This is a genomic window from Ruegeria sp. YTSA108 (genome assembly GCF_059610185.1).
Window position 1 is genome coordinate 56,215 of the sequence record NZ_JBXWND010000013.1, and the last position, 56,643, is coordinate 112,857.

A 56,643-nucleotide genomic window follows, 5' to 3' on the forward strand; every position below is an offset into this window, starting at 1 on the left:
TCATCCTGCGCGTTACCGACTTTCAAACCGGGGATATCGGTGATCAGGTTCTTGGGTCCGGGGGTCATTTTTGTCTTTGGTCTAGGGCTGGAAAGCGCGCAGACGCGCGCTGCCTCCGGCGGAGGTATTTTTGGCCAGATGAAGAGCGGATCAGATGCATCGACCACCGTCCACTTCCAATGCTGTGCCGGTGATCATGCTGGCCTCGTCCGAGCACAGGAAGAGGGCTGCATTGGCCATGTCTTCGGGGGTCGAGAAGCGGCCCAGCGGGATGGTCGACAGGAATTTGGCGCGAATCTCGGGGGTGTCTTCGCCCATGAAGGATTTCAGCAGCGGCGTTTCCCCAGCCACAGGGCAGATCGCGTTGACACGCACGCCGGACGGAGCAAGTTCCACCGCCATGGTCTTGGTTGCGGTGATCATCCAACCCTTGGACGCGTTATACCAGTTCAGGTTGGGGCGTGGGGACAGCCCGGCGGTTGAGGCGACGTTCAGGATCGCCCCGGTTCCGCGTGCCTTCATCATCGGCACAAAGGCGCGGGCGGTCAGATAGACGGATTTCATGTTCACGTTGAAGACACGGTCGAAATCCTCTTCGGAGACGTCCTCCAGCGGGGTCGGCAGATGGGTCACTCCGGCATTGTTGACCAGGATGTCGAGCCCGCCAAAGGCGTCGTGGGCGGTGCCCGCCATTTCCTGAACCGATGCCGTGCTGGCCACATCAACCTGCTGCGCGATGGCCTGCGCGCCCAGCGTTTCTGCCATTTCGCGGGCCGCAGCGCCGTTGATATCCGCGATCATAACGCGTGCGCCCTCTGCAATGAACTTCTGTGCGATACCGGCCCCGAACCCGGATGCGCCGCCGGTTACGATTGCGGTTTTTCCCTCCAACCTCATGGCTTTGCCTCCTTGTCGCCTGTCAGGGCAGAGTAGCAAGGCGCAAAGAAGTTACCAGATCAATCTTCGTCGACCCTGCCGCGCAGAGATTTGACATCCGAACGGGCCTTTTTGGCGGCCAATCGACGTTTGACCGAGCCATAGGTGGGCTTGGTGGCGATACGCCGTTTGGGTTTGACCAGCGCGCGGGTGATCAGTTCGGCCAATCGCACCCGCGCAATCTCGCGGTTGCGGGCCTGGCTACGCGTTTCCTCGCACTGGATGATGATCGCGCCCTCTTTGGTCCAGCGCCGCCCAGCCAACCGTTTCAGCCGCGCCTTGACCGGATCAGGCAGTGAGGGCGAGCGCGCCGCTTCGAACCGCAACTCGACTGCGGTCGAAACCTTGTTCACGTTCTGCCCGCCAGGGCCGGAAGAGCGCACAAAGCTTTCGGTCATTTCCCAGTCTTGCAGGGTGATATCGTCATTGATCCGCAACATGGGGCGGACCTTACAAGTGCTGCGCGGAAACAAAAAGGGCCGCCCTAGCAGGACGGCCCTTCGAAAGTTCAGGAGGTTGGGTCGGTTAGATCAATCGACCAGCCGGAGCGAGCGCTCCGCCAAGGGCTGCCCTAACGGGCGATCCCCCCGGTTGTTCCAACACCTCTCTCCAATCTCTTTCTCGACACTGGATCACCTCCTTTTCTATCTGTTGCGGTTAACTAGGATGGTGACACAAGCTGTGCCATTCTCAAAGCGTTTTTTACACGGGCTGCGCGGTCAGGCGCGCAACGATCACCTTGAAGGGGATCAGCGCCACCAGCGCCAGCGACAGTTTCACCAGCCAGTCGGCAAAGGCCAGCGTGACCCACAGGGGTGCCATCGGGCCAGACAGCATGAAGGGAACAGGCTCCCACGCCCAGCCGATCGCAGCGTCTGCATTGGCGCCAAAGATCGCGATCGAGGCGGAAAAGGCGATGGTGAAGAACAGCGCGGTGTCCAGTGCGGACCCAACCAGGGTTGAGACCAGCGGCGCGCGCCACCAGCGCCCCCCGCGCATGGCGTTGAACACGGTGACGTCGGTCAGCTGCGCGATCAAGAACGCGGTTCCCGAGGCCACGGCGATCCGCAGCGGGACAGCGGCATAGGTGAACCCATCCCCCTGCAGCATGATCTGGCTGCCGATCAGCGAACAGATGATGCCGGTGACAAACCCGGCCAACACGACCTTGCGGGCGGTGGCCACGCCATAGACGCGGTTCATGATGTCGGTGACCAGAAAGGCCAGCGGATAGGTGAAAGCACCCCAGGTCAACAGGCCGTCAAGGATCAGGAACTGGACCAGAATGTTCGAGGCCACAACGATGGTGGCCATGGCAAGAATGCCGGGAATAAAAGCGCGTTGCATATTTTGATGCCCGTTTTGACAAGGTAGCGGCGACTTGGCCAAGGGACCGTCCCAAGGCAAGCCGTGCGTTTAGACCTTTGTTTCAGGCCTGTCAATCGGGCAGCAGATATTCCACCAGTTCCGTCCGCTGAAGGGCCAGAAAATTGTCATCCGAAATCATCGTAACCCGCAACCTTCCCTGATCGTCACGCCAGACCGACAGGCCTTCGAGGTTGTCATGCGTCCCACGCGCGGTTTGCAGCAAGATCTCTTCGGATTGCGGTGTGTCACCATTCAGTTCCCAACGCCTGAGCTGCGACCGAAAGCCTGTCAGGGACACCGATCGTTCCAGCACATAGAACCGCCCGTCGGGGCCGAAATCCGCGGCTACTGGCAGGAACTTGCCCCGTTGCGGGAGGACAAAAGGTGTCGACCAGGCCTGACCATCCCAACGATACACCGGTATGTCCCCCGATACGGTGCGGCTCTTTTCGGTCAGGGTGTACAGCCGCCCAACCCCGTCAATGGCCAGCCCCTCGAACGAGCCATTATGGTCCAGACCCGAAAAGGCCTTGGGGCGCGGCAGGACCTGCGCCGGGCCTGTCGGGTTGGGGTAATAGGCCACCCGGTGCACCCCCTCGAATGAGATATAGACCCCACCGTCAGGGGCGATTGCCAAGCCTTCGGAATCGCCAGCGGTGCCCACCAGAACCTTGCCGGTGCTGGACAGGATGGGCCAGTGCCGCTGGATCTCGATGCCAGTAATCTCATCCTCGTTTCGATCAATACGAGCGTCCAACATCGTTGCGCGATCACTCAGCGCGATCATGCGGGTGCCACCGTCAAAGATGTGAATTCCGGAATATCCGCCGAACCAATCCGCCTGATGTCGCCAGGCAAAATTGTTCAGCAAAGCGGCAGGCTTTACCCCCTCCGCCCAGACCATTCCTGTCAGCAGCAGCGCCGCGATCAGTTGGATTGCAAGACGTTTGTGCATTGCTTGGGCAGATCGGCCATCCGGTATTCGCGTCGCTTCTTGGGTGCTGGCGCGTTTGGATCGGGCGGTGGCGGGTTGAGGATGTTGTTCACCCATTGCTGCGCTTCGGCGCAACCATCACCCTTGGGCGGCGGATCCTGGTTCACGCAGCCGCTTGATCCTCTGGGGCAGGCCAGCCGCACGTGGAAATGATAGTGATGGCCCCACCATGGCCGGATTTTACGCAGGTAAGCGCGGTTGCCCTTTTCGTCGTTGCACATCTGCACCTTGGCCCCGGGAAAGACGAAAATCCGCGCCACACGCTTGTCTTTTGCCGCCGCACGCAGGACGGCGTGATGCTGTTTGGACCAGTTGCCGTTGACGAAGGCGCCATTGGAACGGCGCAGGGAAATCGAAGAGATATTCTCGCGCGCCTTGCGGGAAAGACGCATGTTGTCACCGGGCAGCATCCAGATATCGATGTCCAGACCCAGCTGGTGGCTGCGGTGGCCCGATGTCATCGGCCCGCCGCGCGGCTGGCTGATATCGCCTATATAGAGACCATTCCATCCTGACTGCTTGGCCGCAAACCGGCTCAGATCCTGGACATAGTCGATCGCCTGCGGATGGCCCCAGTTGCGGTTGCGTGACAGGCGCATGGCCTGCCATGTGGGTCCGGTTTCGGGCAGTTGTACCGCCCCCGCCGCACAGCCGCGCGAATAACTGCCGAAAGCGGCCGGTTTTTGTTGTGAACTTTGCTTTTGGCCTCCGAATAACTGCTTGGCCAGCGGCTCGGAACCTGCGGTACCGGCGAATGTGATTGCGGCAATGACCGCGAAAAAACGTAATAAAATCATCTGCTCTGATCCCCTTCCGGTTTCACCCAGCGCATTAGGAACAGTCCCAGAATAAACAACAGAACTATGGGTGACACCCCCAGTCGCGCACTACCGGTCAGGGTTGTGGCAATCCCGATCAACAAAGGGGCCGCAAATGCGGTGGCGCGGCCGGACAAGCCATACAGGCCAAAGCTCTCGACCGGGGCAGCGGGATCGGTGTGGCGCACCATCAGAGAACGGCTGGCCGATTGTAGGATACCCCCCATGCCGCCGATCAGAACACCGCAACCAAAGAACACCAGATCCGGCAGGCCCGACCCTTCGGGCAGGGCGATACCGTAGATCTGGGTCCGGTCCATCATCACGACGGTGATACAGACAAAGATCAGTACCCAGATCGCAACCAGAATGACAGGTTTGGGGCCGTATTTCTTGTCCAGCTTGCCGCCAAGCCAGGCAAAGGCTGCCGCAGCCAGAACGCTGACAATCCCGAATACGCCGATCTTGATCAGATCCCATTCCAGCACCAGCCGCGCATAAACGCCGCCAAAGGTATACAGACCGTTCAGCGCATCGCGATAGAACATGGACGAGCCCAGATAGCTGGCCAGACTGACGCGATTGCGCAGGTTAGAGACTGATTTGACCAGCAGCTGCAGCGCCTCTTTGACGCTGCCTTTCTTTTCGACATCTGGATCGTCGCGCACCCACAGGAAATAGGGGATCATGAACAGAATGAACCACACGGCGGTGAACGGCCCGACAAATCGCGTGCCTTCGCGTGCTGCGGCGTCCAGACCAAAAACAGGGTCCATGCCGATCAGGGTCTTGCCATTACCCTGCTCAACAAACAGGGCCAGCATGATTGCCAGCGAGATAAGCCCGCCGAAATAGCCAAAGGCAAAACCCGAACCCGATATCTCGCCCACCTCACTGTCATCACCCAGATCGGGCAGCTGAGAATTGGCGAAGATCAGCGCGTATTCCGCCCCGACAAAACCCAGGCCAAAGGCCGACAGCATCAGCCACATGTTTGACCCGTCCGGCAACGTGTACCACAGCGCAGCAGAGCCCACCGCGTACATGATGGAAAAGCCGAATATCCATGGTATACGACGGCCCGAAACATCCGCCATCGCCCCCATCAGCGGGGCACCAAAGGCGATGATCAGCCCCACGATGGTCATGCAGTTCGCCCACACCGTCTGCGCCCGTGCGTCTGCGGCATCGGCGCCCAGACCGGCGTTCAGATAATACTCGGCAGCTACTCCGGCAAAATAGGGCCCAAAAACAAAGGTCACCAACAGCGTGTGATAGGGCTGACTTGCCCAGTCGAAGAACCACCAGCCCCAGATGCGTTTGCGCTTGGAAATCTCTGCCATACCTGCCCCGTTTTTATTGTTGGCGTCATAAGACGGGGCTTTGGCTCAATTCGCAAGCGTTCTGTTGGCGCGGACTTGCTCTTTTGTGCAGGGGCGCTTAGGTCTCAGCAGATGTGAAATCCGGAGGCCCCATGCTGTCGTTGATCCAAATTCTGCTGCTGATTCTGGACATTGTCTGGTTCATCATTCTGGCCCATGTCATCATGAGCTGGCTGATCAATTTCCAGGTGCTGAACCTGCATCAACAGTTGGTTGCGCAGATCTGGTACGGGCTGAACCGCCTGTTAGAGCCGATTTACGGCCCGATCCGACGCGTTCTGCCTGCAATGGGCGGACTTGACCTGACGCCCCTGGTGGTTCTGATCGGTGTCTATGCGCTGCGTATTATCCTGATCAACAATATGGTCTATTTTGTCTGACCTCTTGTTCAGTGAATCTTAGTATGTGATTGTCCTGTCTTAAGAGCAGATAAACCTTAAAACAGGGCACCCCCGCACATGTTTGACGCCGCGCCTTTGCTGCGAGATGTCTTTGGATTCGACGACTTCCGTCCCGGTCAGGAAGAGATCGTCGATGCCGTCACGCTGGGCGAAAACGTGCTGGCCATCATGCCCACGGGTGGCGGTAAATCCCTGTGTTTCCAGCTGCCTGCGCTGATGCGTGAAGGGGTCACGGTAGTGATCTCTCCGCTGATTGCCCTGATGCGCGATCAGGTGCGCGGCTTGCAGGAAGCAGGCGTCGAGGCCGGCGCGCTAACATCCGGCAATACCCCCGAAGAAACCGATGCCGTGTGGGAGGCGTTGGAGGCCGGACGGCTCAAGCTGCTGTACATGGCTCCCGAACGTCTGGCCGCCGGATCGGCGCTGGGCATGTTGCGGCGGATCAATGTCAGCTTGATTGCGGTGGACGAGGCGCATTGCGTCAGTCAATGGGGCCATGATTTCCGCCCCGACTACCTTCGGATCGGAGAGCTGCGGCGTGCGCTGGATGTGCCTTTGGCCGCTTTCACCGCCACAGCAGATGCGGAAACGCAGGACGAGATTGTCGAAAAGCTGTTTGACGGTACAGCCCCGCGCAAATTTCTGCGCGGGTTCGACCGGCCTAACATCCACCTGGCCTTTGCCGCCAAGGATGGGCCCCGCAAACAGATCCTGGATTTTGCCGCCGCGCGCAAAACCCAATCCGGCATTGTCTATTGCGGCACCCGTAACAAGACCGAGGTTCTGGCACAGGCCCTGCGTGCCGAAGGCCACACCGCCTGTCACTATCACGGCGGCATGGATCCCGAAGATCGCCGCATCGTCGAGACCCGCTTTGCGCGCGAGGATGGTCTGATCGTGGTGGCCACGGTTGCCTTTGGCATGGGCATAGACAAGCCCGATATCCGCTGGGTCGCCCATGCGGACCTGCCCAAATCCATCGAAGCTTATTATCAGGAAATCGGCCGCGCCGGGCGTGATGGCGCCCCGGCAGAAACCCTGACCCTGTTTGGGGCAGATGACATTCGCCTGCGCCGGTCACAGATAGAAGAGGGGCTTGCTCCCTCTGAACGGCGGATGGCCGATCACGCCCGTTTGAACGCCCTGCTTGGCTTGGCCGAGGCGCTGGCCTGCCGCCGTCAGACTTTGCTGGGTTATTTCGGTGAACAGACCGAACCCTGTGGCAAATGCGATCTGTGTGACAGCCCGCCGGAAGTGATCGATGGCACCACCCCGGTTCGTATGGCCCTGTCCGCGATCCTGCGCACCGAGGAATGGTTCGGCGCAGGCCATCTGATCGACATCCTGTTGGGCAATGAAACCGACAAGATCCGCGCCCGCCGACATGACAATCTGTCGACCTATGGCATTGGCAAGGACTGGTCCCGCCCGCAATGGCAGGCGATCTTCCGGCAGATGATGGGCCATGATCTGGTCCGTCCTGATCCCGACCGCCACGGTGCGCTGCGCATGACTGAGGCCGCCAAGCCGATCCTGAAAGGCGAGGCGCAGATCAACCTGCGTAAGGACACGATCCGCAAAGCAACCCGTCGGCCTGCGGTCAAAGAGATGGTATCCGAAGAAGACGCACCGCTGCTGAGCGCACTCAAGGCGAAACGCCGTGCGCTGGCCGAATCCGCGCGGGTCCCGGCCTATGTTATTTTTCCCGATCGCACGCTGATCGAAATGGCGGAAACCCGCCCTGCAACGCTGGATGATATGGCCCGGATCAGCGGGATCGGTGCTAAAAAGTTGGAACGATACGGGGCCACGTTTCTGGAGGTTCTGACCGGCGCGGTCGAAGAACTGCACCCGGCCCGCCGCAAACTGGCCGGGCGCGATCAGGGTGAGATTTACGACCGCCTGCTCGAAGTTCAGTCGCAACTGTCGCGCGGCCCTGATGGAATCGACAAGCCGCTGACCTGTACCGCCTCGCAACTGGCAAAGGTGGCGCAGTTGCGATCAGACGACCCGCGCGCCATCGAACAGGTTCTGGGTGACCGCCGTCACGAAAGGTTTGGAGCCGCCTTTCTGGACGTGCTGCGTATGGCAAGCTAGATACCCACCAACAGGCAAGAAACGAGGGCGACTATGCTGGTAGTGATTTCCCCGGCCAAACGGCTGGATTGGGCAGAACGGAATGTTGAGGTCACGCAACCCGACTTTCAGGATGACGCGATCCGCCTGTCGAAAACCGCCCGCAATCTGACGCTGGGCGACCTGAAAAAGCTGATGGATCTGAGCGATGATCTGGCCCGCCTGAACCGCGACCGTTATCGCGCCTTTTCGGACGCCCCCGATGCTGTGGCGACACGCCCGGCCGCACTAGCCTTTGCCGGAGACACCTATCAGGGGCTCGAAGCGACTTCGCTGGATGTGGAAGAGATGGCCTGGGCCCAGGATCACCTGCGCATCCTGTCCGGACTGTATGGCATATTGCGTCCGCTGGACGCCATTCAGCCCTATCGGCTTGAGATGGGCAGTAGGCTGAAGACCCGGCGCGGCAAGAACCTGTACGATTATTGGCGCGACCAACTAAGCAAGGCGCTGAACGCTCAGGCAGCCGGTACCGGTAGCGATGTGCTGTTGAATTGCGCCAGTCAGGAATATTTCGGTGCAGTAGACCCCAAAGCGCTGAAATTACGGGTCATCACGCCGGTCTTCATGGAAGACAAGGGCGGCACGCCAAAGATCGTCAGCTTCTTTGCCAAAAAGGCACGCGGGGCGATGGCCCGCTATGTTATTCAACACCGTCTGTCCGAACCCGCCAGCCTGACAGAGTTCGACTCGGGCGGCTATGAATACCGACCCGACCTGTCAGAGAACGACAAGCCGGTCTTTATCCGGCCCTATCAGGCCTCAGCCAGCATCGACGGGTCGTAAGAGACCAGTTCAACTGTGTTGCCTTCCGGGTCTTCGGTGAAAATTCCGCGCCAACCAACCCATCCGAACTGCTCGACGCGATAGGGTTGGCCGATCTTGTCATACCAACTTATGACCGCCGCCTGCTCGTCGAAGGGCAGCGACAATGCGATATGATGCAGCGACGATCCCGCTCCTGTTACGGGACCTTCTGCACCGGCCCGATGTTGCCCCGGTCGTGGCGCGGTGCTGTGGTGAAACAGGGCCAGAACTTGCGTATGGCCGCCAAACCCCTCGGCTATCCGGAAGAAGGTTATAGCGCTGTCATGGTCACCGCTCAGACGCTGCAGGCCGACCACCTGTTCATAGAACTGCACCATAGCGGCCATATCTGCGCAGCGAATGGCAATCTCGCCCAGCGCGCGGGGGTGAAATCCACGGTCATCAGTCATGTCGGCAGCCTAGAACGCTCGGGTTTCGTCATCAAGAACCGGTTGCGTTCCGTCTGGCCGATGGTCAAGGATCATCTGGTGGATTTTCTGTTTTTGCAGCGGTTTGGTCAGGTAGTAGTCCAATCCAGCCGATAAAATACCCTGATCATCTCCGCTCATTGCATGTGCGGTCAGGGCTACGATCGGGACGTGCTGATTGGTTTCAACCTCGCGGCGGCGGATTTCACCTGTGGCCTGTTTACCATCCATTCCGGGCATCGAGATATCCATGAATATCAAATCCGGGTCGAATTCCAGATGGGCGGCGACCGCCTCAAGCCCGTTGCCCGCAAAGCGAAGATCAATGTACAGATCCTTGACCATCTTGCGCAGGATCAGCTGGTTGGTCTTGTTGTCCTCAGCAGCCAGAACCCGCATGAGCCTTTGATCCTCGGCAATCGGTCTGACCTGCGCAACCGTTGGGTTTTGCGTGTCGGAACCATTCGATATCGAATCCACTGATCGTCCCAGAGCGGTCAGACGTGCATATAATTCTGAACGAGGGATCGGCTTTTGCAACACTCCGTCAATGAGCTGGCAGGCCGGATGAGCATGAATCACGCCGGGATTGGCCGACATGACCACGACAGAGATATCCGTCCACCCCCGGCCCTTTATCGTGGCCGCCAAATCCAGCCCGTCCATGTCCGGCAGATCGTGATCGCACAGCACCAGATCTACGGTGTCATCAAGCGTAGCCAGCGCCTCGGTTCCGGTGGTACATTCGGTAACCTTGGCACCCAGACGACCAAGTTGCTTTGACAAGATCGCTCGATTGACAGCCAGATCTTCAACCACGACCACATGGCGCAGACATCCTTCCAGATTCGGGGGGGCGGGTTGCGGACCTTCGACCGTCGGCAGCGTTATCCGAAATCCAAAACAGGACCCCTGGCCCGGCTCGCTTTCGACCCAGATGGCACCGTCCATCAATTTGATCAGTCGTTTGGTGATGGCCAGGCCCAACCCGGTCCCTTCAAACTGTCGGTTTTGTTCATCCTCGACCTGATTGAATTCACCAAAGATATGCGCCGCTTTATCCTCGGCAATACCGATACCGGTATCTTCTATGGCAACATGAATATCACAGGCCTGGGCCTCCGCGCGGGGGACCCCCGTGACGCGGATCAAGACATGCCCTTCCGCCGTGAACTTGACCGCGTTGCCTACCAGATTGGTCAAGACCTGACGCACCCGGCCCGGATCGCCCACGAACAGGGTTGGCAAAAACAGGTCATAGTCGACTAAAAGGCTTAAACCCTTGTCACGAACACTGGGCTGCAGCAGCATCGCCACCTCAAGGATACAGCGTTCGAAATCGAACTGTTCGGGGTGCAGGACCAGCTTATCCGCCTCAATCTTCGAGTAATCCAGAACATCGTTGATGATCACCAGCAAGGCTTCACCGGAATTGCGGATCGTGTTGAGATAGAGCCGTTGTTCTTCATCCAGCGCGGTTTCGGTCATCAACTCGGTCATGCCAACAATACCGTTCATGGGCGTGCGGATTTCATGGCTCATATTGGCCAGGAATGCAGATTTCGCGCGGTTTGCGGCCTCGGCCCGTTCGCGCGCAGCGGTCAGTTCGGCCTGATGCCGGACCGAGGCGGTTATATCAAGCGCAAGGCTGACCACATCGCCACCGCCACCGCGTTGATCAATCAGCTTGATATAGAGCCCGTTCCACAGTTTGACGATTTCTGACGGCGGGTTGGACAACTTCCAACGGGCCAGCATCCTGGCGCGCCAATCATCCTGTGTCTCGTCGACGGTATCAATCAGACCCTCCTGCGTGAGGGTTTCCAGAATTCTGCCATAGCTGATACCGGGCGCTACTTCATCCAGCCCCTCAAACAGGCTGAAATATGAGGCATTTGCCCCGATCAACCGGCTCTCTTCGTCGAAGAATGCAAACCCGTCTGGGAAGGTCTGGATCGAATGCCATAGCCGCCGTTCGGCCACTTCGATCTTGGCATTGGCCAATGTCAGGTCCGATTTAACTTTTTCATTTTCATCGCGCACCGTCTCAACCTCGGCCCGCGTTTCACCAATGCGTTTAGTCAGAGCCATCGCGTGCAGGCCCAATTTCCGGTTGGCCGCTGATAGTTCGGCCTGTTTCATCTCCAGCAGACGTTCAGCGGCAAGCCGTGCGCGTCTTTCCTGTGCCAGTTTGGTTGCAAGACTCATCAAAGGTGATCCCGGTACAATCTGCCCACAGCATCCTGACAGAGCGTGAAAAAGTGTTTAAGCCGTGCCTGTTGCCACAGACCAATGGCAGGCTCAGAGGCCGCAAACGTCCAAAACTGCCTGCCTCGCCGGTACCTGCCTTTTCCTACTCAACGCAAAATCTGCGGTATCTGAATGCGCGAAAGGCGCTCAGATCAAAAAAATTGTGTGGGATTACACGACAAACCTGACGCAGCAAAGCCGGTTCAAACGGTGCTTTACCAAGACTGATGCCGGTGGTTGGGGCCACAATCAGCGTTGTGGTCGAATGACCTAACGCCGACCTTCGCGCAGCCAACCCGCCAGAAGGAAACCACCGGCCAGCAAAAGCACCAGCCAGGGCGGCAGAACACCAGCCTGTGTTACAGAGCTGGTCTGGTAGGCATCGCGCGGGGTCAGCCCGATCCAGCCCCGCCCTGCCGCAGGCCGCCCAGCGCGGACATTGCGGATCGAAGGCAAACCGTCCTCGACCCGGATCACACCGCCGCGCAATTCGGCCAGAACCGGCTCAAGGATCTGATCAGTAGCAATCGTGCGCTCAAATTCTTTGGGGGCCGCAGGGCCCAACCCAATTACCGCCGAATGTTCACCCTCTTTCAGACGATAGAGGCCAATCTCGGGGCCGAAGATCTGAGCTTCGAACCGCCCTGGAGAAACTTCGTTCAGCGTCACCTCAAGTGTCTCGCCATTGGGCTGCGTGATGGTAACTGTTCCGACGTCATCCCCCAGGGTTTGACGGATGACGCGCATGATTTGACCATTTGCTTCGGCCCACAGAGCCTCTTCCTCAAGCTCGGGTTCTTTCATCATCCAATGTGCCAATCGCCGCAGCAGTTCAAGCTGCGGACCACCGCCGTCGAAGCCACGGCTCCAGAGCCAGGCGTGGTCAGAGGCCAGCATTGCCACGCGCCCCTCTCCGACCCGGTCCAGCACCAGCAGCGGCCGGTCATCGACGCCGGTCATCAGCGTTTCACCTGATCGGAACAGGACATCAACCTGGCGCAACCATGCACCCCAATGCTCGGAATCGCCCAGATCCGTGGTCACCGGGTGCCGGTGCCCCATATCTGTAACTGTGGGGACAAAGCGTTCTTCGATGACCCGCGCGGTGGGTTGGGCCGGAAGAATCGGCGCCAGCGGCGAGCGGAAGATACTGTCGGCACTGGCAAAATCAGGACCAGCCGCAATCAGAACCGCACCACCATCATTGATGTAATTGGTGACATTCTCCAGATAGACCGCAGGCAGAATACCGCGCCGCTTATAGCGATCAAAGATGATCAGATCGAAATCGTTGATCTTTTCCAGAAACAGTTCTCGAGTCGGAAAAGCGATCAAAGACAACTCGTCCACAGGCACACCATCCTGCTTTTCAGGCGGTCGCAGGATCGTGAAATGCACCAGATCAACCGAGCTGTCGGATTTCAGAAGGTTCCGCCAGGTCCGTCCACCTGGATGCGGTTCACCCGAAACCAGCAGCACCCGCAGACGGTCGCGCACACCGTTCATCTGAATCAGTGCGGTGTTGTTGCGGTCGGTCAACTCTCCTTCGACGCCGGGTACGGTAAACTGGATGACATTCCGCCCGCCATGGGACAGCTTGACCGGTAGCTCGACATCGACACCGATTGGAATGGTGAAATGCTCTGGCGCATTGCCATCAACCGAAATTTCCAAAGGCGCATTCGCAGCCGCAACAGGAACTGCGCCGCTATCCTCAACCCGCAACGTCAGCGTGACCGGCTCTCCGATAATGGCAAAAGCCGGTGCATTGCGGACGATCAGACGGCGGTCCCAGTCGCTGGCCCGCCCAGTCTGCAACAGGTGCATCGGTGCAGGCAGGTCAGGGGCCTGATCAACGTCATGCACGATCCCATCCGAAACCACGAGGATCCCCGCAATGCGCGCACGGGGTTCCTCGGCCAGGACTTTGTTCAGCGCAGCCATGACCTGTGTGCCCTCATCCCCATCGCTGTCAGCCACCCGGATCCGGCGCAGCTCGGTATTGTCGCGCGTGTCGATCTCGGCCGCCAGTTCGGCAGCGGCCTGTCCTGTCTGTTCCGGGCGATCGGACAGGGTCTGGCTGGCGCTTTCATCCTCGATCATCACCACGATGTCGGTCAGCGGAGTGCGATCTTCGACCTGATAAACAGGCCCCGCCATGGCCGCGATCACGACCAGGGCGGCCAACCCGCGCAAGGCCCAGCCAGACAGGCCCCGCCACAGGGCTAGAACAACGCCTGATATGGCAATCGCGGCAACGACCATCAGAACGGGCCACGGAATCAGAGGGTCAAAGATAACGGTTCCGGTCATTGTCCCAACCTGTCCAGCAGCGCAGGCACATGGACCTGATCCGATTTGTAATTCCCGGTCAGCACATGCATCACCAGATTGACGCCAAAACGATTGGCCAATTCCCGCTGCCGCTCACCGGCATATCCGCGCCCAACCGGCAACAAGGCCTGCCCGTTTCGGTCGACGGCCCAGGCCCCGGCCCAGTCATTCCCGCCGATCACTACCGGTGTCACATTGTCGTTTAGGTTGCGGAACGGCATGCCGTCGATCTGTTCCGCATCCGGCGGGGCGGCTTCGACCCAAATCTCGGTACCAGCATATCGGCCCGGGAAATCCTGCAGCAAATAGAAGGCCCGCGTCAGAACATGGTCATCCGGAACAGGCTCTAACGAAGGGATATTCAGCGGGGCGGCCAGTTGTTGCAGCTTGCGGCCATTGGGGCTGGCTGCACCGAAACGCGCCACATCCGCGTCGCGCGTGTCGAACAAGATCATGCCGCCCGAGCGGAGATAGGCATTCAGCTTGGCATAGGCTTCGTCCGAGGGTTGCGGCTGTTCCGGCGTGATCGGCCAGTACAGCAGCGGGAAAAACGCCAGCTCGTCCCGTTCCAGATCAACGCCGATGGGCTCTGCCGGTTCGACCGAAGTGCGGAAGAACAAAGTTTGCGCCAAGCCACGCATCCCGGCGCCCGCGATATCGTCAACCTGCGCGTTTCCAGTCATGACATGAGCCAGTACCAGCTCTTGCGTTGCCATCAGGGCAAAATCGGTTTCCTTGGACGTCTGTGCCTGAAGGTCAGGTGCAATCAGCAACGCACCCAGCGCCATCGCCGCGGCCCGGGCCAGCCCAAGTCGCCCCGACAACAGAAGTGACGCAATAACGTCCACCGTCAGCAAGATCAGCGCGAGGCTAAGCAAAATGCCCCCGATCGGCGTTTCGGCGCTGATTTCCTGCCCTTTGATGGGCACATCGGATGGCCAGACAGCGGGCATCAGAACCGAGTCCGCGTCCAGCACATTCAGTGCCAGCTTCTGCTTACCGCTTTCATACAGGCCGGGTCGCAGTTCTGGCCCGATAGCGCCGGCGGCAAGATCAACCCCATCGACGCCTGCTAGATTATCTGCATCCGATAAGCCTCCAAATCCGTCCATGACCTGCAGCGGTTCCCAAGTTGTGCCCTGCAACTGCGACTCCTCTCGGGATTTCGCAGCCGAGGCGACGGCCAGCCGATCCAGCATCTCGACAAACAGGCCCGAGAGGGGAAGGCTCGACCATTCGGCATCAGCGGTGACATGGAACAGCACCACCTGCCCCAGCCCCAAGGCCTTGCGCGTGACCAGAGGCGTGCCATCCGAGAGCGATGCAATCACCCGATCGGCCAAATTTGGGTCTGGTTGCGCCATGACCTGTGTGGTCACGGAAACATCCGATGGCACGCGCAGCCCGTAGAAGGGTGAGGTTTCGGGGAACGGGGCCAGACCTTTGGCCTCACCCCAGCTCATCGCGCCGCCGACCGAACGGCCACCGCTGCGCAGGCGCACCGGCAGCAAGGTATCCTCGACATCCCGCCCCAGATCGCTGGCGGCCATGCGCGGCCCGGCAAAGCGCAACAGCAGCCCGCCCTGTTCGACCCATTCGGTCACCGCCAGTTGTTCCGCTTCGGCCAATTTCGCCACATCCGCCAGAACAATCACATCCGGATTGGCGGGCAACACATCCATCAGGCCGCCCTCGACAAAATCCGCGGTCGGGACCAAAACCTGTGTCAGATAATGCAGCGGCGACAACAGCTCTAACCCTTCACGGTTCAAACTGCCCGCAAGCAAGGCCACTTCACGCCTGCGCAGGCTGTCATCGGTCAGCGTTACGGCACCCGCCGACCGCTGACCCTGAATCTCGAACCGGGTGATTCTGGCCCGTAGTTCCGAGGGCAGCGCCAGCTCCACCTGAGCAAGCGTTTCGCCTTCAGCAAAGACGATATTGGCGGATTGCAGAACCCGCATTGCGCCCGCCGGATCGCGCCCCTGTGCCAAAATGGTCAGGATGTTTTCCGGACCAGCAGTGGCGCGTTGGGCCGTCAGTTGAATGACACCATCCTGATAGGCGGCGGGCAGAATCGCATAAACAGGCGAGCCTGACTGGTACACGGTTACTTCCCCGCGCGATTGCAACGCAGCCAGAACCGTTTCCCGACCCGCAAATTCCAGACCGTCGCTGAACCAATATGTATCAAAACCACCATCAAGCTGATCCAGCATATCGAGCACCTGATCCATCTGCAGCTGAGTTGGTTGCCAGGGCATCGGAGTCACCCCCGGAAGCCGACCCCGCCACGCTTCGGCGGCCTGAAAGACTGGGGCTTCTGGCTCCGTCAAGTTGAGCAAGGCCACCGTGCGTCCGGCGCGTCCGGCCTCGGTCAGCTGCGTATCAAGCTGGTCCTGAAGCGATGGCCAGCCGCTTGCACCTGCCCAGCTGGCATCCAGCACCAACAACAGCGGCCCCGAACCCACCTGATCCCGCGAGGGATTCAAAACCGGCCCGGCCAGACCGATAATGATCGCCGCCGCCGCCAGCATTCGCAACAGCAGCAGCCACCATGGTGTCCGATCCGAAACACTCTCGTCGTCCTTCAGCCCAAGCAGCAGCGTTACGGCCGGAAACATTCGCCGGATCGGCGCAGGCGGCACAGCGCGCAGGACCAGCCACAGGATGGGCAGGGTCAACAATCCCAGCAACACCCAGGGCGCGGTAAAGCCTATCCCAGCCAAAACCGTCATACTCTGCCCCCGTCCAAAGCGCTATACAGCCATAACAGAGCCGCCTGTGCGCTGTCGCCAGTGTGGTGCAGCCCCAGTTGCCATCCCGTCACCCGACACAAGCGCATCAAGGCATCCTTTCGTTCGGCAAGGCGCGCAAGATATCGGTCGCGAAGATCAGAAGCCTTGAGCGTTTCATGCCGGGCCGAGCCGCCCACGCTTTCGAAAATGGTACGCCCGCGATAGGGGAAATTCTCTTCACCGGGATCCAGCACCTGCAGGACCACCCCGCGCACGCCACGATCCGCAGCTTTGGACAGGGCCAGTTCAACTTCTTCCATCGGGCCAAGAAAATCAGAGATGAACACCGCCCGCGCATGGGGGATCATGGCGCGGTGCTCGGGTGGCGCATAGTCGGCTTGATCATCCTCGGACCAGGCCTGAGCAAGCCGGATGATCTGTGCGTTGCCGCGCCGGGGCGGCAGGGTTGTGCCCGTCAGGCCCACACGCTCACCACCACGCGCCAACAGGATCGAGGTTGCCAGCCCCAGCAAGCGCGCGCGATCCGCCTTGGTGGGCAGCGAAGCGTCCGAGGCGAAGCGCATCGACGCGCCCTGATCCACCCACAGCATCACCGATTGGGCAATCTGCCATTCGCGTTCGCGCACAAATTGTTGATCGCCACGGGCCGAGCGGCGGTGGTCGATCATCCGGCGGCTGTCGCCAACCTGTGCCGGGCGGTATTGCCAGAAATCATCGCCCATCCCGGATCGGCGACGCCCATGGTCACCCAGCAGGACGGTTCCGGCCAGATGTTCCGCCCGCGCCAACAGGGGCGGCAGCCGGGATGCCTCGGCCTCGGATCTTTCACGAAGGGTCAGCCCGGCATTCACGCCGCAGCCTCGGTTCGGATCAGCCCAAGCGCGGTCGAGTCAATCAGATCAGCCAGACTGTCACCGCGCGCCCGGGCCGCAAAGTTCAGCGCCATACGATGGCTGAGAACCGGGCGGGCCATCTCAAGAACATCTTCGGCGTTGGGGGCCAGTCGCCCCTGCAACATGGCGTTGGCACGCACCGTCATCATCAACGCCTGCGCCGCGCGGGGGCCAGGGCCCCAGGCCACGGTTTCGGCCACACGATCGGACACGCCTGCTTCGCCGGGGCGGAATGCGCGGACCAGATCCAGAATCAGTTCGACCACAGACTCGCCAACCGGCATCCGGCGCAACAGAAGTTGCGCCGCCAGCAATTCCTCTTTGGTGAAAATCTGATGTGCGTCGTCTTCTTCGACACCGGTCGTGGCCAGAAGGATATCCCGCTCGGTCTGACGATCCGGGTATTCGACGTCAATCTGCACCAAAAAGCGGTCCAACTGCGCCTCGGGCAGCGGATAGGTGCCTTCTTGTTCAATCGGGTTCTGCGTGGCCAGCACGTGAAACGGCTCATCCAGCGCACGATCCTCGCCCGCAACGGTGACGGTGCGTTCCTGCATCGCTTGCAGCAAAGCCGACTGTGTACGCGGGCTGGCGCGGTTGATCTCATCCGCCATCAGCAATTCACAGAAGATCGGGCCGGGAATGAACCGGAAGTGGCGACTGCCATCCTCGGCCGTATCCAGAACCTCGGACCCCAGAATATCAGCCGGCATCAGATCCGGCGTGAACTGGATACGGTTGCCATGCAGGCCCATCACGGTCGACAAAGTCTCAACCAGCCGGGTCTTGCCCAGCCCGGGCAAGCCGATCAGCAATGCGTGCCCGCCGCATAACAGCGCGGCCAGCGTCAGATCCACGACCCGCTCTTGCCCGATAAAGCGTCGGGTGATCGAGGCCTTGGCCTCTTGCAGTTTAGTTTCCAGCGCTTCGATCTCGGATACGAGGTCGGCAGGTTCGCTCATGACTTTCCCTTCCGTGGACGAGTATGGTTGAAGTGTATCGCGCGAAAAGGAAATGGCAAAAGTAATGAGCGGACAAATCCCTGTGACACCTTCTCCTGATGGCATTGCGGCATCAGTCAAAGCCGCGAAAACACGGGATTTACCCCCTGTTCACCTGTGGAATCCCCCGTTTTGTGGCGATCTGGACATCAGGATCGCAAAAGATGGTTGTTGGAGTTATTTAGGCTCGCCCATCAACAGGTTCGAGCTTGTGAAGCTTTTTTCCTCAATTCTTAAGAAAGAAGAAGGCAAATATTACCTGGTGACCCCGGTCGAAAAGGTGGGAATCACGGTCGAGGATGTCCCGTTCGTCGCTGTCGACTTTGATGCCACAGGCTCAGGCGCGGCGCAGATTTTGACTTTCAGCACCCATGTGGGTGACACGGCCAAGGCCGGACCGGATCACCCGATCCGTGTTGAGTTTGATCCGAAGACCCAGGAACCCTCGCCCTATATCCTGATCCGCGCAAATCTAGAGGCGCGCATTGACCGCAAAAGCTTTTACCGACTGGTCGAGATCGGCACCGATCATGAAGACTGGTTTGGGGTATGGTCAGGCGGTCAGTTCTTTCCGCTGATCCGCTCAGCCGATCTGGGCTGAGCGCGGCCTGCGATCCTGCGCCAGAACAACGGCGACCGCCACGATGCCCGCGCCCAGCGCGCGGGTTGAATTCCATTCATCCCCCAGCACAATCATGATCAGCATCACGTAAAATGGCGCGATGTTCATATGGAATGAGGCCAGCGCCACGCCCAGCTTGCCAACCGAAGCAACGAACAGGATCTGGCTCAGCCCCAGCGAAATCAGCGCATAGATCCCCAACATCCCGATCTGCTGTCCGTCAATGGCAACCTCGGGGATCACCTCCATGCCCAGCAGCCCAGCGGCAAAGCACAAGATCACGGCCATGGCAAAACCACCGATCAACGTGATCGTCGCGCGCCCGGTCTGGCTGAGTTCGGGAAAATCGCGCGCTGTGGTCATGCTTCCCCAACTGAAAAAGACGACCGACACGACCGCGCATAAGGCCCCAAGGCCCAGCTGCGCCGGGGCGACGGCGCTGGTGGCGATCAGCCCGCCGATAATTGAAACCAGAACGCCTAGGCCAAAATTCCAGCTCAGCCGACGTGTGCCCGCCTTAAGCTCCAGCAGGGTTGCGATTAGTGGCGCGCAAGAGGCGATGATGACGACGGTTACCGGATCGGTCAGCTTTTGCGCCAGGATCAGCAGGAACATCGGGCAGCCAAAGCCAAACGCTCCGACGATCATGGCCCATCCCCATCTGGCCCTTAGAATACGGCTGGGACCGTCCAGCATCAGCCAGATCGGCAGCAGCACCAGAACCGCCAGACCCAGACGTGCCGCAAGCAAGCCCACCGGCGACCAGCTTTGCAACAAGACCTCCGCCGCCGGAAAACCTGCGGCCCATGCCAGCATCGAGGCAACCGCCAACCCGTTGCCAGACAACGCGGAGTTGCGGTCGGCAGACATAGAAATAGCGGTCCCGCGCACGGGGTCAGGGCTCAGTGCCATGGGTCATACCTCTGGTCAAAGCGACGCCAGAAATGATTCGCCGCATTGTCCCGAACGTCACTGAATTAAACTGGGTGATCTGGCCGATTTTCGACAATCTGTCGTTTTCAGTCCCTTTCGCTGAAATCACCCGACCGATATGGTCCGGCGAACAGACACGCAAAGGCCATCCATGCCCAAATTCGCTGCAAATATCTCATTGCTCTTTACCGAACTGCCCTATCTCGACAGGTTTCAAGCTGCCGCGCAGGCCGGGTTCAAGGCTGTTGAGGTTCTGTTTCCCTATGATCTGGCTTCCAAGGAAACCCGCCGTGCTCTGCTGGCTAACGGGCTCGACCTGGTGCTGATCAACGCGCCGCCACCCAACTACACCGACGGAACTCCCGGATATGCCGCCGTTCCGGGCGGTGAGGCGCGGTTCCAGTCCGACATCCGCCGTGTTCTACGCTATGCTCAGGCGCTGCGGCCCGAGAAAATCCACATCATGTCGGGATATGCGACGGGTTCGGCTGCCATGGATTGTTTTGTGCAGAACCTGCAATGGGCAGCGGACCACGCGCCCCAGCAACCCTTCACGATCGAGCCGCTCAACCCAGTATCGCAGCCCGACTATTTCCTGAATTCCTACGATCTGGTGGCCGAGGTTCTGGATCGCGTCGACCGACCCAATGTCGGCCTGCAATATGACAGCTTCCACGCCCAGATGATCCATGGCAACGCGCTGCAAGTCTGGAAGGATTACCAAGACCGCATCGTACACGCCCAGATCGGAGCGGCCCCGGATCGCTCAGAGCCCGGTCGAGGTGAGATGAATTTTGCCGAGTTGTTCCGAGCGATTGATGACAGCGGCTACACCGGCTGGGTCAGTGCCGAATATCAGCCCTCGATCCAACGTACCGTCGAGACGCTCGGCTGGATGCACCTTTAATTGTCCGCTGGCACTGGTATTACCCGGAAAAATGTCGCCGATCAGTGCCACTCACACCAAGGATGTCCGGATGATCCCTGCCCGCTATGCCCGCGCCCTGTTCAGCCTGATCATGTCAGGCATGATGTCCTGCATCGTCACCGGTATCGCCACGGCCAAGGCCGTCGGCTTCGGTCCTGCGACGCTGGGCGACTGGATGGGCTCATGGGTTTTCTCCTGGCCCATCGCGTTCACAGTTATCCTACTGCTGGGCCCCAGCGTGCAACGGATGGTCAACCGCATGGTCAGACCGCAGGGCTGATCCGCCGCGAAGAGGGCCCGCAGGGCTTGATGAACGGCGGCGCTAGTGCGCCTCGGCCCAATTCGCGCCCTGTCCCGCATCAACGCTGAGTTTCACATCCAGTTTCACCGCTGGGTCCGAGGCCCCCTCCATCACGTCGCGCGCCGCGTCGATCAGCGGGTCAACGGCGTCCTCGGATACTTCGAACAGCAATTCGTCATGCACTTGCAGCAACATTTTCGCAGGCAACCCATGGATCGCATCCGGCATCCGCACCATGGCGCGTCGGATCACGTCGGCCGCGGTGCCTTGAATCGGAGCGTTGATCGCTGCCCGACGCGAAAATCCCGCATGCGGCCCCTTGGCATTGATTTCGGGCGTATGGATTTTGCGCCCGAATAGGGTCTGCACATAGCCATTCTCTTTGGCAAAGGCGACGGTGTCGTCCATATAGGTCCGAATGCCGGGGAAGCGTTCGAAATAGCGGTCGATGAAGCCCTGCGCCTCGGCCCGTGGAATACGCAGGTTGCGCGCCAGACCAAAACCCGAGATGCCATAGATCACACCAAAGTTGATCGCCTTGGCCTGACGGCGAATATCCGGCGTCATCTCATCCAGCGGCACGTCGAACATTTCCGACGCGGTCATGGCGTGAATGTCCAACCCATCGGTAAACGCCTGTTTCAAGGCCGGAATATCGGCAATATGCGCCAGAATGCGCAGCTCGATCTGGCTATAGTCGAGGCTGACCAGCACATTTCCGGGCTCGGCAATGAACGCCTCGCGGATGCGGCGGCCTTCTTCGGTGCGCACGGGGATGTTCTGCAGGTTCGGATCGGTCGAGGCCAAACGACCGGTGTTCGCCCCGGTGATCGAATAGGATGTATGTACCCGGCCCGTATCGGGGTTGATATGGGTCTGCAGCGCGTCCGTATAGGTCGATTTCAGTTTCGATAGCTGCCGCCAATCCAGCACCCGACGCGGCAATTCATGCTCGGTCGCCAGATCCTCAAGGATATCGGCCCCGGTTGAATATTTACCGGTCTTGCCCTTCTTGCCGCCTTCCAGACTCATCTTGTCGAACAGAATCTCGCCCAGCTGAGCGGGCGAGCCGACATTGAAGCTTTCACCAGCCAATTCGTGGATTTCAGCCTCTAACCCGGCCATTTTCTGGGCAAACGCGTTGGACATGCGGCTGAGGACATCGCGGTCAACCTTGATGCCATGCATCTCCATTTCGGCCAGAACCGGCACCAGAGGGCGCTCCAGCGTTTCATAGACGGTCGTTACCTGAACCTGATGCAGATGAGGTTTGAACAGTTTCCACAGCCGCAGGGTGATATCAGCGTCCTCGGCGGCATAGGCCGTGGCCTCGTCAATCGGAACCTTGTCGAAGGTGATCGCGGATTTGCCGGATCCCAGCAGCGGTTTGATCGGAATCGGCGTGTGGTTCAGATAACGCTCGGACAGGGTGTCCATGCCATGCCCATGCTCGCCGCCATGCATCGCATAGGACATCAACATCGTGTCATCAATCGGCGCCACATCCACGCCATAGCGGGCAAATATCTTGGCATCGTATTTCATGTTTTGCCCGATCTTGAGGATCGACGGGTCCTCTAACATCGGTTTTATCAGTGTTAGAGCCTGTTCAATCGGCATTTGCCCCTCGGCCAGAGCGTCCGAGCCGAACAGATCGTCGGTGGCGCTTTGACGATGGATCAATGGGATATAGCAGGCCTCGCCCGCCTCAATGCAGAGCGAAATGCCGACCAGATCTGCGATCATCTCGTTCAGCCCAGTGGTCTCGGTGTCCACTGCAACCCAGCCACGCTCATATGCCTGGTCTATCCATTTCTGCAAAGCCCCCGCGTCGCGGACGCATTCATACTTCGACGCGTCGAATGGAATGTCTTCAGCCTCGGCCACATCTGCAACGGGCGCAGGCGCGTCTGCAATCACCGGTGCCTCGGCCCCCAGCTTGTCCGCTATGCGCTTGGTGAGGGTGCGGAACTCCATCTCAGCAAGAAAGCCCAGCAGAGTGTCCGGTTCAGGGTCTTGCACCTCAAGATCGTCTAAGGTGAAATCCAGCGGCGTATTCTCATCCAACTGCACCAGTCTTTTCGACAGCTCAATCTGGGCGCGTTTGTCGATCAGGGTCTGGCGGCGTTTGGGTTGTTTGATCTCTTCGGCGCGGTCCAGCAGGGTTTCCAGATCCCCAAATTCATTGATCAAAAGCGCCGCCGTCTTGATCCCAATGCCCGGAGCCCCCGGCACATTGTCCACGCTGTCCCCGGCCAGCGCCTGCACGTCCACCACACGTTCAGGCCCGACGCCGAATTTCTCGAACACGCCATCGCGGTCGATGCGTTTGTTCTTCATCGCATCCAGCATTTCGACCCCATCGCCGACCAGCTGCATCAGGTCCTTGTCGGAACTGACGATCGTGACGCGACCACCCGCCTCACGCGCCTGTATGGCAAGGGTGGCAATGATGTCGTCGGCCTCATAGCCCTCAAGCTCTTTGCAGGCGATATTAAAAGCGCGGGTCGCCTCGCGTGTCAGGGGCATCTGAGGGCGCAGATCCTCGGGCATGGCCTCGCGGTTGGCCTTGTAGAGGTCATACATGTCATTGCGGAACGTATGAGAGCCCTTGTCAAAAATCACCGCCACATGGGTCGGCGCGTCTGGCCCGGTGTTTCCTTCGACATATTTCTGCAGCATGTTGCAAAAGCCCGACACGGCCCCAATCGGCAACCCATCCGACTTCCGCGTCAGCGGCGGCAGCGCGTGATAGGCCCTGAAGATAAAGGCCGATCCGTCAATAAGATGAAGGTGACACCCTTTTCCGAAATTGCTCATGCGCGCGCTCCCTGTCGGTCAGGGATGGTTCTGCCACAGGGGCGCACGGGTGACCAGTACAGAAGGTGAACTATCCGCCGAACAGGCCGCCAAATACATCCGAAAAGCTGTTGAGCAGCGCCATGATGACCAGCACACCGAGGAAAGCGAAAAACGCAAAAGCAAAGAACTGAAACAGGATTGCGCCGATGCCGATTGCGATACCCGCAATGGCCGGGCGCAGTTTTTCGTGGCGCAGAATGCCTATAGCCGACAGGATGACGGCCAATCCTCCCAAAAGGGCTACGCCGATCTGCAGAAAGTCGTCCAGATCACGGACCCGGGCCACCGGCTCGGGTTGGTCCAGCCCGGCGGCCGAGCGCAGGGTGGATTTTCCAAGCTCGGCTGCAAGCTCTCCCAAAGACACGCCAGTCGATTGTTGCGGTGCGAATGGCCCGGCCCAGAACAGGAACAGGGCGCCCAACAGGGCCATCGCGGAAACACTAAAACCAATCCATCCGAAGACCGGTTGGTTGGTATTTTGGATACTGGCGTCCATCAGCACACTTCCTCCATTGAGCCGGCGCAAAGCTATCGTCAGAACACGACATTAGTTGGGCAGGTTAGACCTTGCCGGATTGGTTTATCAAGCGGGACAAAGTGATCGAGTAAGGCAATGGCATCCTTGTGCCGAAGTCTTCATTCGCAGCCCACAGCACCTCACCGGCCCAGACATGGCAGGTTCGCAGCGCGTTGAAACGCCCTCTGGCCTTAAAACTGATTTCGGTCGAAAAAACCCGGCACCCAGGGGGCCTGTAGATCGGCCCGCTGACCAGGGCGATTTCGATCGTATCATCGCCCTGCGCCCGATTTCCCGATCCGGTTAGAAACATTCCGATAGCGGCAGCCAGAAAATAGCCAACAGCTCCAATGATCAGGCAGAGGTCAAACCTGCCCGCGGCTTTGCACATTCAGGCGCTGGCCTCGTGCCCTTTCAAGACATACTTGCAGTCGCAATAGGGGCACTCGACCCAGCCGGTGTCTTCGGGGATCTGTAACCAGACACGTGGGTGGCCCAATGCACCTTCGCCGCCATCACAGGCGACACGAGAGGTTTCGACGATCTTGGTTTCCGGCGCTTCGATTGTCACGGCTGGCGATCCTTCACTGGTTGTCGGCTTCGCGGGCATGCATTAGGTGCGTTTATGAGCGATGAGCAAACCGGGGGCAAGAGCCACATGGACAATGCGGCAATCAGGATCGAAGGGCTGCGCAAGACCTATCGCGGCAGCAAGGGCCAGCCTGAAAAGCAGGCGCTGAAGGGCATCGACCTGACAATCCCGCGCGGTTCAGTCTTTGGATTGCTGGGGCCGAACGGGGCCGGGAAATCGACCCTGATCAACATTCTGGCCGGGCTGGTGGTGAAATCTGCAGGCCATGTGTCGATCTGGGGTCATGACCAAGACCGCAACCCGCGCCAATCTCGCGCTGCCATCGGCGTTATGCCGCAAGAGCTGAATCTGGACCCTTTCTTTACCCCGCGCGGTGCTTTGGAGGTTCAGGCTGGCCTATATGGTGTACCAAAGGCGCAGCGGCGCAGTGATGAAATCCTCGAACTGGTTGGCCTCAGCGACAAGGCCGAGGCCTATGCCCGCACCCTGTCCGGCGGTATGCGGCGCCGGTTGCTGTTGGCCAAGGCTTTGGTGCATAACCCCAAAGTGCTGGTTCTGGACGAACCCACAGCGGGCGTGGATATCGAGCTGCGCCAAATGCTCTGGGCCAACGTGCGCAAGCTGAACCAACAGGGCATGACCATCATCCTGACGACGCATTACCTGGAAGAAGCACAGGAGATGTGCGACCAGATCGCCATCATCAATCATGGCGAAAAGATCGCACAGGACAGCACGGCAGACCTGCTGGGCCGCATGGATGGTCGGACGATGGTAATTATTCCGGATGGCCCCGTCACTGAACTGCCTGCGACCGAGGGAGTCGAGGCCACACTGCGCGACGATGGCAGCCTGGTGCTGCGCTATCGCAGTGCCCAGACCAGTGCCGAACAGGTTCTGGAATCCGTCAGGGCCGTGGGCATGCGTATCCGGGACGTTCGCACCGAAGAAGCAGATCTTGAGGATGTGTTCCTGGCCCTGACCTCGACCCGGGCGGGCGATGTCCCGGCAGCTGATCTTGATCAGCCGCGCCGGGGATTGCACCGGGTTAAGCTTTAGGCGCGGTCGATCCGCGCGTGATAGCAGTTATTCGACGCGGATCTGATGTGGATATAGGCGACATCCGCGCGGGCAAAGATATCCCCGGCAGCGTTTTGCAATTCCGCCTGCGGCGTAATGATCCCGGTGCCGTAAACAATCCTGTCGTCCGATCCGTACCCTTTAATCAGATAATTGGGTGAGGCGGTCAGCGCCTCGGGCAGGTTGGTGAGATCCTCATAGCGCTGACAAGGCTCTACACAAAGGTAAATCGGCCCGGTTTCAGCAAAAGGTTGTGTCGCTGGAAAGGGCCGGTGGGCCAGCACCAGCATTTCCTTTCCCTTGGGAATATAGGTCAAGCAATGACGGCAGGGGTTTCCTTCCCCGTTCGATATCGCCCGTTCGGGCGGGTTACCATAACCATCAGGCGCACCTTGGCGATAGGCCTGCACCTGCGCGGTGGGGAGGGCGGATATTTTGTGCATGTTAGGTCTCCTTCTTTGTACAAAAGATGCCTGATCCGGCGAGAGGAACCGACCCGTTTCCTGCGCAAACGCTTCTTTGAGACAGCGCGACATATACGCGCCGTGGCTTGACAGCACGGGCTACAATCCGATCTGAACGGGACGCAATTCAGTTTCGGAACGCCCATGTCCAAACCTACCTCTCCTGCCCGCCCAGGAATTCCTCCGAGGTTTCCCGCCACCGCTGAACAGATCATGTCGCAGGTGAGCGCATTCTACGCCCGCGTCCGGCAGGACGAGGCACTGGCGCCGGTCTTTGCAAACCATGTCAGCGACTGGCCCCCGCACGAGAACAAGATCGCCGCGTTCTGGCGCAACGCCATTTTGCATGAGCGTTGTTATGACGGAAACCCGCAGCGTATTCACATCGAAAGTCCCGATATCAGGCCCGAATTGTTCGATCATTGGCTGGACCTGTTCGAGGAGGTGGCCCATAGCACCCTGCCCGCAGAAACCGCGCTGCCCTGGGTGGCGCTGGCCCGGCGCATCGGCGTAGGGATGAAAATGGGTGTACAATCCGCGCGCCAGCCAAAGGACGCGCCACCGACCCTGCGATGATCTCAGATCATGGCCGGTTGCCATGTTAGCGGTAAAATAAGGGCTATCAGACTCTGAAAAATGGGTTTATGCAACGGATGAACCCACCATTCCGCTGCCCAAGGCCAGACCGATGAGCACTCAAAACACCACCCTCAGGGGCCTTGGCTATGCGTTTCTGGGATTTGCTGTCTTTGCCAGCCACGATGCGCTGATCAAGGTGCTGGGCGGAACCTATTCGGTGATGCAAATCATCTTTTTCGCCACGCTGTTTTCCTTTGTGCCGATGGCCGTGACAATCCTGACAGACCGCTCTACCGGCAACTTCCTTCCGCACCATCCCTGGCTGGTCCTGCTGCGGTCGGGGTTGATGGTCACAGGCATGTCCTGCGCATTTTATTCCTTTTCGGTCCTGCCTTTGGCCGAGGTATATTCACTCCTGTTCTCTTTCCCGCTGATCGTCACGGTCCTGTCGATCCCCATATTGGGCGAGGTGGTCCGCGCCCAGCGTTGGGCCGCGGTTGGCGTGGGCCTGATCGGCGTGTTGATCGTTCTGCGCCCGGGTACCACGGACATCACGCTAGGCCATCTGGCGGCGCTGACGGCCGCGTTCTGCAGCGCTTTCGCGTCGGTTCTGGTCCGTAAGATTGGCAATGAGGAACGCTCGGCCGTTCTGATCCTTTATCCGATGCTGCTGGCCATAGTGGTCATGAGCATCGCGCAACCGGCCGTTTATCAGCCTCCGTCCTTGTTGCATCTGGCCATGATGGCACTGGTCGGAGTATTTTCTGTCATTGCCCAACACCTGATTATTCTGGCTTATCGAGCCGCGCCAGCGGGGGTCATCGCCCCCAGCCAATACAGCCAGATCATCTGGGCCACGATCTTTGGCATGGCGTTTTTCGGCGAAAAGCCAGACGGCTGGGTTGCCGTCGGCGCCAGCATCATCATCGCATCTGGTGTCTTCGTCGTCTGGCGCGAGAGCCGGTCGAACACCACCTCAGCCAACACCCCGGTTCTGCGGGTTCGCTCACCGCGTTCGGATACAGGGGCGACGCGACCAGGAGAATGACCCCTGCCTTTACGGCTCTTTGCATCTGATCCTGAGACCACCATTTTCGCCGCTCTTTTCAAACCGGTCTATGGCACGCACCAGATCGCTCAGCCTTTTGTGGCCATAAGAGCGGGAATCAAAATCCGGATACATCTTACCCAGCTGACTTCCGACAATCCCAAGGCTGGTCCAGCCGTCCGGCTCATTGGTATTCTGAACGACATTGCGAATAAGCTGATAGGCATGGTTCAGCTCTTGCTTTGGCTTTGGGCTTTCGGACTTTTTGGCCTGTGGGTTATGTGCCGCTGGCTTCTCAATATTATCAATATAGATGAACCGATTGCACGCTGCCACAAAGGCCTTGGGGGCTTTGCGTTCTCCTATTCCGAACACATCCAACCCCTGCTCGCGTATCCGACTGGCAAGGCGCGTGAAGTCGCTGTCTGACGAGACCAACACAAAGCCGCTGAACCGACCCGAATGTAGAATATCCATGGCATCAATGACCAAGGCAATGTCGCTGGAGTTCTTGCCGGATGTGTTGGCGAATTGCTGATGCGGAACGATGGCGTATTCGGCCAGAGATTTGGCCTCCCATCCCTGCGGTGATCCGTTCGAGAAATCTCCGTATATCCGCCTTAAACCAGCCTCACCGAGCGTGGCAATTTCTTCGAAAATCTCTGCTGCATGTTTTGCAGAGACATTGTCCGCATCGATCAGAACCGCCAGACGGTCTGTCTTTCCTGTCGTCACCTGAAATCCTCAACCTTAAATTTAATTCATGGTAAGGAATGTAAGACCCAAAAAGGGCGAGCAAAAGCCCGCCCTCGGAAACTATTTCGGTTTTCTCAGTAAACCACAACCGAGCGGATGCTTTCGCCCTTATGCATCAGGTCGAACCCATGGTTGATGTCGTCCAGGCCCATGGTGTGGGTGATCATCGGGTCGATCTCGATCTTACCTTCCATGTACCAATCGACGATCTTGGGCACATCCGTGCGGCCACGGGCGCCGCCAAAGGCCGTACCGCGCCAGGAACGACCGGTGACCAGCTGGAACGGGCGGGTCGAGATCTCGGCCCCTGCAGGTGCCACGCCGATGATGATCGATTCACCCCAGCCCTTATGTGCAGATTCCAGCGCCGTGCGCATCACGCCGACATTGCCCGTTGCGTCAAAGGTGTAATCTGCACCGCCTTTGGTCAGGTTGACCAGATAGGGCACCAGATCGCCCTCGACCTCTTTGGGGTTTACGAAATCGGTCATCCCGAACCGGGTGGCCATTTCCACCTTGGACGGGTTCAGGTCGACGCCGACGATCTGATCGGCCCCTGCCAGTCGCAGGCCCTGGATCACGTTCAGGCCGATGCCACCCAGACCAAAGACGATGGCGCGGCTGCCGATCTCGACCTTGGCGGTGTTGATCACCGCTCCGATGCCGGTGGTCACACCGCAACCGATATAGCAGATCTTGTCGAAGGGCGCGTCCGGGCGCACTTTGGCAAGCGCGATTTCCGGCAGGACCGTGTGGTTGGCAAAGGTCGAGCAGCCCATGTAATGCAGGATCGGATCACCATCCAGCGTCGAGAACCGAGAGGTGCCATCGGGCATCAACCCTTGGCCCTGCGTCGAACGGATCGCCTGACACAGGTTGGTTTTGGGATGCAGGCAGTATTCACATTCGCGACACTCGGGGGTGTAAAGCGGGATCACGTGATCGCCCGGCTTCAGGCTGGTCACGCCCGGGCCGACCTCGACCACCACACCTGCGCCTTCATGGCCCAGAATGGCGGGGAACAGGCCTTCGGGGTCTGCACCCGACAGGGTGAATTCGTCGGTGTGGCAAATGCCGGTCGCCTTGATCTCGACCAGAACCTCGCCCGCCTTGGGGCCTTCGAGGTTCACATCCATCACTTCCAAAGGTTTGCCGGCCTGAACGGCGACGGCGGCACGGGTGCGCATGATGTACTTCTCCCAGTCAAATTTGGCCTGACCCTGCGTTAAATGCAGGGTTTTTTCAACTGCGCTTTGATGGCAGCAATGCTAAATATTTGATATTACAGAAACGACATTGCCAGAAAGAGGAGCGCCAATGCGCCGTTTGACCCCTGTTTTGATTTTGCTGGTCGCATGTACGGAGTCGCCCGCTCCTGAGGACGCGCCACTGCCACTTGAACCCACCCCGGTAGATTTGGCCTTTTGCAAAGGAGAGCCAATTGCCGATGCGATTGGCAAGCCTGTATCGACCATTCAGTCGCAATTACCCGAACGGTCGCGCGTTTTAGGCCCCGATGACATCGCCACACAGGATTATCGCATCGACCGGCTGAACGTCTTTGTAAACGGCTCGGGGATCATACAGAGCCTGACCTGCGGTTAAGCCTGGCAGAAGCTCAAAACCCCAATGTTAGGGCCTATCTTCCGCGATATATCACCCAATCCGGCAAATAGCCTACAAGGCGGATCAGCCATGAAAACGGCGCTGGGAAGTCTGTGCGGAATCTGTGGCGCGACATTGCCCGAACCACATGCTGGGCCGCGCCCTGAGGCGTCATCAGCATCGGCATCCGGAAACTGTTCTTTTCGGTCAGGCGAGTCTTGATGAAGCCGGGATTTACGATCCGAACCGTGACGCCCGAACCCGCCAGATCATGCCGCATGGTTTCTGCCAGTGAAATCAAAGCCGCCTTGCTGGCACCATACCCGACTGCAGATGGCAGGCCATGATAGCCGGACAGCGACCCGATCAGCGTGATCTCCCCCTGCCCGGCCTTAACAAACCCAGGAAGTATTTCGCCCAGAACCCGCAAAGCGCCCTGAAAATTCACATCGGACATCCGAAGAGCGGCCTCGGTGTTCCACTCAGTGCTGCGCATCGGGTCATAAGCTCCGGCATTATAGATAAGGCCATCCACTTTTCCGGCAGCGGAAGCGGCACGTCGAACAGAGTCTAAATCAGCGACATCGCAACGAATGGCTTTTGAATTTGGCAGAATGCTGCAGATTTCATCCAGGCGTTTCGCGTTTCGCGCCGACAGGATCACCCGGGCGCCGCGATTGCTTAGAGCTTGCGCCAATGCACGACCCAGACCTTCGCTTGCGCCAACTATCCAATAAGTTTTCCCGTCAAAGCTGTTCATGCCGACCATTTCTGAATTGTGTTATTTCAATACGGTTACACGGCCAGTTTGGATCACCTTCGGTTGCTCGCGGTGAGGCCGCTAAATTGCAGCCGCACCTGAAAAACCCCTGTCTTGAATGATCCAATCCTGCTCCTACTGCGTATTCATTATCAAAACGTCACGTAACGAGGCTATCATGTTCGACGAAACCCAAAGGGGCAGGAAAAAAATCGCCATAGTTGGCGCAGGCATTTCAGGCCTTTCAGCGGCTTATTATCTTTCCGAAAACAATGACGTGACACTCTTTGAGGCTGAACCCAGGCTTGGCGGGCATGCCCGCACGGTCACGGCGGGAAAAAATGGCGATCAGCCCGTCGATACCGGTTTTATCGTCTTCAACTATGCCACCTACCCTTACCTGACACGGTTGTTCGATACGCTGAACGTGCCTGTCGAAAAATCCGAAATGAGCTTTGGTGCGACCATCGATAACGGGCGCATCGAATACGGGCTGAACAACCTGCGCACTCTTACGGCGCAGAAACGCAACCTTGCGCGGCCGGCCTATTACAAGATGATCGCCGACATCCTGCGTTTTGGCAGAGAGGCCCCGGACGCAGCCAAGGACGATGACACAACGATCGGAGAGCTGGTTGATCAGTTGCAGTTGGGGCACTGGTTCCGGCACAATTACCTGATGCCCATGTGCGGTGCGATCTGGTCGACCCCAGTTGAATTTGTGGATCAATTCCCGGCGCGGTCGCTGGTGCAGTTCTTTCGCAATCACGCTCTGCTGGCCAATGGCCGCGCCAATCAGCACCAATGGTACACCGTCAAGGGCGGCAGCATTGAATATGTCCGCCGGATTGACGCCACCTTGCGTGCCCGCGGGGCCGAAATACGTCTGGCCAGCCCCGTTCAGAGGGTTCAGCGCAATGAGATAGGCGTGACCGTTCACAGCCAAGGCCAGTCGGATCAGTATGATGAGATCATTCTGGCCACCCACTCGGATCAATCCCTTGCCATTCTCGGCCAGGATGCCACCCCAGCCGAAGCAGCCGCGCTTGGCGCGATCCAGTATCAGCCCAACACGGCCATCCTGCATTGCGATCCGTCGCAGATGCCCAAACGCCGAGCCTGTTGGTCCAGCTGGACCTATCGCTCGCAGGCCGGGAATGTCGGGGTGACCTATTGGATGAACAGGCTGCAGAATATTCCCGACAGTGACCCGCTGTTTGTGACGCTGAACGCCTCATCCGAGATCGCCGCCGACAAGATCTATGATCAGGTCGAATTCGCCCATCCGGTTTTTGACAAGGCCGCACTTTGGGCACAGGGGCAAATCCGCGAGATGCAGGGACAGAACCGCACCTGGTTTGCGGGCGCCTATAACCGGCACGGGTTTCACGAAGACGGGATTGCCAGCGCCATGCATGTCGTCGAGCGGATCGCTGGCGGCCCGCAAACCATCGGAGCAGACAATGGCACCCCCGAACAGATCGCGGCCATCCCTGTTGCGGCCGATCTTTGAGCTGTTGCGCCAGGCCATTCTGGCGCTGGCGATGGTGCTGCCCTGCGGTTTAGCGGCGTCACCTTTGGCTGAACGGTTGGACGATCCAAAAGTTCTGGGCAGCTCTACGTTCCGGTTCCTGGGTTTGCCGGTTTACGATGCCAGGCTTTATACGCCCGGCGGCGCACCGTTTGACTGGAATCAAGAGTTCGGACTGAAACTGACATACCGCAAATCCATCGCGCAGAAGGCTCTGATCAAGTCGACGCTTGACGAAATGGTGCGACAGGGAAACCCGACTCCAACCGCCGATCAGTTGCAGGCCTGTTTTCAGGCCGTCAGCAAAGGCGACAGCTATCTAGCAATCCCGGAGGGGCCGGACAAGATCGGGTTCTGGCGCAATGGCAGCAGAACCTGCACCTTGTCGAGCCCGGGTATCACGCGCGCATTCATGTCGATATTTCTTGGCAGCAACACCAGATCGGCCAACTTTACCCGGCAGTTGAAGGGTCAGTGATGCTGTATCCCCGGGTCAGTCTCTATGCGTTGATGCTCGCCGCTGCAGGCATCCCGCTTTACATTCATCTGCCGCGTTTTGCGGCGGTCAATCTGGGCATTGGCCTTGGGGTGATCGGCGCCGTCCTGTTGCTGATCCGTTTGGTTGACCTTGTGCAGGATCCCCTGATTGGCTGGGCGATTGACCGGTGGCCTGGTGGCCAGCTTTTGTTTGCTGCCCTCGCCGCACTTGGGCTGGCGGTTGGCTTCCCGCTGCTGTTCACTCTGTCTGAGGGCGTGTCCGTTGCCAGTTTGGTGGCCATCCTTATCCTGCTGTTTTCAGCCTACAGCCTGGGAACCATCCTGCTCTATGGCCGCAGCGCCACGTTGGCCAAAACGCCCACCCCGTCCGAGCTGATGACACTCGCCGCCTATCGCGAGGGCGGGCAGCTAACCGGCGTGATACTTGCCGCAAGTGCCCCCGCGCTGTTTGTCGCCTTTGGCGCGCAGGCGCAGGGCTATCCTGCGTTCGGGCTGTTTTTGGGCCTCATCGCCATTCTGACATTTGTCCTGACAGCCCCGATCTGGCGACGCGCGCCGATAACCGGACAAGCCCTGACCTTTTCCGGGCTCGGCGATGCCGGTGCGCTGCGCCTGCTGGTTCTTGCGCTGATCAACAGCTTGCCGGTCGCCATCACTTCGACCCTGTTTCTGTTTTTTGTCGAAGACAGGCTGCAACTGACAGGCATGGCAGGACCACTGTTGATCTTGTTCTTCCTCAGCGCGGGGGCAAGCGTGCCCCTTTGGGCGCGGCTCAGCAATCGGATTGGCCCGAAACAGACCCTAATGATCGCCATGCCGCTGTCGATTGCGGCCTTTGTCAGCGCCGCGACGCTGTCAACCGGCAGCCTAGCCGGGTTCGCCCTGATCTGCATTGCATCGGGCGCCGCACTTGGGGCGGATATGGTGGTGCTGCCGGCCATGTTCTCGGTCGCTCTGACACGCGCAGGTCTGAACGCATCCGCCGCATTCGGCATCTGGTCTTTCGCGGGCAAGCTGGGGCTAGCCCTGGCGGCCTTCTTCACCCTGCCATTGCTGGAACGCAGCGGATTCACCCCGGGACAGGCAAATTCAGCCGAAGCGCTGCGAACGCTCAACCTCGCCTATGCCATTTTGCCCTGCATCCTGAAACTCGGCGCGTTTGGAATGGTCCTGACGCTGCCAACTGAGGTCTCAGCCAAATGAAACTGCTTGCTATAGCCCTGCTCATCATCTTCGCCCTGTCCATTGCAAAGGGGCGCTATCTCAGCTTTCGGGCCCAATCGCCTGAGGATTACAGCGGTACCGGCCCCGCCTTTGAGATGAAGGAAAACCTGAACGGGGAGATCCTGTCCGAAGGGCTGATCTATGGCCCCGACGGTAAGATGTCGAACAGCTTTGTCGCCCGTATGGTCGGGCAATGGGACGGCAACACAGGCACCCTGACTGAGAATTTCACCTATTCCAACGGCAAGAAGATGACCCGCAAATGGTATCTGAAGCTCGGCACCGGAAACACCTTCATCGCCACAGCAGATGATATCGTGGGCGAAGGGCGCGGCACGGTCTCAGGCTCGACAGTCAAGCTGACCTACAAGATCATCCTGCCCGAGGACGCAGGGGGCCATACGCTGGACGTAACCGACTGGATGTACCTGACGGAAAGTGGCGTCATCATGAACCGGTCCGAGATGCGAAAATTCGGCATCAAAGTCGCCGAGCTAATCGCCACCATGCGCCCCGCGCCCTCCACCAAATCCACCTATCTGGACCGGGCGAATGGCCATGACGCCGCCGCTGAAACACGGGTGCTGCAATGAAACTACGTCGTCTTGTCATCGCGGGCCTTGCTGTTCTGGGGCTGACACTTTTGGTCGCCTGCTCCGCCAAACCCCGAACCCCCAAGACCTTTTTGTCCGATCGGCAGTTGAACCTGGAAGAGTTCTTTGAGGGTCAGACCGTGGCCTATGGGCAGTTTCAGGACATTCTGGGCAATGTCCCGCGCCGGTTCACTGTTGATATCAACGGAACATGGGATGGCGAGACGCTGACCCTGGTCGAGGATTTCGTCTATGACGACGGTGCAACCGAGCAGCGCGTCTGGACCCTGACCAAAACCGGCGATGATACCTGGACCGGCACCGCCCCCGGCGTGCTGGGCACCGCCAGCGGGATCGAGCGCGGCGATACCTTCAACTGGACCTACAAGATCGACCTGCCCGTCAAAGATGGGACCATGCGGGTCGATTTCGATGACTGGATGTGGCTGCTGAGCGATGACCGGCTGCTGAACCGGGCCTATGTCTCGCGCTATGGCATCCGGCTGGGCGAGGTCATCCTGTTCTTTGAAAAGAAATAGCCAGACAGGAAAAGGGCGGACCCGAAGGCCCGCCCTTAGATCAATCTGGTTCAGATCAGCTTAGAAGTTGAACTGAGCACCAAAGTCGGCGCGGATCTTGCCGTCGTCGTCGCCGTCTTTGATCTCGCCAACTGCACCGCGCAGCGATACACCGCCGCCCAGGTCATAGATGGCGCCAACACCGATGTTGCGGGTGTCGTCGTCAGCCGAACCGTCACCGTAAACTAACTGCAGCGTGGTTGCCGCACCCAGATCATAGGCGACCGAGAAACCATAAGCGGTGCCGTCTTCGGCGTCGTTGTTGACGTCATCGTCAGCCACGAACAGGGTGCCGTAGAAATCGCCCAGTTCTGCACCCAGGGTCAGAACAGTCAGGCTTTCCTTGTCAACGCCTGCGCCTTCATCAGTTTCACCATATGCCAGCGAGGCGGTGAAGTTGTTAAAGGTGTAAGTTGCGCTTACGTCCCAGCGATCACGGTCGTCAGTGATGCCTGCGCCCAGGAATTTCGTGTCCTGGTCATAGGATGCCGAGAATGCCAGATCGCCAACGGTGTAGCGGAAGAACACAGCATTCGCGCCCGTGCCGGTTGAGCTGTATTCTAGGAAGGAATAGTTCACGCCCGAATACTGACCCAGGAATTCTTCCAGGCCCGGCTCGGTACCGAAGTAGTCATCCAGGTTGTCGAACGAACCCGAAACGTTACCGGCGTCAACACGCAGGCCGCCATAGATAACCGAGAAACGGGCGCCATTCAGGCCAGCTTCGTTCTGCTCGCCGGTGCTTGAATCGTCATCCGCCTGCAGACGAACACGGCCCTGGAATTCAACGCCGCCATCTGTTTCGGCACTGGCGTCGATGTTCAGACGAAAACGCGACACCAAAATGGTATCGTCGGTCGAGGCGTTGTTCGAATTGACCGCACCAGACGCGGTCGTTGTGGTGGTGGTTGCTGAACGGTCTTCTTCATAGCCCAGACCAAAGCGGCCATAGCCGCTGAATTTGACTTCCGCGGCAGCAACACTGGCGGTTGCAATCAGCGCGGTCGATGCGATGAGTACGTTTTTCATGGTTAATCCATAAGTTTTGAGAGGAGTAGTGCCACCGAAGCGGCGGCTAAATTCGTCGAATAATTTCAACATGGGCACAATAGCGAGACGGGATTTTCCACGCCCTCTGCCTGCAACGGTGTTGCCACTTTGCACCGGGCAAAAAGGCCGCAGGGCGTAGATATTCAAGCTTTTCGAGCACTTTGTTCGCTCATTGGAAACGTTACAAAAATTTGAACGCAAAAAAGCCAGACCACCTCTTTAAACCGGGAATTATTGACAGGTCGCATGATTCAGGGATTCTCGGTCCCTACCCCTGTTGTGACTGCAGCCCAATTTCAGGTGAGTCGCAATCTGAGAGTCCGCATTCCGGGAATTGCCACGCCCAAGGGCACGCCCAGTCACACAGCATAATGCCCAGCCGCGCTTCGGGTCGGATGCGATCCTGCTACGGCATCATATGCTAGTTGCTGTTATAGAAAAATGACAGGCTGCGGCTGACACCGCCAGGGGGCAACGGGAAAGGTGACGCCGCACGAACCTGCGCCTTGGCAGCGCGGTCGACTTCGGGGGATCCAGAGCTGTCGACCACATCGACAAAGGCCAAGGTGCCATCCGGGTTGATCTGAAAAAAGACTTGAGCGAAACCGCGTGCCGAAACATAGACCAAAGGCGCCCGGTTCAGATGCATGAGCACACGGCCAGCATAGTTGGTTTTGGTGGAATTGCCTGGCCCCCTTCCCCCTGAACCTGCACTGGTGTTGCCGCGTGTGAACGGGTCAATTCCCGCGCGTTTGTACTGCGACAGCGGGGATTCGACTTCTTTCTCTGGGAACCGCAGATCACTGAAATCGTTGGAGCCCGGCAAGACGCCCTGCGGTTTGGAACTAGGTCGTTGATCCGGTAGCTTCGGACGCACCGAAGAGGTTAGTGCCGTCGCTGTCTCTTCTTTCGCCTCAGGTTCGGGTTCGGGCTCGACAAGTGGGATGTCGACGTCGGGTATGTCAGCTATCAGCGGTATGTCGGGAACCGGCGATGGCTCGGGCGTGGGAACTTCGGCCGGGGCCGGGTCAACCGCTGCCTGTTCTTCGGCTTGCACCGGGCTGGCCTCGGGCACTCCTTCGGGTGTTTCGGCCTGCTCACTGGGTTCGGCCTGAGGCGTGGAATCTTCGTCCTGGCTGGCGGCTTCATTTGCGTCCGAAGGTGTCTCAGATGTGGTTTCCGACGGCTCAACCGTTTCCGTCACAACCGGGCGCACGATTTCGGACTTGCCCAGATCGGGTGAAGGGACCTGCTGAGGGTTATCAGAGGCGACCAATGCTTCGCTGACCGGCACTTCTTCGGGTTCGGGTGCCGGTTCGGGCTCCAGCGGCTCTTCCGGTTCCGGTTCGGATTCGGGGGCGGGCTCGGGCTCAACCGGGTCCGCAACGACATCGGCAATCTCTTCGAACTCATTGCCCAGCGCGATGGCATCGGCCGGGCCTGCGGGTTCTGCGGTTTCCGTCAGATGGGGCGCTGTCACGCTCAACCCGCCTAAGTGAATCAACAGCGACACCAGCACCGCAATAGTCGCAATGACAACCGAGCGTCTGATCATTCCAGCGCCTTTTCGGTCACGACAAAGACCGACGTCGCCCCCAACCGCCGCAGAGTCCCCGTCACCTCGATCAGCCGGTGGCCCGGTGCATCCCGGTCGGGCACGATCCGCACCGGCGCGGGGTCGCGGCCGGTCATATAGGCTTCGGGGGTCATCGGCTGGCCCCGAAAGCTGAGCAATCCGTTCTTGTGCAGAACCAACGCGTCGGGGGGCTCACTGCCCTCCAGTTCTGACGTATCAACAAGCTGCAGATCCGGATCCAGCGGCGGCGCTATCGTTCCGGTGATCAAAAAGAAGATCAGCATCAGAAACACGACATTGATCAAAGCAATGGTCGAATCGCGTTTGCGGCGGGGTCGAATATTGCGGATCATCGCCTCACTCCAGCACCAGAACGCTCAACCCGTCACGGCCACGCAACCGTACCAGCAGATTGACCAGCCTTTGCGAGGTTGTATCGGGGTCGAGGCTGACCAGGACCTGACCGGTGTTCACCTGTTCGACCACGTCGTCCAATGTGACCGGCACACCGTTCAGGATCAGGCGCTCTGATCCCAGCTGCAGAAACACCCGCTGACCCGTAACTTCGTCGGTCGAGGCGCCGCCGGTCGCACTGCTCAATTCGATCTCGGCATATCTCGAGAAGGTCGAAGTCAGCATGAAGAAAAGCAACAAAAGGAAAATGATGTCGATGAGCGGCGTCATCGACATTGGCCGTCGCACAAATGGTGCCCGATTACGCATGATCTGCTGTCGTTGGGACAGCGGCCATCTGGGCAGGGTCTGACGATCCCCGCCCCGGAACAAGAACGGTCCTCAAGGCCTTGTCGGCGAAAACCCGTTCGCGCGCAGTGCGACTTTCGAACCAGGACAGAACCATCGAGGTCGGCATCGCCACGGCCAGACCAACCGCTGTGGTGACCAGCGCTACCCAGATACCGCCCGCAAGCAGCGAGGGATCAACCGACGATCCGGCAGTCTGAAGGCTCTGGAACGCTTCGATCATGCCAAGGACGGTGCCGAACAGGCCCAGCAGAGGCGCCAGCTGTGCCACGGTGTCCAGCAGGCGAAAGCCGCGTTCAAGGCCCGCCAAGGCCAACCCGGCCTCGGCATCCAGCCTTTGGTCCAGCCCGGGCATGATGGGCGCATCCATGGCAGTGCTGACTAGCGGCGCAAGATAACTGCGGCTTTCCGCCAGCTTGGCCCTTGCGGCTTGCGTGTCACCTGCATCCCAGGCCGCAAGCGCCTGGGACAGGATCTTGTGCCGACCGACACCGGAAACGGTGAACTGCCAAAGCTTGTACAGCGTGACGGCCAGCGTCACGATCGACATGGCGATCAGGACCGCAACCACCGGCCCGCCAAGGGCAACAATTTCACGCAAAGCATCAAGCGGGCTCATCTGAGAAACTCCACATCTGTTCGGTTGTTCAGGGTCAGGGCCGCGTCGCACAGATCGCTCTCGGCGCCTTCGACCGTACATGTATTGGATCCGTTGATTAGAATCCGGCCAACATCGCCGCAGCTCATGTCCGCGATGCTGAACTGCCGCACCCGTAGACGACCTGCAGGAATATCGCGGAATTTATACAGCGTCAGGCTGACAACATTGCCCTGAGCGTCAAAGACAACGGCTTCATAACTGGCGGCCTCAATCTCGGCACCGGTTTGATTTTGCACCAGAAATGACAATCGGCAGTTGCCGTCGACCTGTTGCAGATTGTTCAGTTCCATCAACAGCCCAGCGCTAGGGTCCTCGGCGGATTGCGCAAGGGACATGGTTGGAATGCCAAGACAAAGGATCGCTAGTTTCGCCAGGCGGAAAGACGTCACAGGTATTCTCCCGGTAATTCAATGAAGACATCGAAGGCCGGCGTTTCGGTGCTGGCGCGTTATTCTTTTATCCAAGAGCTATGGCCCGCGAAAGGGCTCGCGACGCATTTGTGACCAACCGGCATATTTACGGCCATCCGGTCAGACCACTGGTTTCCGGCCGGATTAACCTGAACCCCTGAGGCCTTGTACCTGGTGCCAATTAACCTCGGACCGACCGAAATTGCGTCTGAGTGGTGCGACCACACCGGGCTGGTTCCGATTTGACAACAAAACCATTCATTTGGGAGGCTTGACCGCAATATCATAGCAATTCGGCCTGACATCTGCCACACTTGTTACCAAATTGGTCTGATACCACGTCAATCTTTTGGATTCGGCGCGATATTGACGCGAAAGAGGCATGCAACGATGTGCCGAAGAAGTACCAGGGGGCAAGCGCTGATCAATGACGACTGTCATCGGGAAATCCACACGCCTTTCAACTATTCTGCAAAACGCCGATCTACATGACTTCAGCGCGCGGTTTCTCGAAGAAGGGATAGACGACGTAATATTGGACGAATTGACAGACCCGGAACTTCGAGATCTGGGTTTGACTGTCGGTCAAAGGAAACGTTTTCGGCAAACACAGGCAGAACTGAAGCTTCAGGAAGCGTCCGACAAACCCGCAATGTCCCGTGTGGCCGAACGGCGACAGCTGACGCTTGTATTCTGTGATCTGGTCGGGTCCACGCAATTAGCACAGCGGCATGATCCGGAAGAGCTGATGCAGATCATGAATCTGTATCTGGACACCGCCATCGGCACGATGAAACAACACGGATGCCACCTGGCTTATAAGCAGGGCGATGGCATCATGATGTATTTCGGATATCCGAAAGCCACTGAAGATGATACCGAGCGCGCGGTGCGTGCGGTTTTGGAAACCATCGAAGCGGTTCAGAATCTGGAAAACAAGTTCGGTGAAAACCTGGACCTGCGCGCGGGAATCGCAACCGGAGTTGTCGTTGTCGGGGTTGTTTCCTCTGCCAGCCTGGGAACACAGGATTTCATTGTTGGCGAAACGGCCAACCTTGCCTCACGCCTTCAGGGATTGGCCAATCCCGGTGAAGTTGTCGTCTCGTCCGAGACATGGCGCCTGACAAAAGGGGCCTTCAACTTTGAACCGCGCGGCAATCACGAATTGAAGGGATTTGATGGTGAGCGCTCGGTCTTCCGCGTTATTGACGAAAAGATCGCCGCCAGCCGGTTCGACGCGCGCACCGGCAAGTCCACGGTCAAATTGGTTGCCCGCGAAGACGACCTGACCGGCCTGACAGGGCTTTGGGATCATGTGCTGCGCGGATCGGGTCAGGTTGCGCTGGTTGGTGGCCCGGCCGGTATCGGGAAATCGCGGCTGATCAATTCCCTCAGCAAAACGCTGGGACAAAGGCCTATGACCCTGCAATGTGTCCCGCATCTTGCCAGTTTGCCCCTGCACCCGCTGCGTGCCGAGCTTCGGCGGTTTGCAGGGGATGAGACTGATACCGACAAGGTAACCGAGTCGATCAGGGAATACGCGAAAAACGCCTCTCGTTTGACCGAAGAAGATGCTGCGCTGCTATTGGATTTGGCCGGGTTTGAAACTGACGCTCCGGTCGAACCCGATCCGATCAAGAAAGCCCGCAAATCTTTGGACTTGCTGATCCGCTGTGCCGGGAGCATCTGCGATGAACGCGGGTCATTGCTGTTGGTATTCGAAGATGTGCACTGGGCGGACGCAACCACGCTGGATGCCTTGGACGCGCTGATCGACGCCTTGGACCAGTTGCCCATCCTTGTGGTTCTGACGCACCGCCCTGAATACGAGCCTCCGGAACATTTTGAAGGCCGCGCGTCAATCGTCGAATTGACACCTCTTTCGGTTCTCGAAGCGTCTGAACTGGTGCGCCGTGTTGCCGTACCGCGCAGCCTGCCGGTCACTTTGGTCAGACAGATTGTCGAAAAAGCCGATGGTGTGCCGCTTTATATCGAGGAAATGACCAAGGCGGTTCTGGATCAGCTGCCGCAGGACGTGCCCATCGACGCCGGGGTAATGGGAACCCTCAGTATTCCCGCAACTCTTCATGACTCGCTGATGTCGCGGCTGGACCGGATGGAAAATGCGCGACCTGTAGCGCAGTTGGGATCCGTGATTGGCCGCAGCTTCACGTCGGCGATGATCCATGCGGTAGCGCCCAAGGAAACGGATGTGGAATCGGCATTGATCCAACTGATCGGTGCAGGTCTGGTATCCATCACCAGCGAAGCCGGGGCGCCGACTTACACGTTCCACCATGCGCTGGTGCAGGACACAGCGTACCAGTCGCTTTTACTTGAAGACCGGGAACAGATTCACCTGAAAATCGCCAAAGAATTGCTGGCCGGTCACAAGGCTTTTGGTAACCCGACACCGGATACCGTGGCGCATCACTGCGATCTAGGCGGTCTTAAGGGCGAGGCTGTTACCCACTGGGTTCTGGCGGGTGAACAGGCCCTCAGCCGCCTTGCGAACCTACCGGCGATTGCCGCTTTTCAGGCCGCATTGCGCAATATCGAAACGATGCCCGGCGGTCCCGAACGAGATGGGGTAGAGCTTGGCGTTCAGATGAATGTGTTGCCTGCGTTCATGGCGATACACGGTTGGTCATCCACACAGGTTGGGCAGACCGCAGCCCGTGCGATGCATCTTGCACAGGCGCTGGGTGCGGGCGAAACCCTGTTTGCCGCGACCTTCTGCCGATGGACGCATTTCTTTGTGTCGGGCCAGATGAACCGCGCACTTGAGATGGCGCAGGCCCTTGACGGCATGGCCAGCCTTGCACCGGATCCGGTTACAAACGTCCTTGCTGCTCGAGCGCTCAGCTATACTCATTATTTCCGCGGCGAGTTCGCCGATTGCGAAAGACAGCTTGAACGGGGCCTTGCCCTGATCACGCCCGAGCTTGACATGGCCATGATGCCGATGACCCAGTCCTCGACCAGCGCGTCGTTCTTTGCCATTCAGGGCTGTCTTCTGTGGCAGCTTGGCAAATTCGACGAGGCCGAAGAGGCCCGCCTGAAGTCGATCGAAATCAGCAAGCCGTTCGAACACGCCCCCAACCTTGTTTACATTATGGGCGCGTCGTCGATGTTCCTTCCGTATGCGGGCGAATGGGACTTGCTGGACGATACGATGAACGAAGCGCGTCGGATCGCGGACGAAGAAGGGTTCCTGTATCTTCACGCAATGCAGGATATCTATCTGGGTCTGGCTCAGGCGGGCAAAGGTGACGTGATCGGGGGGGCTGCTCGTGTCGGGACCTATATGGACCTTGTGTCCCAGGCTGGCGGCAACTTTACCTTCCCGCAAAACCAGATTGTCCTGTCCGAGCTGTTGATAGATCAGGGTCATATCGAGGACGCCCTGAACCGGCTTGAACATGTTTGCACGCCCGGGTGGGACCGTGGAGAGATGTTGAACAAGCCGGAATATCACCGTGTGCGCGCTAAAGCATTGGCCGCCCGTGGCGACCTTGACCAAGCTGTCACTGAGGCAAATCAAGCCCTGCAGCTTGCACGTGACATCGGGGCAGTTGTTCAAGAGAAACGCGCTCTGGATTGCCTGAACAAATTTGCTAAAACGTTATGAAATTAGATAGCTGCCAGATTTAACCGCGCAGTGCCATCCAGAAGGGGGAGACGATGACCGAAGCACTTGAATTGGACCAGCAGCAGTGGGACGCTGTGAACAAGGCCGTCCACGATGAAGCGTTGCGCGCGCGTATTGCTGCCAGTTTTCTGCCGCTCTACGGCCCGCTACCGGCTGATACCCAATCGGTTCCTCTGAACAAGCTTGAACTGGTTCCCGAAGCGACCGGTCCAAAGATGCGCTTTGGCGTGAATGATTTTGATACGACGCGGCTGTCGACAGTGTCCGTGAACGTCCATGTCAAAGGCGCACAGCTTGCAGATCCCGAACTGGCCGCCGCGCTGATTATGTTCCGCCGGGCGGCTGCCATTGTCGCACGGGTTGAGGATGAGATCATTTTTAACGGTCAGGCCGGCACCGGTGAAGGCCCCCAACCCGCGCCCGGCGCACCCGTCACGCTGCCCCCGGTTTATACCGTAAGCGGTGGTGGAAAATACGAAGGCCTGCTGGAAGCGGGGGAGGCACAACCCATTTCCAGCGGTTCCAAGAAAAAGCCTACCGGCCCCGAGGTTTTCGAGGCCGTGGTTGCGGGGATCAGTCAACTGGAATCCCTGGGTCATCTTGGACCCTATGCCTGTGTGATGGGTAACGGCCTGTTCCAGGCGGTCACGACACCGATGGAAAACTCGATGGTCCTGCCCCGCGACAGCATTCTGCCATTTCTGGACGGGCCGCTGCTGCGGTCTGGCGCATTTCCGGTGAACAAGGCCGTGCTGGTGTCTTTGCAGGGCGCACCGGTTGAGATTGTTGTGCCTTCTGACATTGCGGTCAAATATCTGCAGACCTCGGCAGATGGCGATCATATCTTCCGCGTTCAGCAGAAATTCCGCCTCAGGATCAAAGAAGCTCAGGCTATCTCGACCATCACGTGCTGACCGGCGCGATGGGTATGCGGGAATTCAGCGACGGCGGGGTCACCCTGCGCTGGTCCGAAGCCGCCTTTCAGGCCGCCACCGGGGTACAGCGGGTTCTGGTTGAGGCCGGGCCTGCGATATCTCCGCATGACACGCTGCGCCTGTTCTATCGCGAAGGGGGCGGACCTGAACGGGCTGTCCGTGGGTGGCCACTGGGTCAGGATCCACAATCGGGGTTGCAACAATTTGCAGCGGCCCTGCCCGTTCCCGCTGTGGGAAAACAGATGACCTGGCGGCCGGTTCTGACCTCGGGCGGGCGCGATTATGACCCCGGAAACGCGGTCGCGCCGAAACCAGAAGATCGCGCGCCAAAACACGAGACATCCAGTCCGGTGCTGGATCATATCGCCCATTTTGAGGTGCCGTTTTCAGGCAACTTCAACCCATCGGGTGAAACTCCCGATGGCATATGGCTGCATTTTGCGATCAAAGAGGGCGGTACCGTGACCGGCCCGAACCTGAACGGAACGATCGAGCCCGTGGGCGGAGACTGGATGCGCGTGCGCCCTGATGGCGTGGGTATTCTGCATGCCAAGGCGCTGATCAATCCGACAACCGGCGGTGCCCCGGTCATGTTCGACGATACCGGGATCTGCGATTTCGGTACGGATGGCTATGCCGCCCTTGCCAAGGGCAAGCTGCCACCCAGTGCCCCGGTTCGGCTGGCGCCCCGGTATCTGACCTCGAATCCGCGTTATATGTGGATCAACCGTCTGCAGGGTTTCGGAATCGGAGAGGCCAGCCTGTCCGACATCACCCTGCGATTTGACGTCTATTCCGCGAAAGGAACATCCGATGGCTGAAAAGGTGGTCATATTAGGCGGAGGCGTCGGCGGGATGAGCGCCGCGCATGAGCTGATCGAACGGGGTTTCGAAGTCGAAGTGTATGAGCGTCAGCTTATCGCCGGCGGCAAGGCCCGCAGCATTCCGGTGCTTGAAGGCGAAGACGATCACGGTTCGAAAGAGGAACATATCAGAGCGCTGAAAGACTGGATCGGGATGCACGGCTATGACCTGCCACCCGGTGTCAAACGCCCCTGGTTGCCCGGTGAACATGGGTTCCGGTTCTTCCCTAACTTCTACCGGCACATCACCAATACGATGTCGCGCACGCCCTATTATGACAAGGGCACCTGCTACGACAATCTGGTTCCGACAACCCAGGTATTGGTCAGCCAGTTCGACCACCCCGGTATCATCGTACCCGAGCGGTTTCCACAATCGCTAAAAGAGGTCGCCAATGCGCTCAAGACCTTTGCCTATACAATCTCGCCGCGCAACGAAATCGACTTTGAGGATATCGAACATTTCATTGGTTGCATGTGGCGCATTGCGACCTCGTGCAAAGAGCGCCGGTTCGATGAGTATGAACGTATCGGCTGGTGGGAATTCATCGGCGCCGCGGAGCGGTCCGAAGCCTATCAGAAGTTTCTGGCAATCGGCCTGACCCGGTCACTGGTGGCGGCCAAAGCGACAACCGCAAGCACCAAGACCGTCGGCGATGTCGCCATTCAACTGCAGCTTGGGATCGCAACACCCGAGGCGACCAGCAACAGGCTGCTGAACGGGCCAACCAATCTGGTCTGGATTCAGCCTTGGCTGGAATATCTGAAAAGCCGGGGTGTGGTGTACCATTTCGATTCCAAGGTGACCGGGATTGAATGCCGAAACGGCCGAATTGCCAGCGCCACGGTTGAACAGGACGGCACGCAAAAGCAGGTCACCGGTGATTGGTTCATCAGCGCCTTGCCCATTGAACGCATTGCACCTTTGGTGACGCCGGCCATGACAAAGGTAGATCCGGGTCTGGCCAAGCTGCCATTGCTTGCCGAAGACGTGCAATGGATGAATGGCATACAGTTTTACCTGACCAAGGATGTTGAACTAGCCCATGGCCATGTGATCTTTATCGACAGCCCTTGGGCGCTGACGGCTGTTTCGCAAAAACAATTCTGGTCCCAGATAGATTTTGAAAACTGGGCCGATGGTAAGACCAAGGGATTACTCTCGGTCGATATTTCCGAATGGGACAAGCCGGGCACGAACGGAAAAACCGCGCGCGACAGCTCTCGTGAAGAAATCGCCAAAGAGGTCTGGGAACAGCTCAAACGCAGCCTGAACGTTGATGGCAACATCGTCCTCAGGGATGAAGAACTGCATTATTGGTTCCTGGATCCCGACATCGTTGAGGACCCCGATCATCCTGCCCGAGAAAGCAATGTCGAACCGCTGTTGGTAAACCGCATTAACAGCTGGCGGCTGCGGCCCGAAGCGGCGACGCTGATTCCGAACTTTATGCTTGCGTCCGACTACGTCCGGACCAACACCGACCTGGCCACCATGGAAGGCGCAAATGAGGCTGCCCGAAGAGCCGTCAATGCCATCCTACGGCGCAGTGGTTCTGAGGCGCAGCCCTGTGAAATCTGGGATCTGCATGAGCCCGACATCCTGCAACCCCTCCGGGCCTATGACTATGCCCGATATCAGGCGGGTGAGCCCTGGGATGAACGCTTTGCCATCGCTGTCGAGGCCGCTTTGCGCATGGGACAAGACGCCACCGGCACCAAACGTGGTGGGCAAGGACCGCTGGCCGCGATTGGTCCGCTGACGGCCGAATACTCCAAGCCCGGCGGAATTGTCGAAGACCCTGCGATCTCGGACGCGTTGCGCATGGTCGCGGCACCTCCTGAGCTCTATAATCTGATGGCCGCGCATCTGCCGGGCCGGGACACACCGATCCCCGGCGCGGACTTTGCCGAAGATCTGGCGATCGGCATTGTTGAGGCGACCTCACCGCCAACCGACACGTCCGGTCGCAAAGTCATCATCACACAGAAGGGCTGACAGGTGACTGTTCCCAAGGCGCAGCCGGCATCCGCGGCCACGCAAGGCTTCCTTGACCAACTGACGCGTTATGGCGATCAGGCGCGCAAGGTACTGTTGGACAAAATGCCAACGGGTGAGCCGCAAGCCTATCTCTATGGGCCTATGCGGGACTATATCGAAACCTCGGGCAAAGGGCTTAGACCTGCCCTTCTTTTGGCCACGTGTGAAGCATTCGGCGGAAAAGCCGAGGATGCCGAAATTGCTGCTGCGGTCATCGAATTGCTGCACAATGCATTTCTGGTTCATGACGATATCGAAGACCTCAGCGATTTCCGAAGGGGTCGGGAATGTATGCACAAACGTCTTGGTGTGCCTTTGGCGATCAATATCGGCGACGGCATGCAATCTCTGGCGCTGAGCCTGCTGCGCCAGAACCTCGGCCCTCTGGGCCCGATGACCGGCGCGCGCGTGGTGGACGAGTTTGATCACCTGCTGAAAGAGTCGATCGAGGGCCAAGCTCTTGAATTGGGATGGATAAAAGACAATCGCCTTGACCTTAGCCCGTCCGACTACCTGACCATGTGTCTGAAGAAAACCTGCTGGTACAGCTTCATTCACCCGATGCGTATAGGTGCCCTGATCGCGCGCCCGGACGATGTCGCCTCCGGAGCGCTGAATCTGGATGATTTCAACGCGTTCGGCTTTTTTCTGGGGGCCGCCTTTCAGATCCAGGATGACGTTCTGAATCTTGTGGGAAGCCAGGGGAAATACGGCAAAGAGATCGGCGGGGATATCTACGAAGGCAAACGCACGCTGATGCTGGGACGTCTTGGGGCGCAGGCGGATCGGCAGGAACAGTCCCGACTGTCAGAGTTTCTAGAAAAGCCAAGAACGGCCCGTTCGGAGCAAGAGGTCGAATGGGTATTGGCGCGGATGAACCACTATTCTTGCATTGAATATGCTCAGGCCGCAGCAAATGACCTGCTTGCGGCGGCCCGTCGGGAATTCGATCTTGTATTTGCAAATACCAATGCGGCGCCGTGCGCGTTTCTTGGTCAGTTCATGGATTATCTGGTGGCGCGTCAGGTCTAACACTAGCCCTATTTTTTTTGTAGATATTCAATATCTTAAATTTCGAAATCCCGTGAATCCACCGCCGAATCCAATACGCATTCCTTTCAAGTTTGTCATTTACTAAACGCTGTAGGCTGTGCACATTAAGCTATGCCTTATTTCGAGCGAAAACCATTTGTCAGCGCTCTCCGCACGGCCACCAAGGCCGTTCCGGAGCAGGATACACTTCCGATATCTCAGATCGCACGGGGCATTCTGAATGCGGAAAACAGCACCACACAACAGCTGGACGGACCCTTTCACTGCCGCAAGCCCTGCAGGCCCGGTGAGACAGGAACCATTCTCTTGTCCTTTGCTGCACCTGCCGGAGCAGACGTTGTCGACTTGCAGTTCGAACCGGGCGACATGATCAGCCGCGACGGCAACGTGTTGCCAACCGACAAGATGAGCATCCAACCTTCCGCAGTCCGTATTCCCCCGGGACAGGCCGTCGACGTTGCCGTAAGCCTCACCATTCATGATCTGGCAGAACCCGGCCAATATCAGGGGCGCGTATACTCCCGAGGCACTGAAAACACCGCCATCGTTGTCACCTTTGAGGTTGTGGCTGACTAAAGTGATCCTGCCCCGAAGGTACGGTGCAGTATTGCCCGTGGTCGGAGTTTTCTATTTCGATTGCACATATGCAGAAAAATAGCTTCGAAAAATATTTCGATTTGTAATCATCTGCCTCATATGAAGCTGGCACCGGGCGAGGCTAAACATGCGCCTCATAGATAGCTTAACTATTCCTGCCATTGGGTTGTTAGGTGCCACAGCCAACGTGAACGCAGAGCAAGAACAAACAGCTTTTTAAATCGGGTGAGATGGGTCGCCTTGGCACAAAAATCGACTAAAAGATTACCGGGCAAACGATATAAACTGCTGAGCAACATCGACGCGCGAAGCGAAATGACCAGCCAGAATTGTCCCCCGTCTCTCGCATACGGAATCGAAGGCGGTCAGGCATCGCGCTTTGCTTCAGCCACCTCACGCAACCAAAAAAATGACGATGCCCTGAACCCAAATTGCGCGCACTCGGAATTGCCGCGATTGTCCTGTTAGAGAACGCGCTTCTGCTTGATACTCAACCGCTCAAATCTTCTACGGCTTGGCGCACAGCAGCGATCATCTGCGGCGCCAAACCGTTGTGACCCAGTCTCTCAATCTCCTCAAATTGAAGCTTTCCAGCTTGGGCAAAGGCACGGGCAGGTTCAATCGGGCATATTAGGTCATCCTCTCCATGGATCAAACGATGTGGGAGTACGGCGATTGTATTTGGATCTCCGGGGCCGGTAGCAGGTAGGAAGAAATTATTAAGCCAGTACCAAAGGTACACGCGGGTGCGATTTATGTCGCTTTGGGTGACGGCTGCCGGAAGCCGCACAGTGCCGGGTTCCGGTCCATGAAACGCATCTTCAAGGGCCATCACACGGCGGGCTGCCTCACGTGCTTGCGCGTCATTGTCTTCCATACGGGCAAACCATGCTATGGCAGGATGGAGCTGTTCAGTCGCGTCGAGAGGATCGAGAAACAGGCCGCGCGCACGCTGCCCGGCTTCGAAACGCTTTGCCCTATCGCGCAACATCCACTGGTCCATTGAAGGACGGCAGATATGCGTGCTGCGCACGATCAATGCGCGTACCCGATCAGGATGAGCGGATGCGTAGGCCAATGCCAGTGCGCCACCCCATGAACCACCCAACACAATCCAATCTTCATATCCCAGGGCCATCCGGATGGCCTCGGCATCGCATAGGGTGTGCTGAGTCGTGTTTGCCGTGACCCGACCAGCTCTGCCCGACAACCCTGTTCCGCGTTGGTCAAAAAGAACCACCCGATGGCGGTCGGCGTCGAAATAGGCTGTGTGCTGCGGGTTGAGACCCGACCCTGGCCCCCCATGGAAAATGAGCGCGGGCGTATCGCCATGCCCCCAAATCTGTACGTTCAAGCCGTCTATTGGGACAGGTTTAAAAGTGTTCATCGGTAGGACTGCGATCTCCTTTATCATTGTCTCGCAACTGTCTTACTGGTGATGCTCTTCAACGAAGTTCGACGCGAAAGCCAATACGCCACGATGGCCAATACCCCGCAGATTACAAAGGTGAGCTGCATCCCGTTGGCAATCGCTTCAGCAGATGCTGCCTCGACGGTGCGGGCGCCGATCCCAAAGGAAAAGACCGTCCCCATGACAGAGGCGCCGAAAATAAGGCCCAAATTGCGCGACAAGCCAAGCAGCCCTGAAACTGTCCCCCGCTGATCTGCCCGAACCCCTACCATTATCATGGTGTTGTTGGCCGCCTGAAACAACTGGTATCCCGGTGTCAGGATGCTGATTGCGCCAATGTAACCAATGACACCGAATGCGACTGGCAGGACCGCAAGTGCAAAGGTCCCGGTGGTCAGAGCAATGAGCCCAAGCGACAGAACACGCGCCGCCCCCCATGCATCCACAAGCCGACCCGATGGGACGCCGAGGAAGATCGATATGATTGGTCCGACCGACATGACAAGCCCCACTTTCGCCGCGCTCAGCCCAAGAGACTGCCCCAGAAAGAAGGGGCCTATCAGCAAAGTGGTCAACATCACATTTGCCACCAGAAAATTTGCCGCAAGGCCGGGGATTGCGCCGCTCTTTCGCAGTGCAGTTAGTCCGACCAGAGGTGTTATCCCAGAGGAAACACTTGCGGGCAAAAGCCGAACGGCCAAAATGGCCGTAGTCAGGCTCATCGGCACCAGGACAAAGAACACTCCTTGCCACCCGAGTTTTCCAATCAGCACCCCACCCAACGAAGGTCCCAGTGCAGTTCCGACCGCCGACATCGTGCCCAACAGGCCCATGGCTTGCCCGACACGCTCTGTTTCAAAAATATCGCGAACGAGTGCGACGGTCAGCACCATGAGGAATGCAGCACCAATTCCCTGAAGAGACCGCGCGGCACTCAACACCTTGAGATTGGGCGCCAAGCCGCAAAACGCAGAGGCCAGCGCGAAAAGTATAAGCCCGAAGATCAGCATCTGCTGTCGTCCAAAGCGGTCCCCAAGTCGTCCAGCCAGCACAGAGAACAGCGTCAGTGTCGCGAGATATGCGATCACCACCCATTGCACTTGATGTACCGGCGCCTTCAGGTCCTGGGCGATTGCAGGCAAGGCGATATTGGCAATGCTGGTGCCCAATGAGGCCAGCAGCATGGACAGGGAGAAACACAACAAAGCGCCGGGTCTCGTTGTCTTCAATGCATTTGATTTGATGTGCACCACTATTTTCCTCTTGTCGGAATCGCTACAGAAGGCGACGTTACGAATTCAAGTCGACTTGAGGTCAAGCATGAAACTTTTGGATATAGGCGAGGTGTCGAAAAAGACCGGCACCCCAACTTCAACGCTGCGTTACTATGATGAGCTTGGCCTGATCTCGTCTGTTGCGCGGCACGGGCTGCGTCGGCAGTTCACGCCGGATGTCTTATTGCAACTAGCCCTGATCACGATGGGCAAATCTGCGGGGTTTTCACTTGAGGAAATCTCGGGGATGTTCGGCCTTGATGGAACTCCGAATATCCCCCGGCAAGAGTTTCACATTCGTGCGGATGCGCTGGATCGGCAAATCCGCGAGCTGACGGCGCTGCGCGATACCCTGCGACATGTGGCGGATTGCCCGGCGCCATCGCATTTGGAATGCCCAACATTCAGGCGGCTCATCGATCTCGCCCATCACCGGGGCACGAAGAAAGCCAGTGGCAGGTAGCGGCAAGCCAACTACGAATTTTTGGTATACCGCTGAGGGGTATGGTCGGCCCGCACCATTGGATGCAATGCCGATATGTAAGTGTCCGAAATACACTAATTCAGATCGAAGTGAGCGGCCAAACTGTCAATTATCATGTCAAGAACTTGGGCGCGGTCCGTTCCCCCAGGATCAGTGCAAACAGGATCGTCCTGCTCTTCGATCAAAATCGCTTCACCGGCGGGCTTACATAATCCAAGCGCGGTGAAATGCATTGCGGGCGCGATCGTCATCACCGTGGCCTGAGGAACCAGCGTCTCAAAATTGCTTCCCAGGGCGCTCGTGTCTGTTGCATTCAGCCTGTCGGCCCCGTCGCCCAATCCAATCAGAAAAAGCGAGGCTGTCACGTCCCGCACATCCTTATGCGCAAGATCCCAAGTTAGTCCCGGATCAATGGCTGCGACGGCACTGACCCGTGGATCCTTGTAAGATGCCTCATATTTTTCCTGGTCGATTGCAGTTACATCGACACCCTCTGCCGTCAACTTTGCGCAAAATTGTGACCCTGCCCCTGCGGCCTCGCAATAATCGAAAAATCCGTCACGATTGCCCTGGACGCCCGCAAGCGAAAGGGCTGTCCAGCCACCATAAGAGAAACCCGTGGCGTAGATCCGTGAAGTGTCGATGAGGGGGGCGAAAACCGGGTCTTGCAGCGCGTGATCCAACGCGGTGGACATGTCCTGGGCGCGGGTCCAATGATTAAATGCGGTATCGAAATCCAAATCTAAGGTCGTGCTACCTGGATGGTTTACTGCCACAACGATTGCACCTTGCGAGACCAACCCCGCACTAAGCCACGCCATTCGTGCATAATTGCCGCCCCATCCGTGTGAGAGAAGAACAACCGGATGTTGCCCTGGCACCGGCCTGGCGTTTTCGACTACTGCTGTTCCATAGAACACTGCATTTTCTGCAAACATAGTCTGGCGCTGACCTGCCGCAGGGAACATGACAGCCATTTGCATGTCCTGATCATGATGAGGTGCGGCAATCGTCAATTCGACGAGGCCGACATCTTGTGCAGCAATTTCCGTGCCCGCCCAAAGGGTCATGACGAGGGTAAGAAGAGGAAGTTTCATGGCGCGCCTTTTTTGTAGGGTGGCATTAGTGTCGGCCTACATTCAGACGCTGTCGGGATTTCATACGACCTGAATCCGGTTTAAGGTCGCGCAGATCAGGATTTAGGTCCTATGACAGACGAAAACGGACCCCCCTGATGCCAGTTCTACCGATCCCAATGATTACTGCCCTGCTGCTTTCGGGCTTTCTTTCACATCGCTTTCTGACCCGCAAAACCCATCCCACGCTTTTGGTCCTCATCGGATGCTGCGCAGCACAAAGTGCGGTTATCGCGCTTGTGCAATATTATGGCTTTACGGGTCTCAGGGTCGTTCAGCCCATTCTTGCGACTGTAATTGCCGCATCCGCGTGGCTGTCCTTTCGTCAGGCCTCGGTGGGTTATCTGCGCAGACAGGACTTGTATTTGCATGCGGTAGGTCCGGCCCTTGCGATAAGTTTTCTGGCAACCCAACCCGAAGCGCTGGACGTGTTGATCCCCTTTCTCTTTGCGGCATACGGTATCGCCATCGCGTCTATGCTCTTGCGCGGCGAAGATTGTTTGCCCCATAGCCGCTTAGAAAACGGGCGCATGATTGTTTGGGTTTGGCGTGTTCTGGCCATCGCTTTGATCGCCTCAGCAGGCAGCGACATATTCATTGCAGTCCGCCTTGCATCCGGAGACACCGAGGTCTTGCTCTGGCTGCCAAGCCTGTTTTCCGCAATCACACTGCTCATATTAGGGGCGCTCAGCCTATCGCATGCAATCGAAAGTCAGAGCATTGGCTCTGACACGCGCGATGCGTATTCCAAGCAAGATAAAACCCGTGACACCGCTATTGTCGAAAAGCTCGACGCCTATATGGAAACACATAAGCCATATCTCGATCCCGATCTCACATTGGCCCGGTTGGCCCGAAAATTGCATGTTCCAGAAAAGCAGCTTTCAAGCGCAATCAACAAAGGCAAAAGCGAGAATGTGTCTCGCTACATCAATAGGCATCGGATATCTCACGCTTGCACCGTAATGAAGACTGGAAAATCGGTGACCGAGGCGATGCTGGCCAGCGGGTTTAACACCAAGTCGAACTTCAACCGCGAGTTCTTAAGGGTGATCGGCGTCAATCCGCGTCGCTGGTTGAGGTCTCTTGTGGAAGTGCCCGATGAAAGGGTCAAAACCTAAGACGTTCCGGTGCACCAAGCATCCTTGCCACAGCTACCGAACCTTGATTTAGGACATCGGCGTCAGAGCCGTGAAAGCCGTCAAACAGTGAGAATCCGATCTCTATTCTGTTTTCTGTCAGCTTGATTATATTACTATCAGGAAAAACTGATGCTATGGTAATCCGAATTGAATTGGGTATTGCGCCGTGCCTGCTTGCAGAACCGGTTTGGACACGTGTAGCAAGACGTTGAAAGAATGAAATTGAAAAAACGCGACAAAGAAATGGCAGCAAACCTGACGCAGGACCCACATTCCGTTCGTTCGGGTGACAGAGAGAAAGTTCTTGAAGTTGCCATCGGCCGCGAGGTTCGTGCCTTTCGCAAACAGCAGAACATAACGGTCGCAGAGCTGGCCCAGTTGACCGGCCTGTCGATTGGCATGCTGTCCAAGATCGAAAACGGAAATACGTCGCCCTCCTTGACGACTCTGCAATCGCTGGCGGATGCGCTTTCGGTTCCTTTGACAAGCTTTTTCCGACAGTTTGAAGAACGCCGCGAGGCGGTTCATACAAAAGCAGGAGAAGGCGTCGAACTGGAGCGTGAAGGAACACGTGCGAACCATCAATATAACCTGTTGGGACATATTGGTGCCAACGGATCCGGCGTGATCGTCGAACCGTATCTGATTACCCTGACCGCTGAATCAGATGTGTTCCCAACTTTCCAACATGGCGGGATCGAGACGATTTACATGCTGGACGGTGAGGTGGATTACCGCCACGGGGACCAGATTTACCCGCTAAAACCCGGCGATACCCTGTTCTTTGATGCAGATGCTCCGCATGGGCCCGAACGGCTTGTCAGTCTGCCGGCGCGGTATATATCAGTGATCAGCTATCCGCAGACAAACTGATCGGTTTGCGCAATAAGAAATCTGTGGGTCTATCATAACCTTCGCGACTGCCCGTGCTTACAATCGTGAACCCCAGCCTCGAAAATACGCGATGGTTTTCAGTAAGTTCCACGCGTGTTTCCAGTTCCAGCGCAGGTAAGCCAAGCTCTGCAGCACGGCGTGCAGCATGATCCACCAACCTGCGGCCGATACCCTGACCCCGCAATCCATCCTTCACCGCAAGCTTTCCAAGGTACAAACTGTCGGGCTTGGGCGTCAGAAACATACACGCGAAAAGTGGTCGCCCAACGGCCCAGATTTCGCCGCCACCCTGACAATGCACCTGCATTCCTTCCACGTTCAGACTATGGACAGAAGACGGAGGGTCGATCCGGGCATCCATGTACTGAAATGACGCGCGAAGCAGCGCAAGCACGTCATACAATGCAAAATCGTCACTCGAGATGGGCCAAGGCGCTTCGCCCGGATCAATCATATGAGTTGAGAAATTTCGCAAGTCTCGCTTACTTAGACAAAGGCGGTTCCGTTTCCAAATCCGGCCATATCCCCGGAGACGTGGGCAACCCGTCGTCAAACTGGCTGAGATAGTCCAACATCATGGGGCGGTTATCGATGAACCCTTTATAGGTTGCCAGCTCGACCGGCAGGTCCCGGATGACCCGATGCAGACGGCGGCCCCATTTGGGAACGGTCATCAGGTCCTGAAAACTACACAGGTAGCAGCGGATCGGGAATACCAGGGCGT

Annotated in this window: 57 protein-coding genes (2 of these 57 cut by a window edge); 24 read left to right on the forward strand and 33 right to left on the reverse strand. The window is 58.1% G+C overall.

Going from position 1 to position 56,643, the window contains the following annotated elements; genetic code table 11:
• The 7 genes from AC2FHW_RS16660 to AC2FHW_RS16690 form a co-directional block, all read right to left on the reverse strand.
• Positions 1-68: the start of a P1 family peptidase gene (locus AC2FHW_RS16660; RefSeq protein ID WP_271951844.1), read on the reverse strand. The gene continues 946 nt to the left of window position 1, outside the view; 68 of the gene's 1,014 nt are visible here — the first part of the coding sequence; its start codon is at positions 66-68; the stop codon falls past the left edge of the window.
• A gap of 82 nt (positions 69-150) precedes the next feature.
• Positions 151-897, reverse strand: a complete 747-nt coding sequence (locus AC2FHW_RS16665) for an SDR family oxidoreductase (protein WP_271951842.1) — start codon at positions 895-897, stop codon at positions 151-153.
• A 59-nt stretch (positions 898-956) separates the two neighbouring features.
• Positions 957-1,376 (reverse strand): alternative ribosome rescue aminoacyl-tRNA hydrolase ArfB, encoded by a 420-nt coding sequence (arfB, locus tag AC2FHW_RS16670; protein WP_142638575.1) that lies wholly within the window; start codon positions 1,374-1,376, stop codon positions 957-959.
• 262 nt (positions 1,377-1,638) lie between these two features.
• On the reverse strand, positions 1,639-2,283 hold the full coding sequence (locus AC2FHW_RS16675; RefSeq protein WP_496703461.1) for a queuosine precursor transporter: 645 nt from the start codon (positions 2,281-2,283) through the stop codon (positions 1,639-1,641).
• A gap of 91 nt (positions 2,284-2,374) precedes the next feature.
• The gene (locus AC2FHW_RS16680; RefSeq protein WP_496692796.1) at positions 2,375-3,259 is read right to left on the reverse strand and encodes an esterase-like activity of phytase family protein; all 885 of its coding nucleotides are present in this window, start codon (positions 3,257-3,259) and stop codon (positions 2,375-2,377) included.
• A complete protein-coding gene (gene mepA / locus AC2FHW_RS16685) occupies positions 3,232-4,095 on the reverse strand; it encodes a penicillin-insensitive murein endopeptidase (RefSeq protein ID WP_496692797.1) in 864 nt (287 codons plus the stop codon). The genes AC2FHW_RS16680 and mepA overlap by 28 nt, the downstream gene beginning before the upstream one ends.
• Positions 4,092-5,459: an MFS transporter gene (locus AC2FHW_RS16690; RefSeq protein ID WP_496822267.1), complete on the reverse strand. Its 1,368-nt coding sequence runs from the start codon at positions 5,457-5,459 to the stop codon at positions 4,092-4,094. Before AC2FHW_RS16690 ends, mepA begins: the two co-directional genes overlap by 4 nt.
• Positions 5,460-5,590: 131 nt before the next feature.
• Here AC2FHW_RS16690 and AC2FHW_RS16695 point away from each other — a divergent pair, with 131 nt between their 5' ends.
• The 3 genes from AC2FHW_RS16695 to yaaA all read left to right on the forward strand — a co-directional run bounded on the left by AC2FHW_RS16695 (position 5,591) and on the right by yaaA (position 8,821).
• Positions 5,591-5,878: a YggT family protein gene (locus AC2FHW_RS16695; RefSeq protein ID WP_271951835.1), complete on the forward strand. Its 288-nt coding sequence runs from the start codon at positions 5,591-5,593 to the stop codon at positions 5,876-5,878.
• 78 nt (positions 5,879-5,956) lie between these two features.
• Entirely contained in the window at positions 5,957-7,996 is a 2,040-nt protein-coding gene (recQ, locus tag AC2FHW_RS16700) for a DNA helicase RecQ (RefSeq protein WP_496822269.1), read from the forward strand.
• A gap of 33 nt (positions 7,997-8,029) precedes the next feature.
• Positions 8,030-8,821: a peroxide stress protein YaaA gene (gene yaaA, locus AC2FHW_RS16705; protein ID WP_142638565.1), complete on the forward strand. Its 792-nt coding sequence runs from the start codon at positions 8,030-8,032 to the stop codon at positions 8,819-8,821.
• Here yaaA and AC2FHW_RS16710 read toward each other — a convergent pair.
• The 6 genes from AC2FHW_RS16710 to AC2FHW_RS16735 all read right to left on the reverse strand — a co-directional run bounded on the left by AC2FHW_RS16710 (position 8,791) and on the right by AC2FHW_RS16735 (position 18,468).
• On the reverse strand, positions 8,791-9,252 hold the full coding sequence (locus AC2FHW_RS16710; RefSeq protein ID WP_142638563.1) for a VOC family protein: 462 nt from the start codon (positions 9,250-9,252) through the stop codon (positions 8,791-8,793). The two genes, yaaA and AC2FHW_RS16710, sit on opposite strands and share 31 nt — an antisense overlap.
• 9 nt (positions 9,253-9,261) lie before the next feature.
• Positions 9,262-11,478: a response regulator gene (locus AC2FHW_RS16715; RefSeq protein WP_496822271.1), complete on the reverse strand. Its 2,217-nt coding sequence runs from the start codon at positions 11,476-11,478 to the stop codon at positions 9,262-9,264.
• A gap of 312 nt (positions 11,479-11,790) precedes the next feature.
• Positions 11,791-13,833: a hypothetical protein gene (locus tag AC2FHW_RS16720; protein WP_496822272.1), complete on the reverse strand. Its 2,043-nt coding sequence runs from the start codon at positions 13,831-13,833 to the stop codon at positions 11,791-11,793.
• A complete protein-coding gene (locus AC2FHW_RS16725; protein WP_142638557.1) occupies positions 13,830-16,592 on the reverse strand; it encodes a DUF4159 domain-containing protein in 2,763 nt (920 codons plus the stop codon). Before AC2FHW_RS16725 ends, AC2FHW_RS16720 begins: the two co-directional genes overlap by 4 nt.
• On the reverse strand, positions 16,589-17,464 hold the full coding sequence (locus tag AC2FHW_RS16730; protein WP_271951826.1) for a DUF58 domain-containing protein: 876 nt from the start codon (positions 17,462-17,464) through the stop codon (positions 16,589-16,591). The genes AC2FHW_RS16725 and AC2FHW_RS16730 overlap by 4 nt, the downstream gene beginning before the upstream one ends.
• Positions 17,461-18,468 (reverse strand): AAA family ATPase, encoded by a 1,008-nt coding sequence (locus AC2FHW_RS16735; RefSeq protein ID WP_271951824.1) that lies wholly within the window; start codon positions 18,466-18,468, stop codon positions 17,461-17,463. Before AC2FHW_RS16735 ends, AC2FHW_RS16730 begins: the two co-directional genes overlap by 4 nt.
• Before the next feature lie 64 nt (positions 18,469-18,532).
• Between AC2FHW_RS16735 and AC2FHW_RS16740 the strand changes: the two genes are divergently transcribed.
• Complete coding sequence (locus AC2FHW_RS16740; protein WP_271951822.1) at positions 18,533-19,108, forward strand: DUF1285 domain-containing protein; 576 nt, start codon at positions 18,533-18,535, stop codon at positions 19,106-19,108.
• Here the strand turns inward: AC2FHW_RS16740 and AC2FHW_RS16745 are convergent.
• Positions 19,091-20,041: a DMT family transporter gene (locus AC2FHW_RS16745; protein WP_246097260.1), complete on the reverse strand. Its 951-nt coding sequence runs from the start codon at positions 20,039-20,041 to the stop codon at positions 19,091-19,093. The genes AC2FHW_RS16740 and AC2FHW_RS16745 overlap by 18 nt on opposite strands.
• Before the next feature lie 172 nt (positions 20,042-20,213).
• Between AC2FHW_RS16745 and AC2FHW_RS16750 the strand changes: the two genes are divergently transcribed.
• Complete coding sequence (locus tag AC2FHW_RS16750) at positions 20,214-20,969, forward strand: hydroxypyruvate isomerase family protein (RefSeq protein WP_496678454.1); 756 nt, start codon at positions 20,214-20,216, stop codon at positions 20,967-20,969.
• A 31-nt stretch (positions 20,970-21,000) separates the two neighbouring features.
• Positions 21,001-21,270 (forward strand): DUF2798 domain-containing protein, encoded by a 270-nt coding sequence (locus AC2FHW_RS16755; RefSeq protein WP_334223323.1) that lies wholly within the window; start codon positions 21,001-21,003, stop codon positions 21,268-21,270.
• A gap of 42 nt (positions 21,271-21,312) precedes the next feature.
• On the opposite strand, the gene polA is transcribed toward AC2FHW_RS16755, so the two are convergent.
• The 4 genes from polA to AC2FHW_RS16775 all read right to left on the reverse strand — a co-directional run bounded on the left by polA (position 21,313) and on the right by AC2FHW_RS16775 (position 25,241).
• A complete protein-coding gene (gene polA, locus AC2FHW_RS16760) occupies positions 21,313-24,111 on the reverse strand; it encodes a DNA polymerase I (RefSeq protein ID WP_271951817.1) in 2,799 nt (932 codons plus the stop codon).
• A gap of 70 nt (positions 24,112-24,181) precedes the next feature.
• Positions 24,182-24,649 (reverse strand): hypothetical protein, encoded by a 468-nt coding sequence (locus AC2FHW_RS16765; RefSeq protein ID WP_281973333.1) that lies wholly within the window; start codon positions 24,647-24,649, stop codon positions 24,182-24,184.
• A 64-nt stretch (positions 24,650-24,713) separates the two neighbouring features.
• Complete coding sequence (locus tag AC2FHW_RS16770) at positions 24,714-25,061, reverse strand: hypothetical protein (RefSeq protein ID WP_496678460.1); 348 nt, start codon at positions 25,059-25,061, stop codon at positions 24,714-24,716.
• Positions 25,062-25,241, reverse strand: coding sequence for a zinc-finger domain-containing protein (locus AC2FHW_RS16775; RefSeq protein WP_480511200.1), 180 nt, complete (start codon positions 25,239-25,241; stop codon positions 25,062-25,064).
• Between the two features lie 87 nt (positions 25,242-25,328).
• On the opposite strand from AC2FHW_RS16775, the gene AC2FHW_RS16780 reads away from it, so the two are divergent.
• Complete coding sequence (locus tag AC2FHW_RS16780) at positions 25,329-26,321, forward strand: ABC transporter ATP-binding protein (RefSeq protein WP_142638697.1); 993 nt, start codon at positions 25,329-25,331, stop codon at positions 26,319-26,321.
• Here AC2FHW_RS16780 and AC2FHW_RS16785 read toward each other — a convergent pair.
• Entirely contained in the window at positions 26,318-26,785 is a 468-nt protein-coding gene (locus tag AC2FHW_RS16785; RefSeq protein WP_496690283.1) for a DUF1203 domain-containing protein, read from the reverse strand. The genes AC2FHW_RS16780 and AC2FHW_RS16785 overlap by 4 nt on opposite strands.
• A 165-nt stretch (positions 26,786-26,950) precedes the next feature.
• Here AC2FHW_RS16785 and AC2FHW_RS16790 point away from each other — a divergent pair, with 165 nt between their 5' ends.
• Positions 26,951-27,382: a group III truncated hemoglobin gene (locus tag AC2FHW_RS16790; protein ID WP_496822274.1), complete on the forward strand. Its 432-nt coding sequence runs from the start codon at positions 26,951-26,953 to the stop codon at positions 27,380-27,382.
• 112 nt (positions 27,383-27,494) lie between these two features.
• The gene (locus AC2FHW_RS16795; protein WP_496690284.1) at positions 27,495-28,433 is read left to right on the forward strand and encodes a DMT family transporter; all 939 of its coding nucleotides are present in this window, start codon (positions 27,495-27,497) and stop codon (positions 28,431-28,433) included.
• 9 nt (positions 28,434-28,442) lie between these two features.
• Here AC2FHW_RS16795 and AC2FHW_RS16800 read toward each other — a convergent pair whose 3' ends face one another.
• The gene (locus AC2FHW_RS16800; RefSeq protein ID WP_496692811.1) at positions 28,443-29,168 is read right to left on the reverse strand and encodes an NYN domain-containing protein; all 726 of its coding nucleotides are present in this window, start codon (positions 29,166-29,168) and stop codon (positions 28,443-28,445) included.
• 95 nt (positions 29,169-29,263) lie between these two features.
• Positions 29,264-30,376 carry an S-(hydroxymethyl)glutathione dehydrogenase/class III alcohol dehydrogenase gene (locus AC2FHW_RS16805; RefSeq protein ID WP_271951808.1) on the reverse strand — a complete coding sequence of 371 codons (1,113 nt, stop codon included), beginning with the start codon at positions 30,374-30,376 and terminating at the stop codon, positions 29,264-29,266.
• A 130-nt stretch (positions 30,377-30,506) separates the two neighbouring features.
• On the opposite strand from AC2FHW_RS16805, the gene AC2FHW_RS16810 reads away from it, so the two are divergent.
• Positions 30,507-30,794, forward strand: a complete 288-nt coding sequence (locus AC2FHW_RS16810; RefSeq protein WP_142638533.1) for an I78 family peptidase inhibitor — start codon at positions 30,507-30,509, stop codon at positions 30,792-30,794.
• Between the two features lie 34 nt (positions 30,795-30,828).
• Here the strand turns inward: AC2FHW_RS16810 and AC2FHW_RS16815 are convergent, their stop codons facing one another.
• On the reverse strand, positions 30,829-31,554 hold the full coding sequence (locus tag AC2FHW_RS16815) for an SDR family NAD(P)-dependent oxidoreductase (protein ID WP_142638532.1): 726 nt from the start codon (positions 31,552-31,554) through the stop codon (positions 30,829-30,831).
• A 178-nt stretch (positions 31,555-31,732) separates the two neighbouring features.
• On the opposite strand from AC2FHW_RS16815, the gene AC2FHW_RS16820 reads away from it, so the two are divergent.
• Genes AC2FHW_RS16820 through AC2FHW_RS16840 form a run of 5 tightly spaced genes read left to right on the forward strand, consistent with a single transcriptional unit; the run spans position 31,733 to position 35,939 of the window.
• Positions 31,733-33,067, forward strand: coding sequence for an NAD(P)/FAD-dependent oxidoreductase (locus tag AC2FHW_RS16820; protein WP_271951804.1), 1,335 nt, complete (start codon positions 31,733-31,735; stop codon positions 33,065-33,067).
• Positions 33,018-33,563 (forward strand): hypothetical protein, encoded by a 546-nt coding sequence (locus AC2FHW_RS16825; protein ID WP_271951802.1) that lies wholly within the window; start codon positions 33,018-33,020, stop codon positions 33,561-33,563. The genes AC2FHW_RS16820 and AC2FHW_RS16825 overlap by 50 nt, the downstream gene beginning before the upstream one ends.
• Complete coding sequence (locus tag AC2FHW_RS16830) at positions 33,563-34,786, forward strand: MFS transporter (protein ID WP_271951800.1); 1,224 nt, start codon at positions 33,563-33,565, stop codon at positions 34,784-34,786. The genes AC2FHW_RS16825 and AC2FHW_RS16830 overlap by 1 nt, the downstream gene beginning before the upstream one ends.
• Complete coding sequence (locus AC2FHW_RS16835) at positions 34,783-35,400, forward strand: DUF3833 domain-containing protein (RefSeq protein ID WP_496822277.1); 618 nt, start codon at positions 34,783-34,785, stop codon at positions 35,398-35,400. Before AC2FHW_RS16830 ends, AC2FHW_RS16835 begins: the two co-directional genes overlap by 4 nt.
• A complete protein-coding gene (locus AC2FHW_RS16840) occupies positions 35,397-35,939 on the forward strand; it encodes a DUF3833 domain-containing protein (RefSeq protein ID WP_271951796.1) in 543 nt (180 codons plus the stop codon). Before AC2FHW_RS16835 ends, AC2FHW_RS16840 begins: the two co-directional genes overlap by 4 nt.
• 60 nt (positions 35,940-35,999) lie before the next feature.
• Here the strand turns inward: AC2FHW_RS16840 and AC2FHW_RS16845 are convergent, their stop codons facing one another.
• The 6 genes from AC2FHW_RS16845 to AC2FHW_RS16870 all read right to left on the reverse strand — a co-directional run bounded on the left by AC2FHW_RS16845 (position 36,000) and on the right by AC2FHW_RS16870 (position 40,416).
• Positions 36,000-37,007, reverse strand: a complete 1,008-nt coding sequence (locus AC2FHW_RS16845) for a porin (protein WP_142638522.1) — start codon at positions 37,005-37,007, stop codon at positions 36,000-36,002.
• A gap of 442 nt (positions 37,008-37,449) precedes the next feature.
• Positions 37,450-38,583, reverse strand: coding sequence for an energy transducer TonB family protein (locus tag AC2FHW_RS16850; protein WP_271951794.1), 1,134 nt, complete (start codon positions 38,581-38,583; stop codon positions 37,450-37,452).
• On the reverse strand, positions 38,580-38,957 hold the full coding sequence (locus AC2FHW_RS16855; RefSeq protein ID WP_271951792.1) for an ExbD/TolR family protein: 378 nt from the start codon (positions 38,955-38,957) through the stop codon (positions 38,580-38,582). The genes AC2FHW_RS16850 and AC2FHW_RS16855 overlap by 4 nt, the downstream gene beginning before the upstream one ends.
• A 4-nt stretch (positions 38,958-38,961) precedes the next feature.
• The gene (locus AC2FHW_RS16860; RefSeq protein WP_496822278.1) at positions 38,962-39,327 is read right to left on the reverse strand and encodes a biopolymer transporter ExbD; all 366 of its coding nucleotides are present in this window, start codon (positions 39,325-39,327) and stop codon (positions 38,962-38,964) included.
• Positions 39,320-39,985, reverse strand: coding sequence for a MotA/TolQ/ExbB proton channel family protein (locus AC2FHW_RS16865; RefSeq protein WP_271951788.1), 666 nt, complete (start codon positions 39,983-39,985; stop codon positions 39,320-39,322). Before AC2FHW_RS16865 ends, AC2FHW_RS16860 begins: the two co-directional genes overlap by 8 nt.
• A complete protein-coding gene (locus tag AC2FHW_RS16870; protein WP_271951786.1) occupies positions 39,982-40,416 on the reverse strand; it encodes a hypothetical protein in 435 nt (144 codons plus the stop codon). Before AC2FHW_RS16870 ends, AC2FHW_RS16865 begins: the two co-directional genes overlap by 4 nt.
• Before the next feature lie 448 nt (positions 40,417-40,864).
• On the opposite strand from AC2FHW_RS16870, the gene AC2FHW_RS16875 reads away from it, so the two are divergent.
• From AC2FHW_RS16875 to AC2FHW_RS16900, 6 genes are all read left to right on the forward strand, one after another.
• The gene (locus AC2FHW_RS16875; RefSeq protein ID WP_271951784.1) at positions 40,865-44,068 is read left to right on the forward strand and encodes an adenylate/guanylate cyclase domain-containing protein; all 3,204 of its coding nucleotides are present in this window, start codon (positions 40,865-40,867) and stop codon (positions 44,066-44,068) included.
• A 53-nt stretch (positions 44,069-44,121) separates the two neighbouring features.
• Complete coding sequence (locus tag AC2FHW_RS16880; protein ID WP_271951782.1) at positions 44,122-45,003, forward strand: encapsulin; 882 nt, start codon at positions 44,122-44,124, stop codon at positions 45,001-45,003.
• A 14-nt stretch (positions 45,004-45,017) separates the two neighbouring features.
• Positions 45,018-45,845: a DUF3237 domain-containing protein gene (locus tag AC2FHW_RS16885; RefSeq protein WP_281995742.1), complete on the forward strand. Its 828-nt coding sequence runs from the start codon at positions 45,018-45,020 to the stop codon at positions 45,843-45,845.
• Positions 45,838-47,886: a hydroxysqualene dehydroxylase gene (locus tag AC2FHW_RS16890; RefSeq protein ID WP_496678489.1), complete on the forward strand. Its 2,049-nt coding sequence runs from the start codon at positions 45,838-45,840 to the stop codon at positions 47,884-47,886. The genes AC2FHW_RS16885 and AC2FHW_RS16890 overlap by 8 nt, the downstream gene beginning before the upstream one ends.
• Positions 47,887-47,889: 3 nt before the next feature.
• Entirely contained in the window at positions 47,890-48,960 is a 1,071-nt protein-coding gene (locus AC2FHW_RS16895) for a polyprenyl synthetase family protein (RefSeq protein ID WP_496822281.1), read from the forward strand.
• Positions 48,961-49,092: 132 nt separating this feature from the next.
• On the forward strand, positions 49,093-49,557 hold the full coding sequence (locus tag AC2FHW_RS16900; protein ID WP_496692826.1) for a hypothetical protein: 465 nt from the start codon (positions 49,093-49,095) through the stop codon (positions 49,555-49,557).
• 511 nt (positions 49,558-50,068) lie between these two features.
• Here the strand turns inward: AC2FHW_RS16900 and AC2FHW_RS16905 are convergent.
• The gene (locus AC2FHW_RS16905; RefSeq protein ID WP_496822283.1) at positions 50,069-50,965 is read right to left on the reverse strand and encodes an alpha/beta fold hydrolase; all 897 of its coding nucleotides are present in this window, start codon (positions 50,963-50,965) and stop codon (positions 50,069-50,071) included.
• Between the two features lie 23 nt (positions 50,966-50,988).
• On the reverse strand, positions 50,989-52,239 hold the full coding sequence (locus AC2FHW_RS16910) for an MFS transporter (RefSeq protein ID WP_496697952.1): 1,251 nt from the start codon (positions 52,237-52,239) through the stop codon (positions 50,989-50,991).
• Between the two features lie 70 nt (positions 52,240-52,309).
• Here AC2FHW_RS16910 and AC2FHW_RS16915 point away from each other — a divergent pair, with 70 nt between their 5' ends.
• Positions 52,310-52,726, forward strand: a complete 417-nt coding sequence (locus AC2FHW_RS16915; protein ID WP_142638500.1) for a helix-turn-helix domain-containing protein — start codon at positions 52,310-52,312, stop codon at positions 52,724-52,726.
• A 95-nt stretch (positions 52,727-52,821) separates the two neighbouring features.
• On the opposite strand, the gene AC2FHW_RS16920 is transcribed toward AC2FHW_RS16915, so the two are convergent.
• Positions 52,822-53,844: an alpha/beta hydrolase family protein gene (locus AC2FHW_RS16920; RefSeq protein WP_496822285.1), complete on the reverse strand. Its 1,023-nt coding sequence runs from the start codon at positions 53,842-53,844 to the stop codon at positions 52,822-52,824.
• 137 nt (positions 53,845-53,981) lie between these two features.
• On the opposite strand from AC2FHW_RS16920, the gene AC2FHW_RS16925 reads away from it, so the two are divergent.
• Positions 53,982-55,004, forward strand: a complete 1,023-nt coding sequence (locus AC2FHW_RS16925) for a helix-turn-helix domain-containing protein (protein WP_496822287.1) — start codon at positions 53,982-53,984, stop codon at positions 55,002-55,004.
• Between the two features lie 237 nt (positions 55,005-55,241).
• Complete coding sequence (locus AC2FHW_RS16930; RefSeq protein WP_185956716.1) at positions 55,242-55,898, forward strand: helix-turn-helix domain-containing protein; 657 nt, start codon at positions 55,242-55,244, stop codon at positions 55,896-55,898.
• Here the strand turns inward: AC2FHW_RS16930 and AC2FHW_RS16935 are convergent.
• Both AC2FHW_RS16935 and AC2FHW_RS16940 read right to left on the reverse strand, forming a co-directional pair.
• Positions 55,876-56,394 (reverse strand): GNAT family N-acetyltransferase, encoded by a 519-nt coding sequence (locus tag AC2FHW_RS16935; RefSeq protein WP_496822289.1) that lies wholly within the window; start codon positions 56,392-56,394, stop codon positions 55,876-55,878. The genes AC2FHW_RS16930 and AC2FHW_RS16935 overlap by 23 nt on opposite strands.
• Before the next feature lie 7 nt (positions 56,395-56,401).
• On the reverse strand, positions 56,402-56,643 hold the 3' end of the coding sequence (locus tag AC2FHW_RS16940) for a heme-dependent oxidative N-demethylase family protein (RefSeq protein ID WP_142638490.1). It continues 826 nt past the right edge of the window; only the last 242 of its 1,068 coding nucleotides appear in the window; the start codon falls outside the window, past its right edge; the stop codon is at positions 56,402-56,404.

Coding starts and splice junctions, on each gene's coding strand:
- AC2FHW_RS16915 (WP_142638500.1), top strand. CDS start 52,310: ATGAAACTTTTGGATATAGGCGAGGTGTCGAAAAAGACCGGCACCCCA.
- AC2FHW_RS16900 (WP_496692826.1), top strand. CDS start 49,093: ATGCCTTATTTCGAGCGAAAACCATTTGTCAGCGCTCTCCGCACGGCC.
- AC2FHW_RS16855 (WP_271951792.1), bottom strand. CDS start 38,957: ATGATCCGCAATATTCGACCCCGCCGCAAACGCGATTCGACCATTGCT.
- AC2FHW_RS16825 (WP_271951802.1), top strand. CDS start 33,018: ATGGCACCCCCGAACAGATCGCGGCCATCCCTGTTGCGGCCGATCTTT.
- AC2FHW_RS16840 (WP_271951796.1), top strand. CDS start 35,397: ATGAAACTACGTCGTCTTGTCATCGCGGGCCTTGCTGTTCTGGGGCTG.
- AC2FHW_RS16815 (WP_142638532.1), bottom strand. CDS start 31,554: ATGAACAGCTTTGACGGGAAAACTTATTGGATAGTTGGCGCAAGCGAA.
- AC2FHW_RS16665 (WP_271951842.1), bottom strand. CDS start 897: ATGAGGTTGGAGGGAAAAACCGCAATCGTAACCGGCGGCGCATCCGGG.
- AC2FHW_RS16740 (WP_271951822.1), top strand. CDS start 18,533: ATGAGCGGACAAATCCCTGTGACACCTTCTCCTGATGGCATTGCGGCA.
- AC2FHW_RS16930 (WP_185956716.1), top strand. CDS start 55,242: ATGAAATTGAAAAAACGCGACAAAGAAATGGCAGCAAACCTGACGCAG.
- AC2FHW_RS16875 (WP_271951784.1), top strand. CDS start 40,865: ATGACGACTGTCATCGGGAAATCCACACGCCTTTCAACTATTCTGCAA.
- AC2FHW_RS16755 (WP_334223323.1), top strand. CDS start 21,001: ATGTCGCCGATCAGTGCCACTCACACCAAGGATGTCCGGATGATCCCT.
- mepA (WP_496692797.1), bottom strand. CDS start 4,095: ATGATTTTATTACGTTTTTTCGCGGTCATTGCCGCAATCACATTCGCC.
- AC2FHW_RS16790 (WP_496822274.1), top strand. CDS start 26,951: ATGTCCAAACCTACCTCTCCTGCCCGCCCAGGAATTCCTCCGAGGTTT.
- AC2FHW_RS16925 (WP_496822287.1), top strand. CDS start 53,982: ATGCCAGTTCTACCGATCCCAATGATTACTGCCCTGCTGCTTTCGGGC.
- AC2FHW_RS16750 (WP_496678454.1), top strand. CDS start 20,214: ATGCCCAAATTCGCTGCAAATATCTCATTGCTCTTTACCGAACTGCCC.
- AC2FHW_RS16845 (WP_142638522.1), bottom strand. CDS start 37,007: ATGAAAAACGTACTCATCGCATCGACCGCGCTGATTGCAACCGCCAGT.
- AC2FHW_RS16805 (WP_271951808.1), bottom strand. CDS start 30,376: ATGCGCACCCGTGCCGCCGTCGCCGTTCAGGCCGGCAAACCTTTGGAA.
- AC2FHW_RS16920 (WP_496822285.1), bottom strand. CDS start 53,844: ATGAAACTTCCTCTTCTTACCCTCGTCATGACCCTTTGGGCGGGCACG.
- AC2FHW_RS16745 (WP_246097260.1), bottom strand. CDS start 20,041: ATGGCACTGAGCCCTGACCCCGTGCGCGGGACCGCTATTTCTATGTCT.
- arfB (WP_142638575.1), bottom strand. CDS start 1,376: ATGTTGCGGATCAATGACGATATCACCCTGCAAGACTGGGAAATGACC.
- yaaA (WP_142638565.1), top strand. CDS start 8,030: ATGCTGGTAGTGATTTCCCCGGCCAAACGGCTGGATTGGGCAGAACGG.
- AC2FHW_RS16905 (WP_496822283.1), bottom strand. CDS start 50,965: ATGAACACTTTTAAACCTGTCCCAATAGACGGCTTGAACGTACAGATT.
- AC2FHW_RS16885 (WP_281995742.1), top strand. CDS start 45,018: ATGCGGGAATTCAGCGACGGCGGGGTCACCCTGCGCTGGTCCGAAGCC.
- AC2FHW_RS16785 (WP_496690283.1), bottom strand. CDS start 26,785: ATGCACAAAATATCCGCCCTCCCCACCGCGCAGGTGCAGGCCTATCGC.
- AC2FHW_RS16830 (WP_271951800.1), top strand. CDS start 33,563: ATGCTGTATCCCCGGGTCAGTCTCTATGCGTTGATGCTCGCCGCTGCA.
- AC2FHW_RS16715 (WP_496822271.1), bottom strand. CDS start 11,478: ATGAGTCTTGCAACCAAACTGGCACAGGAAAGACGCGCACGGCTTGCC.
- AC2FHW_RS16850 (WP_271951794.1), bottom strand. CDS start 38,583: ATGATCAGACGCTCGGTTGTCATTGCGACTATTGCGGTGCTGGTGTCG.
- AC2FHW_RS16690 (WP_496822267.1), bottom strand. CDS start 5,459: ATGGCAGAGATTTCCAAGCGCAAACGCATCTGGGGCTGGTGGTTCTTC.
- AC2FHW_RS16680 (WP_496692796.1), bottom strand. CDS start 3,259: ATGCACAAACGTCTTGCAATCCAACTGATCGCGGCGCTGCTGCTGACA.
- AC2FHW_RS16810 (WP_142638533.1), top strand. CDS start 30,507: ATGCGCCGTTTGACCCCTGTTTTGATTTTGCTGGTCGCATGTACGGAG.
- AC2FHW_RS16735 (WP_271951824.1), bottom strand. CDS start 18,468: ATGAGCGAACCTGCCGACCTCGTATCCGAGATCGAAGCGCTGGAAACT.
- AC2FHW_RS16795 (WP_496690284.1), top strand. CDS start 27,495: ATGAGCACTCAAAACACCACCCTCAGGGGCCTTGGCTATGCGTTTCTG.
- AC2FHW_RS16725 (WP_142638557.1), bottom strand. CDS start 16,592: ATGACGGTTTTGGCTGGGATAGGCTTTACCGCGCCCTGGGTGTTGCTG.
- AC2FHW_RS16820 (WP_271951804.1), top strand. CDS start 31,733: ATGTTCGACGAAACCCAAAGGGGCAGGAAAAAAATCGCCATAGTTGGC.
- AC2FHW_RS16695 (WP_271951835.1), top strand. CDS start 5,591: ATGCTGTCGTTGATCCAAATTCTGCTGCTGATTCTGGACATTGTCTGG.
- AC2FHW_RS16865 (WP_271951788.1), bottom strand. CDS start 39,985: ATGAGCCCGCTTGATGCTTTGCGTGAAATTGTTGCCCTTGGCGGGCCG.
- recQ (WP_496822269.1), top strand. CDS start 5,957: ATGTTTGACGCCGCGCCTTTGCTGCGAGATGTCTTTGGATTCGACGAC.
- AC2FHW_RS16765 (WP_281973333.1), bottom strand. CDS start 24,649: ATGGACGCCAGTATCCAAAATACCAACCAACCGGTCTTCGGATGGATT.
- AC2FHW_RS16880 (WP_271951782.1), top strand. CDS start 44,122: ATGACCGAAGCACTTGAATTGGACCAGCAGCAGTGGGACGCTGTGAAC.
- AC2FHW_RS16770 (WP_496678460.1), bottom strand. CDS start 25,061: ATGTGCAAAGCCGCGGGCAGGTTTGACCTCTGCCTGATCATTGGAGCT.
- AC2FHW_RS16860 (WP_496822278.1), bottom strand. CDS start 39,327: ATGCGTAATCGGGCACCATTTGTGCGACGGCCAATGTCGATGACGCCG.
- AC2FHW_RS16720 (WP_496822272.1), bottom strand. CDS start 13,833: ATGACCGGAACCGTTATCTTTGACCCTCTGATTCCGTGGCCCGTTCTG.
- AC2FHW_RS16890 (WP_496678489.1), top strand. CDS start 45,838: ATGGCTGAAAAGGTGGTCATATTAGGCGGAGGCGTCGGCGGGATGAGC.
- AC2FHW_RS16780 (WP_142638697.1), top strand. CDS start 25,329: ATGGACAATGCGGCAATCAGGATCGAAGGGCTGCGCAAGACCTATCGC.
- polA (WP_271951817.1), bottom strand. CDS start 24,111: ATGAGCAATTTCGGAAAAGGGTGTCACCTTCATCTTATTGACGGATCG.
- AC2FHW_RS16835 (WP_496822277.1), top strand. CDS start 34,783: ATGAAACTGCTTGCTATAGCCCTGCTCATCATCTTCGCCCTGTCCATT.
- AC2FHW_RS16710 (WP_142638563.1), bottom strand. CDS start 9,252: ATGACTGATGACCGTGGATTTCACCCCCGCGCGCTGGGCGAGATTGCC.
- AC2FHW_RS16675 (WP_496703461.1), bottom strand. CDS start 2,283: ATGCAACGCGCTTTTATTCCCGGCATTCTTGCCATGGCCACCATCGTT.